The sequence below is a fragment of the Thermobacillus xylanilyticus genome, from assembly GCF_907165215.1.
Taxonomy (GTDB): Bacteria; Bacillota; Bacilli; order Paenibacillales; family Paenibacillaceae; genus Thermobacillus; species Thermobacillus xylanilyticus.
On sequence record NZ_CAJRAY010000083.1, the window covers coordinates 1 to 57,671 of the forward strand.

Below are 57,671 nucleotides of genomic sequence, written 5' to 3' on the forward strand. Positions count from 1 at the left end.
ACAGGTGGGTCAATTTTATTCCGGCGCTGGTGGGTCAAATGAATTCCGGCGTTGACATTGGTCGCAGATACAAGGAAAAGCAAAGTCGTATCTCTGAAAAAAATGACCATAAAAAAAGAGATTAACCATGATGCAGTCAAAACTACGATAGCTTTTTCCGAAGCGGATGGAAGCAATTTAAAAGCTGGTGTATATATAAACGGAGAATTGTCTGATGTCTATATTAATGGCAAAGCTGCACAATTGAATGGTGAGCCCGCATATTCTGCAGCTTCTAGTTACCAGAGTGTCATCGATTGTTTAATTGAGGCGTTCAATGCTTTGCCGTGGTATTTGCAAGCAGCTTGTACAGGAGCTTGCGGTGGTATTTTTACTGGAAACGCGGCACTGATTGCAGTTTGTGCCGGTTGCATTTTCGGAAGTGGAGCGAACAATGACTGCTTATAAAAACATAGATGATGGGGAGGGAGACATGAGATTATGAAAGTTGTTAAATCATTTTTCATATTCACTGTATTGATAAGCATACTAGCTGTAAATTATAGTGAAGCAAATGCTAGCAGCGATGCGATGGTGACTCAAACCGCATTAAAGGCGACGGATAAGTGGATAAAGGAAATTCAGGTAAGAGACGACTTTAAAAAAGTAGCTCAAAAGTATGATGTACACATTGATTGGAGTTTTAAATACAGCTATAAATTCAACAAATCAGAGGCGATTCTCATTCCTGTTACGTCCAGAGAAAATCCTCGAAATCGTCAAGTACTTGAGCATTATCTCGTATACTATCTCACCGATGATACAATTACCAAATCCTTAATCATGTCGATGGAACAAGATGCAGAGAAGGGCTATATCAGTATTTCTGACGTTGAGGAAGGTACTGTTTATACGGGAATTTTTGAAGACGGATCGTATATCGGTATGAATGTTGAATTGTCAGGTCAAAAAATGGCGGTTCAATCTTCCGATGAGTCAATATTCGAATGCTTGGATAGACTGTTTGAGAATCTGCCATCTTGGGCACAAATCGCTTGTGAAGCTGCATGCGTTGCAATTTGGACTCCTCTTGGAGCTTCGGTTTGTTTGGGATGTTTAGTGGGACTTGGATTGAACTGCTGACCAAGATATAAATTCCATACAATTTGAGTGCAGCAAAATGCTGCACTCAAACTGTATGGCTGAAAATTTTATAAAATGGAGGGGTAATTTAATGAATCGATTTCGTTCGAAACCAATAGTGCTTTTTTTGTTTTTTATTTTTTTTGCTAATGCTTGCAGTACGAGTTCGACTGTAACTGCAAATCAGTTTAAAGGCAAAAATGTATTGTTTTTTGTATCTGCTGTAACATGTGGCATTTGCAGGGCTCAATTAATGGAGCTTAATGAAGTTTGGGATACACTTGTAAATGAAGATGTAAATATTTATGTTTTTACTCACGGGGATCAAAAAGATAAAAAGTTTGTAAATGAATTTATGGATTTGAAATTTGAAGTAAATATGCTTGACGATTTTTCATTTCCCAAGAAACTTGGTCTGGTCAATTCAGATAAAGGCATAACTTCAATATCAAGAGGGTATGCAATTATTGTGGATGGAAATATAATTGAATCAAAAGCGGAGGATTATTTTGCCAAGCAAGCTCACGAAATTGTACAGCGTGCCAAAATGACAACAATTAACTAAAGGGGTGAGACATCGCCGGTGAATATACTGGAGCTCAATAACGTCACGGTTACGCTGAAGAACTTTTCTCTGCGCAATATCACGTTCAATCTACAAAGGGGGACGATTACAGGACTGATCGGAGCCAACGGTTCGGGAAAGACAACCTTGATCCGGACGATCATGAACCTGTACCGGCACGAAACCGGGAGCATCAGGCTAAACGGATTGGACAATATCCGGGATGCCAAATGGTTCAAGGATAAGATCGGATTCGTGTACGACGAAAGCTATTTTATTGAGAACTTGACGATTGAGCGAAACAAAAATGTGATTCGTCCCTTTTATTCGAAATGGGATGAGAGGCTGTTTTCAACCTTGCTGGAGAAGTTTGCGCTGGACAGAGGCAAGAAGGTCAAACATCTGTCCAAGGGGATGAAAACGAAATTCAGCCTGGCTGTCGCGCTCTCGCATCACGCCGATCTGCTGCTGATGGACGAGCCCACCTCCGGCCTGGATCCCGTATTCCGTGTTGAATTGCTGGAGTTTATCGCGCAGTATGTCCAGGATCATCCTCATATGACGGTGCTGTTCTCCACGCATATTACTGCGGACCTGGATCGAATTGCGAATCACATCGTGTATATGCGCAAAGGGAAAATCCGATTGCAGATGCCCAAGAATGATTTGTTTGACCGATGCACGGTCATTCGGGGGCCGCGCCATGCCATAGACCGGCTCGACGGCCTGAACCCCATCGGCCTGCGGCAAACGGGCGATACGTTCGAATGTTTGGTCATGGAACCGTTAAGCGCGGAATTCGGCGACCTGGAATATATCCGGTACCCCCGGCTTCGATTGGAAGACATCATGTTTTATTTGGAACGGGAGAAGGCGGAATGAAAACGATATGGAAATTGATCTGGAAAGACTTGAAAACACAGGATTTCAAGTTATTTCTATTGCTTCCTCTGCCGCTTATTTTTTTCTACGCAATGCTGCAGCCCGTCTGGCAAGCCGGGGCATACACGATCGTCATTGTCTTGATGACTTATTTCCTTCTGGCGGGCAACAATCACAAACAATTAGATTACAAATTTGACTGGATCATCCACAGCTTGCCGGTGACCCGGCATGAAATGCTGCTGTCGAAATATGCGATGGTGATCGTCTGGTACATTCTGTCCGCGATCATCTGTAATGCAATCGGTGCCGTTTATATGCTATACAATCAAATGGGCATCCGGCTGTCCAGCCTAATGGAGCTTGGCTTATCTCTTTCGGTCATTTTGTTGATCTCGGGGATTTATTATCCGCTGTACTATTTGTTCGACAAGAAGTTTCTTTATGTAAATATATTCCTGTTTACCGCCATGTTGTTTGCGGGGCCGTCCATCGCCCGGGGCATCCCCGAAATCATCGTCCGCTTCCCGCTGCTGCTGCTGCCCATAAGCGTCGCCATATTCGCGCTTTCATACCGGGTTTCATTTCTGATTTTCAATCGGACCCGAATCTCGTAGCGCCGTTCCGGCGTTATTTTTTTGCTAGGGTGGATGGAATTGCACATCTCGATATGAGGATAGATCAAAAATCAATGAGAATACATCATTGTGCTGCCCAAGCCCGGAATCTTATACTGACTACCAAGCAACAGATATGTAAACGCTATCAATTCACTATCAAACCATGTTTGACAATATAAAACAAATATGAGAATAGGTTTGATCATGCTGAACCATCGGATGCGTGCATGGCAAGCGGAAAGACAACCGACCTCCGTTTATAGCGGTCCGCCCCTTCGGCCGGCCGTTATAAAAATAAAATTCCAACAGGAATAAAAGGGGTGTTCGCATGTCAAGATTGGCAAGACCGGTAAGCATCGTACTTGCCGTGTTGCTGGTGCTGCTCAGCGCCGCGGCCTGCAGCAAGAAGTCGGATGACAACAAGCCGTCCGACTCGTCCACTACCCCATCCACAACGCAGAACGGCAATAACGCTTCGAATTCAGGCACAGGAACGGAAACCGAAGGCGGCGCGGACGGCGAATGGAAGCCGCAGAGCGACTTGTCGAAGAAGGTCAAGTTCAGCTACGCGTCGGTCCAGGCGATCGAAGGCTACGACTACACGAAGGGCGACCCGCTCGCGCAGTATTATTCCGAGAAATTCAACTACGAGATGGACGTCGCGGCGCTCAACTGGGACAACTGGAACGAGCGGATGCGCATCTGGATCAACTCGGGCGACATGCCGGACGTCGCGGTGTACAACTACATCCACGCGGACGCGGCGGCTTTTGTCGAACAGGGACTGATCAAGCGGCTGCCCGATGACTGGAAGCAGCGCTGGCCGAACCTGGCGGCCGTCTATGAGCGGACGACGCTCGGGCCGCAGATGGAGAAAGTGTTCGGCGGCACGTACTTCCTTCCGCGCGCGCGGTTCATGGACAATCTGCCCGGCGATCCGCTGCCGAACCACCCGTCCGTGTTCATCCGGAAAGACTGGGCGGAGGCGGTCGGCTTCCCGGTCAAATCGGCCTACACGGTATCGGAGATCATGGAGTTCGCACGACTGGTCAAGGATAAGGATCCCGGCAACGTCGGCGACAAGCTGATCCCGATCGCCGAGAACACGAACCACGCCGTCGACCTGTTCGTCGCGCGGAACAGCACGTACTGGAACAGCTTCTACAAGGACAAGGACGGCCAGTACAAGTGGGGCGGCGCGTCGGAAGACACGCTGCGGGGCCTCAAGCTCTTCTCTGAGGCGTACCGGTCCGGGCTTCTCGCGCAGGACTTCTACACGGTCAAGAACGAGGAGCACGGCGCGTACTTCAACGTGCAGGGCATCGCCGGCGCGACGTTCTTCCAGGCGCCGACGTCGAACCTGCAGCCGTACTACAACGACTTCAAAAACAACCTGGGCATCGACCCGTACGAGAACATCATTCTGGCGACGGTGCTCGGGGAAGACGGCAACTACCATCAGGTCGACCTGATCAACTACTGGGGCACGATCATCTTCAGCCCGGATATCAAGGATGAAGTGTTCGAGCGCTACATGGACATTCTCGACTACAACGCGACGCGAGAAGGTTACATCATCACGAACATGGGGCTGAAGGACGTCGACTGGACGTACGACGACAGCGGCAACATCGTCTCCCTCTACGACGAAGAGAAGGAAGGCAAGCCGCTGGCCGGCACGACCGGCAAGTATCCGTCCTGGGGCTATCTGCTCGGCAGCATTATCCTGTTCGACGACTTCGCCTTCGACAACCCGAACACCGACGAGCGGCTGCGGGAACTGTCGAAGAAGGTGTATCGCGAGCGGACCGAGATCGCGACGCCGGAGACGTTCACGGCAATCGACTGGGATTACTACACCTACGATTCGCCGAGCAAGAGAAGGGCGGAAATCGACTACTACACCGAATACGCAAACCTCATCACGCAGTCGGGCGACATCGAGGAGAACTGGAGAAAATGGGTCGATTCGAAGATGCCCCTCATCCAGCCTGTCCTCGACGAGCTGAATGAGAAGTTCGGCGGCTGAAACGCGTGAGGCTGAATTCGTAATCCAGGCGGTTCCGGGCAGATCGCGGCCGATTTGCCCGGCGCTTGCCTTTCGGGGAGTTGCCTATGGACAACAACGCTTTGATTCGCCGCATCATCAGGTCGAAGGAGACGTACATGCTTCTCCTGCCCGGCGTCATCTGGTTCGTGATCTTCGCCTACATTCCGATGTACGGACTGACGCTGGCGTTCAAGACGTACAAGGCCAATCTCGGCATTTTCGGCAGTCCGTGGGTCGGTTTCGAGAAATTCGAGTACGTCTTTCGCGATCCGGCCTTCATGGAATCGGTCTGGCGGACGATCTGGATCAATCTGGGCCGGATCGTGTTCACGTTTCCGGTGCCGATCATTCTGGCGCTGCTGCTGAACGAATTGCGCATGCGCCGGTTCAAGAGAACGGTCCAGACCATTTTCACTTTTCCCCACTTCCTGTCCTGGATTATCGTGGCCAGCGTCCTGATCAATTTTCTCGACATGCAGGGGATGGTGAACGGCATCATCCGAATGTTCGGCGGTGATCCGGTCAACTTCCTGGGGAACACGACCATTTTCCGCCCGCTGCTCTACATTACGGACAACTGGAAGAACGCCGGCTGGACGATGATCATTTATCTGGCCGCCATCTCGGGCATTGATACGGAGCAGTACGAATCGGCGCAGCTTGACGGCGCGACGCGGCTGCAGACGATGTGGTACATCACATTGCCCGGCATCATGAACACGATCGTCGTCATGCTGATTCTGGCGACGGGCTATATCATGACCGCCGGTTTCGACCAGATCTTCAACATCAGCAACGCGGCGACCGCGAAGGCGGGCGAAATTCTGGACATCTACATCTACCGGATCACGTTCCAGTCCGCGGCGGACTTCTCGTTCTCGACCGCCGTCAGCCTGTTCCGGTCGATCGTGAATTTCGCGCTGCTGCTGCTGGCCGACCGCATCTGCAAGATGCTCGGTTCGGAGGGGCTCTTCCCGCCGATCCGCAAGGCAGCCCGCGCGCGTGCGAAAGGAGCGGCGTGAATATGGCAGAGGTCAAAACGATGCCCGAACCTGCCCGGCAAACCGTCCGGCGCAGACGTTCGAGTCATAACCGCATCGAGCCGCTGGACATTGCCCTGGTCATCATCCTTGGCGTGTTGGCGCTGCTGATTGTCATTCCGTTCATCAACGTTCTTGCGATCTCGTTCGTCACCCAACAGGAGTATCTGAAGACGTCGATCCTGCTGTTCCCGAAGGAATTCACGCTGGAGAACTATCAGGCCATGTTCGAAGACGGACGGATCTGGACGGGGTATCGCACGACCACGATTCTGCTGCTCATCGGCGTGCCGATCAACCTGTTCCTGACGACCAGCATGGCGTATGGGCTGAGCCGGCCGGATTACCCGTTCAAGCGGTTTTTCATCTTCTTCGTCGTCGTCACGATGATGTTCAACGGCGGCATCATTCCGATGTACCTGCTGATGAAGCAGCTCCATCTGATCAACTCGCTCTGGTCGGTCGTGTTCGCATACGGCATCAACGCCTTCTATCTGATCATCATGATGAACTATTTCTCGAATCTGCCGATCGCCCTGTCGGAATCGGCGAAGCTGGACGGCGCGGGTGAATGGACGATTCTGCTCAAGGTGATCCTGCCGCTGTCCATGCCGATCATGGCGACGATGACGCTGTTCTACGCGGTCGACCGGTGGAACGAATGGTTCAACGCGATGATTTTCATCCGCAAGGGCAATCTTACCGTCCTGCAGCTGGCGCTCCGGTCGATCGTCATCGACTCGCAGATCAGCCAGCAGCTCAATGTGTCGAACATCCAGACGGACAAACAGTTCACGGAAGGGATGAAAATGGCCGCCGTCATCGCCTCGATGCTCCCGATCATGTGCGTGTTCCCGCTCCTGCAGCGGCACTTCGTCAAAGGGATGCTGATCGGCGCGATCAAGGCGTGAGCTGCCGGACGGCCATTGGAGTCAGACGAGGCGCATCGGCATCCGGTGCGCCCTTTAAAAAGCACAAAGGCATGGAGAGGAGAGGACGTTCGCATGGTCAGTCTCAGAATCGCAAAAACGGAAAACGGTTATGTCCAGGGGCTTCCGGCAGCGGATCCCCGCATCACCAGTTTCAAGGGCATCCCGTTCGCCGCTCCGCCCGTCGGGGAGAACCGCTGGCGGGCGCCGCAGCCCGCGAAGAACTGGGACGGCGTGCTGAAAGCGTACGAGTTCTCGCCGATCCCGCTGCAGGTTCGGCAGGAGATCGATGTCAACAACATCTACACCCGTGAATGGGCCGTCGATCCGGACATCGCGATGAGCGAGGATTGCCTGTACCTGAACATCTGGACGCCGGCGAAAAGTCCCGACGAGAAGCTGCCGGTGTTCGTCTGGTATTTCGGCGGCGGGCTGCAGGTCGGGCATGCGTCCGAGATGGAGTTCGACGGCGAGCGCATCGCCCGCAGGGGCATCGTCGTCGTCACGATCAACTACCGGCTGAACGTGTTCGGATTTCTGTGTCATCCGGAGATTACGGCGGAATCGCCGGACGCCCCCGCCAACTTCGGCCATCTCGACCAGCAGTTCGCCACGCAATGGGTGAAGCGCAACATTGCGGCGTTCGGCGGCGATCCGGACAATATCACGATCGGCGGCCAGTCCGCCGGCGGCGGCAGCGTCCTCGCCCAGCTCACCTCGCCGCAGAACGAAGGCCTGTTCAACAAGGCGATCATCATGAGCGGCATCTTCTCGCCGGTGTATCCGGGCCAGCGCGGTCCCGGCGTGCGGGAGACGCTCGCGGAAGCCGAGCAGGAAGGCATCAAGTTCTTCGAGTATCTCGGCGTCTCCTCGCTGGCGGAAGCCCGCAAGCTCGATGCGGTGTACATCCGCGACAAGATGGTCGAGTACAAGCGGTTCTGGGGCGCCGTCGTCGACAACAAGTTCTGCGTCGGCCATCCGTTCGAGCGGTTCCTCCGGAATGAACGCTGGAACGTTCCCATTCTGTGGGGGAACACGACCGACGAGTTCATCAGCCGGCCGCAAGTCGGCTCGATCGAAGAGCTCCGGCAGATGGCCGAAGGCGTGTTCGGCGAAGACGCGGACCGGTTCCTCGCGTTGTGCGGAGCTGATTCGGGCGATCTGGAGCAGGCGCTCAAGGCGGCGTCGGTCAATACGATCGAATACGCGATACGCGTCGCTTCCCGCGCCAATGCCGCAGCCGGCGCCGGCACGCCGCTGTACTATTACAAATTCGACGCGGAAATTCCGGGCTGGGACAACCCCGGGACGTTCCATTCGGTCGATCTCTGGTTCTTCTTCGAGACGCTGGCGAAGTGCTGGCGGCCGTTCGTCGGCAAGCATTACGATCTGGCGCGCCAGATGTGCAACTATTGGGCGCACTTCATCCGCTCGGGCGATCCGAACGGCCCCGATTCGACGGGTGAAGATCTCCCGCGGTGGGAGCCGTACACGGAGGAAGCGCCGTACGCGATGGTGTTCGGCGACAAGTCGGAATTCGTCAGGGAGCAGCCGGGAGAGATGATCCGGTTCCTGGTCGAGCAGTATTTCAAGCGCAAGTAAACGACATCATGATCGGGGAGGGATGGCCGTGCGGCTGGTGAGCGGCGATTACACGCTGCTGTTCAAGGATGGCGGCGTCGAGGTGCATCGGGACGGCAAGATGCTGTATGACAACAGGCGGCCGATGTTCGTGACGGTGAAGACGGTCTTCGCGGTGAACGAATTCTATGACGGGGCGTACGACGATGTCGCCGAAGACGGCGGGCGGGTCGTCGCAGGCGGCGTGCTCACCGTGCCTTCGGGCTCGATGTTCGCGTTCATGGACACTTATGAGGCCGCCGGGACGGGGTTCAAGGTAAGCCGTCGCGTGAAAGTGCTGCGGGCGGCGGACGATCTCGGCTTTTCCACCAAAATCTCGTTCGTGATGGCGGAGTCGGACGATCCCCGCGACTACTGGTGCTTCGCGCCGGGCGTCTGGTACAAGCAGAACGAGTTCGCGCCCGACACCGTCATCGGCAAGGATCTGGACTGCGAGTATTTCTGGCGGATGGAGACGTGCTATGCGCTGCCGCTGTTCGCCATGCAGCACACCCGGTCGGGGGAGACGGCGTCGCTGTCCCGCTGGGCCGCGGACGTGACGATGCCGTCCACGGACATCCTCCGGGCGGAAAACCATACCGACCCGAAGTGTACGACCGGCGCCATCGGGATGAGCCGGCCGGAAAGCCTCACCCTGAACTACATGTACTACGGATTTCCCGTGCGCAAGCCGTTCGAGACAAAGGTCGACGGTTTGTCAATCGATTACGTGTACCCCGGCTGCGACGGTCAGCTGCCCTCCCAGAATCGGTTCCTCGGGCTGGATTACCGCGGGAAAACGAAATCATTCCGGCGCATCAACCATCCGGTCGTTGACGGGTTCGAGCAGCATTACGCCGTGGCCGTCCAATTCGGCCGCTACGACAGCTTCCAGCGCATGATGCGGGACAACTGGCGGATCGTGTACGAACGGATGCGCGACCGGCTGTTCGAGGTGGACAACGAGCGCCATTTTCACAACTGCATGAAGCACCTGGAGCGGTACACCCGGAAATACGGCGACTCATACGGCCTGCCGTTCGCCGCGCAGCTGCCCCATATGGACATCTCGACGGTCTCGTTCCAGTTCGGGTTCGTCGGGCAGCAGCCGGGAATCGGCTATCTGCTGCTGCGCTACGGCGACATGACAGGCGATGCCGAATCCCGGGAGAAGGGGATCGGCATCCTCGATTTCTGGGTCCGGACGGCGATGACCGAGTCCGGCCTGCCGCACATGTGCTACAATCCGAACATTCAGGGATTCGAGCCGTACCCGCATTATGTGCGGATGCTGGCCGACGGGATCGAAGCGATCCTGGACGCGTACCTCTACATGCGGGGACGGGGCGAGGAGCGGGCGGATTGGCTGGATTTTTGCCGGAAGACGGCCGATTGGCTGGTGAAGATGCAGAACGAGGACGGCAGCTTCTACCGCGCGTACAACACCGACGGCTCCGTCCGGATGGACTCGAAATCGAACACGCCCAGCGTCATCCGCTTCCTGGTCCAGTTCCATCTCGCGACCGGCGAGGAGAAGTACAAGACGGCGGCGCTCCGGGCCGGTGAATGGGCGTACGACAACAATTACCGGAACCTGGAATACCGGGGCGGCACATGCGACAACCTGGACATCCAGGACAAGGAGGCCGGGATCTACGCGCTGTTCGGATTTCTGGCGCTGTACGACCTGACCGGCGGGGCAAAATGGCTCGAAGCCGCGGTCGGCGCCGCCGACTATACGGAGACGTGGACGTACGCGTGGTCGTACCCGGTCCGCACGCCGTGGCCGAAGCATCCGTTCAACCATTATTCGATCAGCGGGCAGAGCATCATCACGATCGGCGGCGGGGCCGACGTTTACATGGCCGCGTGCTCCTACACCTATTACCGGCTGTATCTGATCACCGGCGACGAACACTATCTGGATTTCGCCGAGTTTCTCCACAAGAACACCCGGCAGTCCACGGACGTCGACGGAAGCATCGGCTACGCGATGCCCGGCATCGGCCACGAAAGCGGCAATTTCACGAGCCAGACGCTGCAGAGCCACTACCACTGGCTGCCCTGGTGCACGTTCGTTCAGGCCGAGCCGCTCCTCAGGCTGTATGACACGTTCGGCGTCTTCGAAATCGCGGACGCCCAGAAGCTCAGCCCGGAGGAGAGGGCAAGGCGCAATCGCATTTATGACGGACTCTCGGGAAGCGCGGGCTGACTTTCGCCCCGCTTCTGGTATTCCCGCGGCGTGAGCCCGGTCAGCCGCTTGAACTGCCGGCTGAAGTGCTCCACGTTGCGGTAGCCGCACCGGAACGCGACTTCGGCGACGCTCAGGGAGCCGTAGTACAGGTACTCCTTCGCCAGCCGGATCCGGTTCTGGATGACGTCGTCCATGCAGGAGACGCCGAATGTTTTCTTGTAGATGGACTGCAGATAGCCCGGGCTGATCTTGAGATAGTCCGCCATGCGGGGGATTGTCCAGTGATCGCCCGGGTTGTTCTGGATCGCGACGCGCAGCTTGAGCAGGTTGTAGTGCTGCGGCGTGATGTCGTTGCGGAAGCAGGACTCCAGCAGTTTGTTGAACAGCGTCCGGAGCAGGCACCGGATGGAGGAGTCCTTGCAGTTCTTGTTGAAGTTGTGCTCGATGACGAGCAGCTCGAACAGCTTGTGGCAGTAGTCGGGATCATCCAGGGAAAAGGGAACGCCGCACGGCACCGGGGTTTCCGTCACAAAAGGCTCGTCCGTCGTGAAGCGGATCCAGTTGTTCACGAACCGGTCCCCGGACGCGCGATAGTAAACTTTCTGGCCCGGGCGGTAGAGAACGGCGCTGTAGGCCGGGTATTCCCTGAGCTCCCCTTCCACCCAGAACAGGGCCGGGGTCTTCGTGAAGACGAGGAGCCAGTGCGTGCCGGCGGGCACGTCGGTGACGAAATGAGGGCCGTCGTGGGCCATATCGCAATGCGCGGTGAAGATGTGGATCATCCGAATCCCTCCGGGTCGGCGTGAAGGATATCTTCAGCGTAAAGGAACGGATCGGGCGCGGTCAATATGGAGTGAATGGAGGACAGGCATGGAAGTCAGGCAAGTGATGGACATTCCGGCAGGCGCGCTGCGGGCGGCTGCGAAGGAACATCAGGGCACGTTGACGGAAGTTTCGTATCCGGTGCGAAACTATATCAATGCGTCCCGGCAGCTCGTGACGGACGTGCGGGCCGACGCGGCGGAAACGGGCAGGGAGACGGTGCGGGGCGAGGCCATCGTCAAGACATGCAACGTTTATCTGCCCTCCGGCTACGACCGGGAGCCCGGTCGGCGCTATAACGTCCTGTATCTGCTTCACGGCGTGGGCGGTGATGAATATGAATGGCTGCGGGGCAGCGGCGAGGCGGACGGTCGGCATGCCATCTGCAATCTGCTGGACCATCTGATCGCGGAAGGCGAGATCGAGCCGCTTATCGCCGTGTTCCCCAACGGGCGCAGCGCCCATGATTACGCCGACCGGTCCTTCAACGCCGAGGGTACGAACCTGCTCGGCTTCTATTATTTCGACTACGAACTGCGGTACGACCTCATCCCGTTCATCGAATCGAAATACCGGACATACGCAGACATCGCGGATACGTCGTCTGCGGGAATCTCCGCAAGCCGCCGGCATCGGGCGATCGCCGGCCTGTCCATGGGCGGCATGCAGGTGCTGAACCTGGTCATCGGCGGCTGGCGGTGCGATTCGGTGGCGTACACGGAGAACCGGCACAACTGGCGGAACGGGCTGGACACGACGGTGCGCGCGCCGGGCATGACCGATCTGTTCGCGTACGCCGGCGCGTTCTCGAACGCGCCGACGTCGAGCGGCGGACGCGTGCTGGGCGAAAGTCTCGGGTCCTCGGCGTTCCGGCTGGATCTGCTGTACATGACCTGCGGCGACCGGGACGAGATTTCCTTCCCGGTGTATAACGATGCGATCGAAGGCCTCGCGGAAGCCGCGGGGGACAAGCTCGGCGGCCTCCGCCAGGTTGTCATTCCCGGCGGCGTGCACGATTTCGGCGTGTGGAACCACGGCGCGTACAATTTCGCCCGGCTGGCGTTCCGTTGACGGAGGGCGGCGCCGTCCGGCGCGTTCCCGGAAGCCGGAGCCGTTGCCGTATACTTGCGGACGGCCGGAATTCTCCGCCGCGTACAACATCGGGGTCGTCGCGACGGACAGGGCGGCCGGATCATGGCCGGCCTGCTTCGCCGCCTGCCGGTACAGTTCCACGGCCGGCTTGAAGGCTCGCGCCGAGGATGACGGTGTATATACAACTGACGGATCCGAAATGAATATCAAGGTTCGCGCACGTGGATATTAAGCTTTATTGCTTTCCAAGCCTTCAAGGAATGGTTTGCGACTTGAGTGATTTTAAGGGCTTTATTGGAACATGGAATGAAAGAAGATCGCTTTATCCTGTCTTCTTGGCCAGGATCGTGGCGATCTTCTTGACGTTTTGATGGTGTTGACCAATAAAACTACATCATGTAGATTTAATTTTACCTACAATGGAAAAGGAGGGCGACAATGGAAAAACTGCAGAAAATGTCCGAAGCCGAGAAACAAATTATGGACATCATTTGGTCCTGTGCCCGCCCGGTAACGACGGCTGAAATCTTGACCAGACTGCCGGAAGACAAGGCATGGAAGCAAAACACCGTCATTACGTTTTTGGCGCGTTTGATGGAAAAGGGCATGGTCAAAGCGACAAGGGCAGGAAGGGCGAATCACTATGAGGCTTGTTTGACCGAACAGGAATACCTGAATCTCGAAACCAAACGGTTTATCCGGGATGTTCATCGGGGTTCCGTGTTCGGCTTGATCAACACGCTGTGCGACAGCGGAGATCTGACGAAGGAAGATATTGAAGCATTGATGAAACGATTGCAAGAGCAGAGAGGCCGGCATGAATGATTTCTGTTATGCTTTGCTCCTGATGTCGGTCGCAGCGTCCATCCTGTACCTGTTGTTGAAACTTTTCATCCCGTTGGCGCCGGGCATCGTCCCGAATACGGCGGAGTCTCCGTTCGATGCGCTGTTTGAACGGGTGAGCCGGAAATGGCGGGAACCAACGGCCGTTCCGGAAGCAAGCCATCTGAGCACGGCGGAACAGACGGGCAACATTCCCGAAGACGGCCATTACTATTTCATTCTGCAAAACGAATCGAAAACGGCATCGTGTGAAAAGGTGGAGCTGCCGGTTCATTATCAAATTCGTTCGTAAATCATCGCGTGATGCAACGAGCGGCATGCTTTCTTCATGGAGAGCATGCCGCTTTTTCATGCAATCATGCCGCCGGGCAAAATAAAAAGTCTTGACGATCATGCGGTACACTGACGAAAATGATGATTAAATGCGGCGGGGTCCAATCTTTTATCAATATTTATAAACTTGGTTTTACAATATAAAACGAGCTGAATGGATCGTCCGCGGCTTGTTGACCGGGGGGGCATGGACGATGTCAAGGATCATGGATGTGCTGAGGCGTTACCTGAAGGGCAAATCGATCATCCGGACGATGATGTTCTCCTTTTTGACCGTGAACATCTTGCTGCTGCTCCTTCTCGGGCTGCTGTCCATCCGCGATTCCACGGCGAGCCTTACCGAGGAATTGACGCAATCCAGCTACAAGATCATGGAACAAGCGGCAAGAGGGCTGAGCTTCAATCTTGAAGAGGCGACGCGTCCGCTGGTGATTCTCGCGGGCCATTATTCCGTCAGGGCGTTGATGAATCCGGGCAGACAATTGGATGTCGAAGGCCGCATCCAGCATGAGCGGAATCTTGCGGATGTCGCCTTCGGTGTGACATCGCTGCAATCGTTCATCAGCGACATCCTGATCCTGGGCGAAAACGGCTATGTGAACAACCTGGACGGCCGGATTACCTTGCGCTGGAATTATCCGTTCACCGAACAGGACTGGTTCAGGCAGGCGGTGTCGGGGACTCCGAACAGGGGCTTCATCCCGCTCGGGCTCCACAATCAGGACTATTACATGGAGAAATACATTTCGAAATACGATCAGCCTACGCTCTCGATCGCCCTGCCCGTCAACGATCACACCCGCAAGCCGATCGGCGCGGTCATCGCCAATCTTGATTTGAACAAGGTCAGCGGCATGTTCGAGTTGACCGCCAATCAGAACAATCAGTCCGTGTTCATGATCGACAGCCGGCAGACCATCATCGTGCACAAAGATGCCGAAGCCATCGGCACCCGCTTGGCGTTCAAGGGCATCGAGCGGATCCATGCCGAAGAATCCGGCAGCTTCATTACGGATATTGACGGCCGGGAGACATTGGTGACTTTCCACCCGACAACCGTCAAGGGGTGGAAGATGGTGTCGACGATCCCGATGTCCGTGATCCGCGGGCAGGCGGATTCGCTGAAATCCAATCTGTTCGGGTTTATTTATCTCTGTCTGCTGCTCAACCTGCTGATTTCCATCGTGATCACCGTGCGCATCTCCCGGCCGTTCGGGCGGCTGCTCTCCGCACTGGACAAAATCGGCGAAGAGAGCGTCTATGTCATTTCGAACCATTACAAATACCGCGAGCTGAATGTGATCGGCGGCAAGTTCAAGGAACTGGTCCTCCGGATCCAGACGCTGGTCAGACAAAACTACCAATCGGAACTTGCGCGCAAAGATGCCGAATTGAAAACGCTGCAATCGCAGATCAATCCGCACTTTCTGTTCAATACGCTGCAGCTCTTGCAGACCGAGATCGTATGCGGCAGCACGGAGGAATCGAATCATCTGGTGCTCTCGCTGAGCAGCTTGCTGCGGTATTCCATGAAGCAATCGGAAGAAATGGTCGAACTGGGGCGGGAAATTCAGAACGTCAAAGATTACCTGTACATCCTGAACAAAAAGTATGACAACCGGATCGATATCGAGTACCGCATCCCGGACCAGGAGATTTTGAAACACCGAACGATCAAGTTGATTCTCCAGCCGATCATCGAAAACGTCGTGCTTCACGGTTTCGGGGAAAATCCGGTGTCAGCCCGCGTGCGGATCGGCGCCGTATCGGTCAAGAAAGGGATTCTGGTCGCCATCCGGGACAACGGCAAAGGCATGACCCGGCAGCAACTCCGAATGTTGAGGGCGCAGCTCGATGATCCGGACCACAGGCCGGAACACATCGGCCTTTACAACGTCAACCAGCGGATCCGATTGAAATTCGGACCGGATTACGGATTGCGGATCCGAAGCAAACCCGGAGCGTTTACGGCCGTTTACGTCGTGCTGCCGAAAGTTTGAATGTCAGGGAGGTTGCGGACATGAAACTGCTGATTGCGGACGATCAAATTTCGCTCCACCGATATCTGGACAAGGTCATGGACTGGGGCGCGATGGGATTTACGGAGGTGCAGCATGCCTACGACGGCGAGGAAGCGGCCGCCAAGGTCGCGGCATTCCATCCGGATATCCTGATCCTGGACATCCATATGCCGATCTTGAACGGGATCGAATCGCTCAAGCGGGTCAGGCAGTCCGGCCATTCGCCGAAAACGATCATCCTGAGCGCTTATGACGAGTTCGAATATGCGAGGGACGCGATTCATCTTCAGGTCTCCCGTTACTTGCTGAAACCGGTCGACGCCGTGCAGCTCCGAAACGCGCTCGAGGAGTTGATCCGGGAGTCCGAAGCGGCCTTCCGGCAGACGATCGGCGCCGAGCTCGACCGGATGCTGTATACCGGGGAGATGGAGGCCGAAGCGCTGCAGACGATTCGCAAGGGGTTCGATTACCTCGGGATCGACCGATTCGCCGTGATTACTTGCGCAGACGGTGCGACGGACGGCCATTATGCCCGCTGGCTTAAGGAACAGGCCGCCGGTTCATTCAAATGCGCGATTGCCGGCAAAAGCAAACATGGAAGCGTGGTCCTGGTCGGCGGAAAGGATCCATTGTCAGGCGGCATGCTGCGGGAGTTCATCGAGTCTCTTCTTCAGCTTCCGGATGCGCCATGCGGCTCGCCGCCGCCGATCGGGATCAGCTCGGTCGCCCAGGATGCCGCGGTTCTGCCGCAGCTGATCGCGGAGAGCGCCCGGGCCGCGGCGGCGCCCGCCGAGACGGGCTCCAGGCTCCAGGATACGATCAGGCGGATCAAAAAGCATATCGACGGCAGCTTTCACGAAGACCTGACCTTGCAGTCCGTCGCGGATCGATTCCGGATCGACAAATACCAGTTGTGCCGGGTGTTCAAGAAGGAGTTCGGCGTCAATTATTGGTCATATGTCATGAAAGTGCGGATGGAGAAAGCCGCCGAACTGCTCGCCGGTACGGAATGGAAGAACAGCCTCATCGCGGAGCGGACCGGATTTTTGGACGAAAGCCATTTCAGCCGCGCGTTCAAAAAGTTTTACGGCATAACGCCCAAGGAGTACCGCCGCAGACATGCCGAAGCCCGCTGAGCGTCCGAAAGCGCAACAATTGACAACTTGACCCGCAAGATTTTGAATTCCGATTCGGAGCAGGCTTCATTATACTTCAACATGTAGAAATTGAAAGTGCTTACAAAACAACGGACAGGGGGATGCGCAAGCATGATCAAAAGATTGACATGGCCATTGATGGTCATTCTGTGTGCTGCACTCGTGCTGACGGCATGCGGTCAAAGCGGCAATAAAGGAACGAACGGCGGGACGAGCGGCGGCGAGTCCAAAGACGCCGATGCGCCGAAACCGGTTACGCTCAGCATTCTGTCGTGGAACAACGAACAGGAGATGAAGCCGGTCCTTGACGGGTTCAAGGCGAAATATCCCCATATTTCGTTCGACTTCTCGTTCGCGCCGCCGGTCACCGATTATATTGCGAAGCTGCAGACGATGCTGCTGTCGGATACGGCGCCGGATATTTTCATCATCGCCGCGGAGAACCGCAACGAGATCATCGACGGCGGTTTCGCGATGGATCTGACCGACCAGCCGTTCATGTCCGTCATGCTGGACAGCAACAAACCGATGCTGAGCAAGAACGGCAGGACGTACGGCTTCACGCAGACGGGATGGGCCGGCGGACTGTTCTACAACAAGCAGCTGTTCGAACAGGCCGGCATCGAGAAATTGCCGGAGACATGGGACGAATTCGTCGAGATCTGCCTGAAGCTGAAAGAAGCCGGCATCCGTCCGCTGTACGACCGGATGCATGACATTACGATCATTCATTCCGCCATGTTCGGCGCGAACGTGTTGACGAAGGATCCCGATTTCGACGAGAAGCTGTTCAACGGGGAGACGACGTTCGCGGAAGGATGGACGGAAGTGCTGAAGATGTGGAAGGAAGATTTGATCGACAATGAAATTTTGACCCCCGACATGATCGGCTTGACGAGCGAGCAGGTGATGAACGAATTCGCCCTCGGCAACGTCGCGATGGTTCCCGGCGGTCCGTGGAACATCAGCACCATCGAGGCGACCAACCCGGACATCGAGTTTGAAATTATGCCGATTCCGGGCAAGGAGCCGGGCAACAAGTATTACAACGGGGCGCCCGGCGTAGGCTTCGCCATCAACAGCAAGACGAAGCACAAGGAAGAAGCGCTGCTGTTCCTCGAATATCTCAGCACGGAAGAGGGACTCCGGCAATTCGAAGAAGGAACGGGCGGCATCATTACGGCGCACGGCTACACCACCAATGTGCATCCGGCGTATCTGCCGGCCTACAACGACGGATTGATGGCAGGCCGGATCTACTTGCCGATGGTGTCGTGGGCGCGGCATCAGGAGGCGCTCCGCAACCAGTTCCTGATCGCCATTCAGGATATGGCGATGAACAAGATTACGCCGGAAGAGGCGGTCGAGCTGCTCGATAAGAAGCTTCAGGAAATGGAAAATAAATAAATCGCGAGTCCTGTAGAGAGGGTATAGGATCACCTACTACCCTCTTTTTCATCACGATCGTTGCTTGCGAAGTGCAACGGTCATGTAGCGCAGACCACTGAGGAGGCTGTTTATGACCCGAATTGTCCGCCAAGCGCAGTACCTGGTGTTCCTGGTACCGATCTTGGTCGTTTACTCCCTGTTTACGATTTACCCGCTGCTCAAGGCGTTCTTCCTGAGCTTTACGAATTTCGACGGCTATTCGAAAGTCTATGATTTCGTCGGGTTGAAAAATTATATGCGGATCTTCGCCGATGACGCCCTGCTGTCCGCGATCTCGTTCACACTGTTCTTCACATTCGCCAAGGCGCTGCTCGTGACGGTGCTGGCGATTCCGCTCGCCATGATTCTGGACCGGAAATTTCTGACCCGGAATCTGCATCGCGCCGTCTTCTTCTTCCCCTCGATCCCGAGCGGACTGCTGCTGGCCTACATCTGGGGATTCATTCTGGCGCCGATCGGATCGGGCGTGATGAACACGATTCTGCGGGAAGTGTTCGGCATCGGGCCGCAGCCCTGGCTGGCGGACCCGCTGCTCGCCAAGCTGTCCACGGTCGTCGTGGCGACGTGGGCGATCACCGGGTGGCATGCCATTCTGTATCTGGCGTTCCTGCAATCGATCCCGAAAGAATATTACGAGGCGGCCGCGATCGACGGGGCGAGCCGGCTGCAGCAGGTGCGCCACATTACGCTGCCGCTGCTTGCGCCCGCCATGACGATCAGCGTCATGCTGCTGCTCACGGGCGGGCTCAAAGTATTCGAAATTCCGTTCGCCTTGACCAAGGGCGGGCCGGGCTACGAGACGTACACGATCACCCAGGTCATCGTGCTTCGGGGGATCACGGAAACCCAGTACGGTCTTGCGTCGGCGATGTCCATCGTATTCTTCCTGATCGTGCTTTCGATCGCCGTCTTCCAGGTCACGATCATGCAGCGAAGGGAGCAGCATTTGCAATGACGGAATCCAACAAAAAAAACTGGCTGCTCGATCTCCTGATGCTCCCTGCGGGAATCGTCGCGTTCTTCCCGTTCTACCTGATCATCATCAACACGTTCAAGACGATGCAGGAGACGGCCAAGAACCCGATCGCCCTGCCGTCGAAGTGGATTTTTACAAATTATATCGAAGTGTTCGAGGGAACGGCGGTGCTGCGAAGCTTCGGCAACACGCTGACCGTCACCTTGTTCTCCGTCGTGCTGATCGTGCTGATCGGCGCCATGGGCGCGTACCCCGTCGTGTTCAACTCGAACCGGATTACGCGGCTCGCGATGCTGTATCTGCTTGCGGGATTCATGATTCCGTTCCAGGCGACGCTCATCCCGCTCTTTCAATTGATGACCGACCTGCGATTGATCGACAAGCTCTACGGCCTCGTCATGCTGTATACGAGCGGATCGGTGTTTGTCTTCTTCCTGATGACGGGCTACATGAAGACGATTCCGCGGGATTTGTCCGAGGCCGCCGTGATCGACGGCTGCAGCATATGGGGCATCTTCTGGCGAATCATCCTGCCGCTGCTCAAGCCGATTACGATTACGAGCGTCATCTTCGAGACGATGTGGATCTGGAATGACTTTCTGGCGCCCATGCTGTTCCTGAACTCGTCCTCCAAGTCGACGCTCGTCCTGCAGATCTACAAGGCGAAGGGCGAATTCAACGTCCAATGGCCGATGTTCATGACGCTTACGGTGATCACGCTGATCCCGATCTTCATCTTCTTCCTGCTCATGCAGAAACATATCGTCAAAGGCATCGCGGCCGGCGCGGTGAAAGGATGACGATCTGCGGGAAGGCGACCTCAGCCGATGTCTGGGGTCGTTTTTTTATTGCTTCCAAGTTGTTGTTGACAAAAAACTAACCAATGGTTATATTTAGATCAACAAAAACTAACCAATGGTTATAAGGTGTCGGCCATGCAGAAACAACATCAGTCGCGGGCGGAACGGACGAAACGGAACATCATCGCGGCGGCGGCGGAACTGTTCGCCGAGCGGGGGTTCGAAGCGGTCACGATGCGGGAGATCGCGGCGCGGGCGGGCTGCTCCCACACCGCGATCTACCTCTATTTCACCGACAAGGAAACGCTGCTGCAGCATATTTCCATGCCTCCATTGCAGGAACTGCGGGAGGAGCTCGCCGGCATTCTCGCGAACGACGCGGCCCCGGAAGCGCAATTGAACGGCATATGCATGACCTGGATCCGGTTCTGCCTGTCGCACCGGAACCTGTACGACGTGATCTTCAATGTCGGAGCGGAGCGGGTGGACGAGAAGGACCCGAAGCTGGAGATGAACCGTCTGCGGAACGAACTGTTCGGCATGCTGATGCAGGCGATGCGGGGCTGCCTGCCGCCCGGAACCGGCGAGGAACGGCTGCTGGCATGCACGCGCATCATGTTCTACATGGCATACGGCATTGTCGGGACGTACCGGCATTCGCCCGAGTCGCTGGATGAGCTGATGGCGAGGCTGGGCCCGACGTTCCGCGACGCGTTCCGGGCGTTGCTGATCGGTTTCAATGCCATTATCGAAGAAGGAGGCAATGGGGGATGAACGTGACCAGGGTATCGGAACATATCTGGAGCGTCCATACTTGGCTTGTCTTCCCGATCACGGTATGGCTCGTGAAGGAGGAGGACGGCGTCACGTTGGTCGACGCCGGCATTCCGAAGATGGCGAAGGGGATCAACAACGCGATCCGCTCCCTCGGAATCGGGCCGCTGAAGCGGATCGTGCTGACGCACGGCCACTCCGATCACGTGGGCGCGGTCAAGCGGCTGCTGCAGGAATGGCCGGGCGTGCCGGTCTATGCGCACCGGCTGGAGATCCCGTTTGCGACGGGGGAAGCGCCTTACCCGGGCCGCAGGAAGGCGGCCCAATATTTGCCGGGCGGGCTGCCCCGGCCGCTTCCCGAAGGCGCGGGCGGCCGGCTCGAACCGATCGGCGGGCTGAATCCGTACTGGACGCCCGGCCACGCGCCGGGCCATGTCGTCTACCATCACGTGCAGGACGACGTGCTGCTGGCCGGCGACCTGTTCAACGCGAAGCGCGGGCGGCTCCGCTTCCCGCTCTTCACGTTCGACAAGGCGCAGACGCTGGAGAGCAGCCTGATCGTGCGGGAGCTCAAGCCGGCGCATATGGAAGTGTGCCACGGCGGTCCGGTGCGGCGTCCGGCCGACCGGCTCGACGATTACCTGCGGGCGCATGCGCGCCATGCCGGAGCGGGAGCGCAAGCCTGACAATACACGGATAAAGGCGGGATTGGCATGGATAGGGAGGAATTGTTCCACCGGATCCGGTCGCGCTGCCTGTCCCTTCCGGGGACGAGCGAGCGGATCAGCCACGGGGCGCCGGCTTTCTTCATCGACGGCAAAAAATGTTTCGCGCAATACCGGGTCAACCACCATGGAGACGGACGGATCGCGCTCTGGTGTTCCGCCCCGCCGGGCATGCAGTCCGTGCTGACGGAGTCGAACCCGGACCTTTACTTCGTTCCGCCTTATGTCGGCCATCTCGGCTGGATCGGCCTGCGGCTGGACCGCGGCGCGGAATGGGACGAGATCGCCGGCGTGCTCGAAGACGCGTATTTGAGCAGGGCGCCGAAGAAATACAGGAAGCCGCCGGGATGACATTCGCTACTCCATGCTCCGCGAACCCGCCGCCCGATCCCGGCAGGCCGGGGCGGGGCGGCGCAGCAGCAGCCAGATTCCCGTGCCGATGATCACCGTATAGATGAGCAGCGCGGCGAACGCGGCACGGTAGCCGGCCAGCGCCTCCGGGGATTGCGGGGCGTGGAGCAGCTGCCCGCGGGAAACCCAACCGGCCGCGGACACCAGCATCGCCAGACTGACGGAGGCGCCGATCTGCGGCGCGACATTCCACAGGCCGGCGGCGGCTCCCTGGTCATCGCGGGCAAGACCGTTCGTCATGGCGACGGAGGAGCCGACCATGATACAGCCGACCCCGATGCCGATCAGCACGGTTCCCGGCAGGATATGGGCAAGATACGCATCCTGCGCCGCAAGCTGCGACAGCCGCCAGCTCCCGAGCGCGAAAGCCGTGGCTCCCGCCAGCAGGACCGGCCTTGTCCCGAAGCGGGAAATCCATCTTCCGGCCAGATTGGCCGCAAGAATGACGGTCAGCTCCTGGGGGAGGAAAGCGGCGGCGGCCCGGAGCGGCTCGAATGCCATCGCCTGCTGCATGTACAGCGTCAGCATGAAAATCGACGGGCCGATCACGCTGCCGAACAGGAACGCCGCAACCGCCGCTCCGGAGAAAGCCTGCCCGTACAGCAGGTTCAGCGGCAGCAGCGGATGCGCCGCCGCGCGCTCGATCCGGACGAACAGCGCAAGCAGCAGGACGGACAAGGCCAGCAGCAGGACGGTCCAATACGCATCCCGCATCGTTCCGCCTTCGGACAGCGCGAGCACCAGACAGCCGATGCCCAGCGTCGCCGCCATCGCGCCCGCAAGGTCGAGCGGCCGCCGGTCGCCGGCCCGATCGGCCGGCAGGATCGGCAGCGCGGCCGCGACGAGCAGGCCGGTCAGCACCGTGAGGAAGAACACGGCCCGCCATCCGAACCATTCGGTCAGCGTTCCGCCGAGAATGAGCCCGGTGACGAACCCGACCGCCGACACGGAGCTGAGAATTCCCATCGCCCGGTTGCGGGGCGGCCCCTCCGGGAAGAGCGCCGCGACAAACACGAACACCATCGGCGCAATGAGCGCCGCGCTGAGTCCCTGCAGCGCCCTCGCCGCGATCAGCCCCCCGAAGGCGGGCGCGAACCCGGCCGCCGCGGATGCCAGGGCGAACAGCCACGCCCCCGCGGCCAGCGTCCGCCGCCGGCCGAACCGATCCCCCAGCCGGCTCCCGACAAGCAGAAATCCGCCGAAACAGAGCGTGTACGCCGTCGTGATCCATTGCAGCCGGCCCGACGCGGCGCCGAACTCCTGCTGGATGGAAGGAAGCGCGATCTGCACGATGGAGGCGTCCAGCAGCACCATCAGCTGCGCGACGCAGAGCAGCAGCAGCGCCGCGTTTGCCGTGTTTTTGGATCGAGTGCGCATCGCGATCATTGTCCGCCTCAGTGGATCGTCTTGACCAGACCGCCGTCGATGATGCTGTCCGTTCCGGTGATGATCGCGGCGCTGTCGGAGGCCAGGAAGACGATCAGATTCGCCACTTCATGCGGCTCGGCGAACCGGCCGAGCGCGATGCCGCGCTCCAGGGCGAACTTGCGCACGGCTTCCTCGGTCGCGGGTTCGGGCAGCCTTCCCGCCCACATGTCGGTTCTCGTCGGTCCCGGCGCCACCGTGTTGAAGCGGACGCCTTGCGACGCGTACGTCAAGGCCAGGTTCTTCGTCAGGTTCGTGACTGCGGCTTTCGCGGCGCTGTAGGCGATCAGATTCGGATTCGGCATGATCGCGTTCATGGTGGAGACGTTGACGACGCTGCCGCGGCTCTTGCACAGATGAGGCAGCGCCGCGCGCGTCACGCGGACCACGCTCATCAGGTTCACTTCAAGCATCCTGCCCCATTCATCGTCCGCCAGCGCGGTGAAATCGGCGCCCGCCTTTGCGTCGATCGCGCCGATATTGTTCACGAGGATGTCCAGTCTGCCGAACTTTGCCACCGTCTCGGCGACCGCCTGCCCGGCGCCGGCTTCGGAGACCGCGTTGACCGGGATGTGAACCACCGGCCAGGCGGAAGACAGTTCGTGCAGGGCGTCCGATCCATCGCGGGACGTGGCCGCGACCCGCGCGCCGGACTCCGCCAGCGCGCGCACCGTCGCCAGTCCGATGCCGCGTGCGCCGCCGGTGACGAGCGCGACTTTGCCTTCCAGGGAAATGTTCATGCCTCTTCCTCCCTTCGGATTCACGTCCCATTATCAGCACGGCGCCACGGCTTGAAAAGTACGCATTTTTTTCAGACTTGGTCCGAATTTCCGTACCATCCGCGCGCATCTGTCCGAAATCCGGTCGGTGTGATATTTTATACGTGCATGGGAAAGGGGGCCTGCAAGGTGGAAAAACGGCTGGACGGCGCCGACACGCAGGGGATTCTGACGACGCTCAGGGTGATCGGGGGCAAATGGAAGCCGTTCATCCTGTTCATTCTGCTGTACGAGGGGACGAAGCGGTTCGGCGAGCTGCGGCGGCTTATCCCGGAAGTGCGGCAGGGCATGCTGGCCGCGCAGCTTCGGGAACTGGAGCAGGAAGGGCTCATCCACCGCAAGGTATATGCCGAAGTTCCGCCGCGCGTGGAATATTCGCTGACGGAGCACGGCCGGTCGCTCTCTTCCCTGCTGAAGTCCATGTGCGATTGGGGATTTACGCATCTCAAGGTTCGGGCGGAGCGTCAGGAGCCCGTGCGGGAGCGCGAGTGAGGCGGGAAGTCTGCCGGCCGGAGGCGCAAGGAGGGGGAAGCCCGTGACAAGCGTGCTTGTCGTGGAAGACGATGCGAATATGCTGGACATGATTCTGTTCGTCCTGAGCCGGGAAGGGTACCGCGTCCGGGGAGCGGTCAACGGACAGGAGGCGCTCGAGGAAATGGACCGCTCGCCCGCGGATCTGGTCGTGCTGGACGTCATGATGCCGGTCATGGACGGATGGGATCTGTGCCGCGAACTGCGGCGGATCAGTCCGGAATTGCCGATCATCATGATTACGGCCAAGCACGAGACCAGCCAGAAGGTGAAGGGGTTCGACCTGGGCGCCGACGACTATCTCGTGAAGCCGTTCGACCCGCCGGAGCTGGTGGCCCGCATCAAGGCGGTGCTGCGCCGGTACCGGATCGCGGCCGACAAGCGGATCGTACTGGGAAGCCTCAAGCTGGACCGGCTGCAGGGGACGGCATCGGTGGACGGCGTGAATGTGCATCTGCCCCCGAAGGAGTTTGAGCTGCTGTATCAGCTTGCCAGCTATCCCGGCCAGATCTTCCTGCGCGATCAACTGATCGAGACGGTCTGGGGATTCGACCACGAAGGCGACGAGCGGACGGTCGACGTTCATATCAAAAGGCTGCGGGAGCGCTTCGCCGCCTATACCCATCTGTTCCGCATCGTGACGGTTCGCGGACTCGGGTACCGGTTGGAGATGGAAAGCCATGATTAAGAGTCTGAACCTGAAAATCTTGATGATCTTCATCCTCGCCCTGACGGTGGGGTTCGCCCTTTCCGTTCCGGTCACGGCGTATCTGTTCCGGGATGTAGTCGACCGGTCCGTCCGGGACGCGTACGCGGCGCGCGCCGGAATGATCGCGGATGTCTACCCCCGGCTTGCGGCGGACGAGCGCGGCCCCTATCTGGAGCGGCTGTCCGGGGACCAGGGGGCATCCCTGTGGGTCTACGACCGGAGCGGTCTGCGCCACGCCTACGGAAGGACGGAAGAGCCGCTGCTGACCGACGAGGATATCCGGCTCGTCTTGGACGGCGCCGAAGTGGTGAAGCGGGCATCGTTTTGGCCGTTGCCGACGAGTCTGTACATGGGGTTCCCCGTTCGGACGGCGGAGGGGACGCTGGCGCTCGTCATCCGCCCGGAACGCTCCGATGCCGTGCGGCTGATGGCCGGCGTCACGGCCGTGTTCATTCTGACCGCGCTTCTGATCGGCAGCTTCAAATTCATCCTCTTCACGAGAATCGTGATCAAGCCGCTCAAAGCGTTGACGGCCGCCACCCGCAAGGTGGCCAAAGGCGACTACAACCTGTCGCTTCAGACGAAGAGCAAGGATGAGCTCGGCATCCTGACGAAGCAATTCCGGCAGATGACGGAGGAGATCAGCCAGGTCGAGAAAATGCGGCAGGAATTCGTATCCAACGTGTCCCACGAAATCCAGACCCCGCTCGCGTCCATCTCCGGCTACGTCTCCATTCTGCAAAGCGGCGGTCTCAGCGAGGAGGAGCAGCTTCGCTGCCTGGACATTATCCGGCAGGAGAGCATGCGGCTGTCCCGGCTCAGCGAGAACATGCTCCGGCTGGCCGCGATCGATTCGAGCCATTTCCGGTTCCACCCGTCGACCGTCCGGCTGGACCGGCAGCTGCGCCGCGTCGTCGTCACCGCGGAACCGCAATGGGCGGCGAAACGGCTGAACATTCATCTCGATCTTCCGAGGACGGAGATTCGCGGGGACGAAGATCTGCTGAACCAGGTCTGGCTGAACATTCTCGGCAACAGCATCAAATTTACGCCCGAAGGCGGCGAAATCTTCATCGAGCTGAAAGCCGGCGACGGCGGGATCGGCGTCGTCTTCCGGGACACGGGCATCGGCATCGGCGAAGAAGATCTGCGGCGCGTCTTCGAGCGCTTCTACAAGGCCGACAAATCCCGCAACCGCGATGCGGGCGGCAGCGGGCTCGGACTTGCGATCGTGCGGCGCGTCGTCGAATTGCACCAGGGAACGGTCGAGATCGGCAGCACGCCGGGCGAAGGCACGGTGGTCACCGTGATGCTGCCGGCCGTGTAACCGCGCGGGCCAACGTGCGGGCCAATGGAATACTTAGGAGGAACCGTCTTCCGCAAATGCGGGAGGCGGTTTTTTTGTCGGCTTGGGGGTTACAGAATTTACCATCTCGTTCAAATTGCGTTCATGAAGCGGGCGTAGTATCGCAGGGAGCATGCCGCATTGGGACTGGAGAGAGAGGGAGGTCGTCCATGATCTGGGTAATGGTTCAATTCGCATCGACGATTCTGCTTGCCGTCGCATCGGGCTTCGCCGCCATGTGCGCGGGCCGGGTCTGCCTTGCGCCGACGACGGGAAAAATGGCTTCCCGCCTGCGGACGTCGCTCGTCTTGATCTGCATCGGCGGCCTGATCCTGTTCGTCAAGCTGGCGGCAACCGTTCAGCTCGCGGCGACGGCGGGCTGGATTGTCGTGGAAGACAAAGCGGTGGCGCAGCTCCCGATGCTGCTGATCCCGGCCGCGGCCGTGCTGTGGTGCTCGATTCCGGCCGCGAAGGCGATTCGGGCGGACATTCGGGCGGCGGCCGGAGCGCCGAAGGAGCCGCCTTCGCCGCAAGCGCGCCTCAGCGCGGCCGAGCCGCTCTGGGCGTTCCCGGTCTGCCTGGCGTACATCGGCGCGCTCCTGTCGGTGATCCAGCAGTTCTTCATCGCGGAATGGCCGCTTCCGGTCGGCAAGATCCTCGCGGTCTGGGCGGTGTTCGCCGCCTGGACCTGCCTGCTCTGGATCGAGCTTCGAAACCGGCACCGCCGGCTCGCGAACTCCGGCGTGCCGGAACAGGGGACACGGGCTGCGCGGCTGTACCGGAAAGGGGGAGCGGTGCTGGCCGCCGCGTCCGTCCTCGTCATCTGGTACGTGCTCGGGGCGCAGGCGAGCCGCGTGCCGGACCGGATGAGCATGGCCGGCGATGGGCACGCCGGGGGGCATGCCCGTCACGCCGCTGCCGCGGCGCAGCCGGTGAGCGTCGCCGAGCTGACCGGTCCCCGGTCCGCATTGCCCGACCGCTATTTCTACCTGGAGGCGCAGAAGACGATGGTGACGCTGCCTTCCGGCGAGCAGCGGGAAGCCTGGACGTTCAACGGCGAGCTGCCCGGTCCGGAACTGCGCGTGAAGGAAGGGGAACTGGTCGAAGTCGCCCTGTACAACCGGGACGTCGACGCCGGCGTGACGATCCATTGGCACGGCATCGACGTGCCGAACGCCGAAGACGGCGTCGCGGGCCTGACGCAGGACGCCGTCATGCCGGAACAGCTGCACATCTACCGGTTCGTGGCCGATGAGGCCGGAACGTATTGGTATCATTCCCACCATCAATCGTCGCGGCAGGTGCAGATGGGGCTGTACGGCGTCATCATCGTGGAGCCGGACGAAGCGCCGGCGCAGCCGGCGGTCGATCTTACGGTCATGCTGCACGACTGGCAGACCGAGAACGGGACGACGGTGACCCTGGGCGGTCCGGACCGGCTGCGGCGCGTGAAGGCGGAACCCGGCACGCCCGTCCGGCTCCGGTTCGTGAACGCCGGGAATCTGCCGGCATCCGTTTACATCTCGGGCGTTCCGTTCCGGGTGACGGCGATCGACGGCGCCGATCTTCACGAGCCGGGCGACCTGACCGGTGCCCGTCTGGAGCTGGCGGCCGGCGGGCGGTACGACGTGACGTTCGTGATGCCGGAGACGGCCGTCGGCGTCGCGCGCCGCGGCGGACCGTTCGCACAGGACAGCGGCGCGCTCGTGCTCAGCCCGGCGGATGAGGGATTGCCGCCGGACGCCGCCGCGGATTCGGTGTTCGATCCCGCTTCCTACGGGACGCCCGCCGCGGCGAAGTTCGGTCCCGATACCCGCTATGACCGGCATTACACGCTCGTCTTCGACAACCGGCTCGGCTTCTACAACGGGAAGTTCAATTTCGTGCAGACGATCAACGGCCGCGTTTTCCCGGATGCGCCGATGTTCATGGTCCGCGAGGGAGAGCTGGTGAAAATGACGCTTGCCAACCGCGGCTTCGAGGATCATCCGATGCACCTGCACGGCCACCACATCCAGGTGTTGAGCCGGAACGGCAAGGCCGTCACCGGCAGTCCGTGGATCGCCGACACGCTGAACGTGGCGCCCGGCGAACGGTACGAAGTGGCGTTCGAGGCCGACAATCCCGGCATCTGGATGGACCATTGCCACAATCTCGACCACGCCGCCGTCGGCATGTCCGCACATGTCGCCTATGAAGGCTATTACTCTCCGTACGAAATCGGCGGCGCGACCGTCAACCAGCCGGAATGAGCGAATTGATTCGCGTTGGAGGTGAAGGGTGTTGAAACCCCATTCTATCGTCATGTTTCTGATCGTCCTGAGCGGCGTCCTCTCGATTGCGGTGTTCAACCCGATCATCGGTCCGCTCTCCCGCGATCTGGGCTTAAGCGAATTCCAGTCGGGATGTCTGGTGTCCGCGACGGGGCTGTTCTGGCTGCTCGGCGGCTATTTCTGGGGCAGGGCGGCTTTCCTGAGCAGCAAACGGCTGCTTATGCTCGTCATGCTCGCCTATGTCGCGACCGTGGCGGCTTTCGCCTGGCTGGCCGATTACGCGGCGAGCCAGGCGCAGTCCGCGCCGGGCCTCTTCTGGATCTTTCTCGCGCTCCGGATCGTCTCGGGCTTCTTCTTCGGGGGCATTCCGGCCATCGCGCAGGCTTACATCATGAGCTGGACGACGCCGGAGACGCGGACGCGCGGCATGGCGCTGTTCGGTACGGCGAACGGGCTCGGCTTCGTCCTGGGGCCGGCGATGAGCGGCGTCATGGCTTCCGTCGGGCTGACCGCGCCCATGTATGCCGCCGCCGCCCTGCTCCTCGTCATGAAAATCTGGCTGTGGCTCGCGGTTCCGAACGATTCGGAGCTTCAGCGGGAGCGTTCGGCTTCCCGGCTGTCGCCGCTCGATCCGCGCATCCGCTATTACCTGTGGGCCGGGCTGCTCATTACGGTGACGCTGAACATCCTGCAGGTGACGATCGGCTTCTTCATCCAGGATTCGCTCGGCCTGAACGCGGAAGCGACGACGCGGCTGATCGGCTACGGGCTGGCGGCGGCGGGGGGCATGGTGGTGGTGACCCAAATTTTTGCAAGCAAATATATGAAGCGGCGCCCCGAACGGATGCTGCGCATCGGCCTGGCCATCCTCACCCTTGCGCTCGTCGGCCTGCTGTCGCTCCTTAAGCTCACGTATGCACTGTTCATCGCGGCGGGCATCGGCTTCGGGTTCGCCCTGCTGGGATTTAGCTCGAGCGCTTCCGTCGCGGTGCGGGATCATGAGCAGCGCGGCGTTGCTTCCTTCGTTACGGCCATCCAGGGAAGCGGGGCCTTCGTGGGGCCGGCCGCCGGGACGGCGATGTACACGGCCCATATGAACGCGCCGTATTCGATCTGCGCGCTGCTGATCGGACTTACGCTGCTCGCCGGTTTCGCCAGGAGAAGGGCGGACGTTCCGACTCCTGCTTCGGTCGGGGGGGAGGTGAAATGACCGGGAAGAAAGGGTTCGCGCGGCTGCTCGAAATCGCCGGCGAGAAGCGCGGACTGCTGATCGCCGCCGGCCTGTTCTCCGCGGTCAGCGCCGTCTGCATGCTGATGCCGTACGTGTCCGTCTATTTCATCCTGCGGGAGCTGCTGGAACACGCGGCGTCCCCGGCGCTGGCCGACGGAGCGAAGATGATCCGCTGGGGCGTCATCGCCATCGCCGGCTTCGCGGCCGGCCTGGCCGCGACGTACGCGGGAGGCCTGATTGCGCACATCGCCGCGTTCCGCATTCTGTACGGCCTCCGGATCAGGCTCGCCGGCCATATCGGCAAGCTGCCGCTCGGATGGTTGAGCAGCCGCTCGACGGGGGCCGTCAAGAAGACGCTGGAAGACAACGTGGACAGGGTTGAACTGTTCATCGCGCACCAACTGCCCGATCTCGTTCACGCGGCGGTGACTTTGATGGTGATGATCGCCGTCATGTTCTCGTTCAACGTCTGGCTGGCGATCGCGTGCATCCTGCCGATGGTGATCGGCGTCGCGGCGCAGTTTCTGTCTTTTGCCAGTCCGAAGACGCGGAATACCCTCAAGTCGGCTCTGGATGCGCTGGAGCGGATGAACGCTTCCGCCGTGCAGTATGTGCGGGGCATGCCGGCCGTCAAGGTGTTCGGGCAGACGGTGCATTCGTTCCGGCAATTTTACCAGGACATGGTGCGCTACCGCGACCACGGTGTCATGCTGACGCAACTGTTTCAGAACGGGAACCTGACCTTCAAGGTCATCCTGAATTCGCTTGCCGCGTTCATCCTGCCGGTCGGCGTGTTCCTGCTGAACCGCGATCCGGGGAGCATTACCGCCGCTTCCGCGGTACTGTTCTTCCTGGTCATGGCGCCGGGCATCGCCGCCCCGATGTTCAAGCTCATGTACCTGATGGAGAATACCCGGCTGATCAACGAAGGCGTGGAGCGGTTCGACCGCATCCTGGCGGAGCCGCCGCTGCCGGAACCCGAGATTCCGCGGCGGCCGGCGTCCTTCGACGTGACGTTCGATCATGTTTTCTTCTCGTACGGAACGGAACCGACCGATACGGACGCGCTGGCGGATATTTCGTTCACCGCCCGGCAAGGGGAAGTGACGGCCCTCGTCGGGCCGTCGGGGGCGGGCAAGTCGACCGTCGCCCATCTGGTGCCCCGCTTCTGGAACGTGAACATGGGGGCGGTCCGCATCGGCGGCGTGGACATCCGCGACATGACGACCGCCGATCTGATGGACACCGTCGCCTTCGTGTTCCAGGACTCGTTCCTGTTCTCCGACACCGTGTACAACAATATCGCGGTCGGCCGGCCGGACGCGGCGCCCGAAGAGGTGTACGCCGCGGCGCAGGCCGCGCAGTGCCACGCGTTCATCGAGAAGCTGCCGCAAGGATACGGCACACGGATCGGGGAAGGCGGCGTCCATCTGTCCGGCGGCGAGGCGCAGCGGATCAACGTGGCCAGGGCGATTCTGAAGAACGCCCCGATCCTCGTTCTGGACGAAGCGACCGCCTTCGCCGACCCGGAGAACGAGCACGAGATGCAGCTCGCGCTCAAGGCGCTGATGAAGGACAAGACGGTACTCGTCATCGCGCACCGCCTGTCGACCATCCGGGACGCGGACCAGATTCTCGTGATGGAGGACGGCAGAATCGTCGAGCGGGGCAAACATGAAGCGCTGCTCGCGTCCGGGGGCTTGTACACGCGCATGTGGCAATCCTATCGGCAGGCCGCACAATGGCATTTGGGCAAGGGGGAGGTGGACGCCGATGCGCCGCATGCTTCGCAACATTACGGTGGATAATCCGCGCTCGCTCATCAAGCCGGTCTGTCTCACGGCGCTGGCGTACCTGGCGGGCATCCTCCCGTTCGCGCTGCTGACGGAAGCGGCGAGATTGATTTTCACTCCGTATGTCCATCCCGGCGTTCCGCTCGATGCGGAGCGGCTCTGGTGGGTGTGCGGCGGGCTGGTTTTGTCGATGGTGCTGCTGTTCGTCTGCGAAATTCCCGCCTACCGCGCGCAATACCGCGATGCCTACGGCGCGGCGGTGGAGGGGCGCTCCCGGCTGGCCGAGCACTTGCGGAAACTGCCGCTGGGGTACCTGAACCGGCGCGATCCGGGTGAGCTCGCCAACATGATGACGAGCGATTTCTCGATGGTCGAGCACGGCATCTCCCATGTCGTGCCGCAGATGATTGCCGGCGCCGCCATGCCGGTGATCGCACTCATCGGCCTGGGGTTCTTCGACTGGCGTCTCGCGCTCTCCCTGTTCGCGGCGCTGCCGGCGGCCGTTCTGCTGCTCGTCCTCACGTCCGGCGTTCAGCGCCGGCTCGGCTTGCGGCATTTGCAGGCCAAGATCGACGCGGGCGGGCGGCTGCAGGAATATTTGAACGGGATCAAGGTGATCAAGGCGTACAACATGACGGGCGAGCGCTTCGTCCGGCTGGAGCGGTCTTTCCGGGAATTGATGCGGCAGAGCATCCGTTTCGAAGGGACGCTCGGACCGATTCTGCTGAGCGCGATCGGCTGCGTCCGCGCCGGTCTGACCTTGATGGTCATGGTCGGCGTCCATCTGCTCGTTGGCGGCAACCTGGACGTCATCACGTTCGCGGCGTTCCTGATCATCGGCACCCGCATCTTCGATCCGCTGACAACGGCGCTGGCCGGTTACGCGGAGTTCCGCTATATCGGGCAGGCGGGCGAACGGATGGTGAAGCTGCTGCGGGAGCCGCCCATGCAGGGGCAGCGTAAGCCGCCCGAGCGCCACGCGATCGAGCTTAAAGGGGTGACGTTCGGCTATCTGGATCAACCGATCCTGCGGGACGTGAGCCTGCGCATTCCGGAAGGGTCCTTCACCGCGCTGGTCGGTCCGTCAGGCAGCGGCAAGAGCACCGTCCTGCGGCTCATCGCCCGGTTCTACGATCCGGATCGGGGGACGGTGACGATGGGCGGGGAAGATGTCCGCGGCATGGACCCGGAAGCGTTGATGCAGAAGGTGTCGATGGTGTTCCAGGACGTGTACCTGTTCGAGGATACGATCGCCGGCAATATCCGGTTCGGACGGCGCGACGCAACCCGCGAAGAGATCGAGGAAGCGGCGCGGCTCGCCGGCTGCCACGACTTCATCATGAAGCTGCCGGACGGCTACGACACGCTGGTCGGCGAAGGCGGCAGCACGCTGTCGGGCGGCGAGAAGCAGCGGATCTCCATCGCCCGGGCGCTGCTGAAGGATGCGCCGATCATCCTGCTCGACGAAGCGACCGCTTCGCTCGATCCCGAGAACGAAGCGGAGATCCAGCAGGCGATCGACCGGCTGGTGCGCGGCCGGACGGTGATCGTCGTCGCCCACCGGCTGAAGACGGTGCGGCACGCCGACCGGATCGTCGTGCTGGATCAGGGGCGGATCGTCGAGCAGGGCCGCCATGACGAACTGCTCGCGGCGGACGGCTTGTACGCCCGGCTGTGGCGGCGGCAGATGCAAGAGGCGGGCTGAGTTGGCCGCGCATCTGCGTCGTATCCGGCAGCAGAAGCTGCTTTAGGCGGGGTTGCCTGTATCATGCGAGCTATAACCCGGTGATAAAAGCCAGACTACTCCATCGTGAGTACTCTGGCTTTTTTCTGCGACTGGCCAAACAGAAGCTGTATTGAATCGGCCGTAACGTGGATACCACGTTACAGAGGCGCGCGGAACCGAGCAGAAACTGCTGTAACGTGGATACCACGTTACAGAGTCACGCGGAACCGGACAGAAGCTGTTGTAACGTGTATGCCACGTTACAGAGTCACGCGGAACCGAGCAGAAACTGCTGTAACGTGGATACCACGTTACAGAGTCACGCGGAACCGGACAGAAGCTGTTGTAACGTGTATGCCACGTTACAGAGGCACGAGGAGCCGAGCAGAAGCCGCTGTAACGTGGATACCACGTTACAGAGTCACGCGGAACCGAGCAGAAACTGCTGTAACGTGCATACCACGTTACAGCAGTATAATGCCGCGCTGCCGCGCTGCGGTCCTTATCGGACTTTTGGAATGTTAATTGTTCTGTCGTAGAAAAAAAGGAGTTGAAATGGTGCTTTTTTTGGAAGGGCTCGTTACGGTCACTTGCTTTATGTTGTTGTTTATTATTATTGGGCCACTCCTTTCGACGTGGGAAAGAAGGACTATCAACCGCGGGTGTCGAATATTGGAAGTCGAGGAAAAGGATTCGGTGGTGGCAACATGCTTCAACCCGGTTTGTACGAGCAGGTCATCAATGACTGCCTGGAATCCGAACTGACGAAATTGAATGACGATTGGCACGCAGATAAAGGCAAACTGGACCGTACCGAATCGGCTGCGATATTGGGACAATACATGGGGCGTCTGCTCGCGCGGGTCATGGAGTACCTCGATCAAGGAGATAAGGTGGTCAGGGACCGGGTCGCGCTCTGCAACGCCATCATCCGATACACGATTGAGTATCTCGAAAATTCGGCCGCGGACAGGCTTGATCCCGAACTGATCGCCAGCCTCAAGGGGCAGCTCATTCACCGGGACGCCGAGATGCTGCTGGAGTTGATCGACAAAAGTCGGACTCAGGCGCCCCAATCGCGCGTCCGCCCCGACACCCCGCTGTCCGTCAGCTCTCTTTTTACCGGAGACAAAAGAGAGCCGAGCATGATGGCAGAACTGAAGAAAGAGATCGTCACGAGCGATCGGATTGACTTCTTGGTGTCGTTCATCAAGTTCAGCGGCCTTCGGCTGCTGCTCGATGAACTACGGGCGTTCACGCAGCGCGGCGGCGAGCTCCGCGTCATCACGACCAGCTACATGGGGGCGACGGACTACAAAGCCATCCAGGAGCTGGTCAAGCTGCCGAACACTGAAGTGAAAATCTCCTACGATACGAAAACGACCCGCCTTCACGCGAAGGCTTATCTGTTCTGGCGGTACACCGGCTTCAGCACGCTGTACATCGGATCCTCCAATATTTCGGAATCGGCCATGACTTCAGGGCTCGAATGGAATGTCAGGCTGTCCCAGCAAGATGCTCCGGATCTCGTTACAAAGGTCGAGGTCACTTTCGAGCATTACTGGAACAATCCGGAGTTCGTGACGTTCATCCCGCAGTTGCATGAACAACAATTGCGACAGGCCTTGAAGGCGGAGCGTTCCTGGCAACCCGATGATCACAGCACGCTGGGCTACTATTTTGACATCCAGCCTTACTACTACCAGCAGGAAATCCTCGACACGCTTCAGGCGGAGCGGGAGGTGCACGGGCGGTACCGCAATCTCGTCGTGGCGGCGACGGGAACGGGGAAGACCGTCATTTCCGCATTCGACTACCGCCGGTACTGCCGGCAAAATCCCGGCAAGCCGAACCGGCTGCTATTTGTCGCGCATCGCAAAGAGATTCTGCAGCAGAGTCTGGCCTGTTTCCGGTCGATCCTGCGGGACCTGAACTTCGGCGACATCATGGTGGCGGGGCAGATGCCGGAACAGATTGATCATCTGTTCGTCTCCATCCAGTCGCTGAATTCCAGGGATCTGTTCGCACAGACGCCGCCGGATTTCTACGACTTCATCATCATCGACGAATTCCATCACGCGGCTGCGCCGTCGTACCAACAGTTGTTGTCGTATTATCAGCCGAAGATATTACTTGGATTGACGGCGACGCCAGAGCGCGCGGACGGGAAGCGGGTGACGGATTATTTCGACGGCCGGGTCGCCGCGGAGATTCGTTTATACGAAGCAATCGAGCGCAAGCTGCTCAGTCCTTTTCACTATTTCGGTGTCACGGACTCGGTCGACTTAAGCAAAGTGAAATGGCGATTCGGCAAATACGACGAGACCGAACTGGAAAAAGTTTTCGTGCTGCAGGAGCGGACGGCCCGGGAGCGGGCGCGTTTCATTTTCGAGGCGGTGGAGCGGTATTGCACGGACATCCGGGATGTGATCGGGATCGGGTTCTGTGTGAGCCAGCGGCACGCAGCGTTCATGGCTGAGCAGTTCAATGCCTTCGGTGTTCCCTCCGCGTATCTGACCGCCGAATCGCCGGACGACGTGCGGGATACGGTCAAGAAGCGGTTGGTACAGAAGGAGATCCATTTTGTGTTTGTCGTGGATCTGTATAACGAGGGTGTGGACATCCCGGAAGTGAACACCGTGCTTTTCTTGAGGCCGACGGAAAGCCTGACCGTGTTCCTTCAACAGCTCGGCCGTGGACTGCGGCTATGCGAAGGCAAAGAAGCGCTGACGGTACTCGACTTCGTCGGGCAGGCCCATCGGGAGTACAACTTCGAGCAGCGGTACCAGGCGCTCCTGCCGCGGACGCGCCGGTCGATCGTGCGTGAGATCGAGCAAGGGTTCGCCAATGTGCCGAAGGGCTGCTCCATCATCCTCGAGCGGAAGGCGCAGGAGATCATCCTCGCGCATATCCGGGCTTCGATCAACAACCTGATGAACATCCGGCGCAAGGTCGTCGACTACTTCGCGCACCATCGGGATTGGCAGGTCGGGGAGTTTTTCGAAGATTACCACGTGAAGCCGCTCGAGGTGTATCGCCGCGACGTGACGGTCTACGGGCTGGGTGCGCGGGAGAAGGTTGTGGCTTGCGAGGAGCCGCTCGGTGATTCTCGGGAGCGGTTGTTGGCCGCCGGGCTAGAGCGGTTGTCGTTCTGCAATTCGGCGCGGTTCATCCAGTTCTCGCTGCGGGCGTTGGAGCGGATTCGCGAAGGCCGCGGTCGGGAATTGGCGGATTTAAATGCGGCCGAACGCAAAATGCTGCTTATGTTGTACTACACGTTCTGGAATGTCGGATTGTCGGATTTGGAGGGGCAGCCTTTCCGCACGGTAGAAGAGTCGTTGTATTGGCTGATCGGGCATCCGTTGGCCTATGCGGAGTTGTGCGATCTGCTGCGGTACCAGTACGAGCGGATCGACATTGTCGGAAGGCCGGTCGACGGGCTCGACGAGGACATTCCGATCGACCTGTACTGCAACTATACGACCGACCAGATACTCGCCGCACTCGGGCGGCATCAGGCGTGGAAGCACCGGCACTTCCAGGAAGGGGGCCTCTATGTAGAGGATCGGAACATGGACGTGTTCTTCGTCACGTTGGTGAAGTCCGAGAAAGACTACTCGCCGACGACGATGTACCAGGATTACGCGGTGAATGAGCGGGTTTTCCACTGGCAGTCGCAGAGCCGTACGACGGTCGATTCGCCGACAGGGCGGCGGTATATCAATCAGGGGAAGACTCGGCACCCGGTCCTGTTCTTCGTCCGCGAGAAGAAGCGGAATGAGAACGGGGTGACGATGCCCTTCACTTGCGTGGGGCTGGCCGATTACAAGAGCCACCGCGGCTCGGCGCCGATCAGCATGGAGTGGACGATGCGCGAGCCGCTGCCGGCGTTTGTGCTGGATGTGGCGGGGCGGGGGTGAGTAAGGATGAACCATTCGAAATAGACAGATCAACAGAACAATCCTTATATATCAAGATTGATGGTGAAGATTGGTATCTTCAAAATCCCATGCGTAATAATTACATTTTTATATCTGATAGTCCGTCGGTCGAAAAGAGTAAAAGAATCAGATTTGTCAAGTGGGAAGAGATCCTTGAGCAAATAGTATAAATTTATGATCAAAATTCTGCTAAACATTAAGGTTTCTCGATCACCGGATCGGGCAGATTGTTGGTAATGCCCCGTTTTTTACGTTTTTTACGGAACTTTCGCTGGAGTTGAATTGTCATAGCCTTAGATGGATGAAAGCAGATTTATCAAATCTGTAAATCAGAAAGATCGCCAATATCTTGCCCACATATGCAGGATATTGGCGATCTTTTTAATGTTTTGACCTGTATTGGTCATCATTGCCTGCTGCTGCCCCCCGCAAATATCTGAACTGCTCCGGCGTCACACCCTCCATCTTCCGGAAAATGTGAATGAAATACGAACTGCTTGAGAATCCGATGCGCTTGGCGATGTCTTTGAGCGTCAGGTTGGTGGATACGAGCATGGATTTGGCTCGCAGAATCCGACATTCAGTCAGATAAGCGATGGGGGATTTCCCCATTAATCGATGAAACTGGCGGCAGAAATGAGAAGGGCTGCAGTTCGCGTGAGCAGCCATTTGCTCCAGTGTCAAAGGTTCGCCGCAGTGCGCCCGGATCCAATCGGCCGTTTCAACCAGTTTGTCTTTCCCTGCGATATTGGGCATGCCTTCGATCGTTTCGGCATGCAGAACGATGTGATTAAGCATCTCGTACAGAATCGCCGATATCCGGACGGCCTCTTCCTGCAAGGGAGGGATATGGCTGCCAAGCAGTTCGGACCACAATTGGTCCATGCGGGGAACACCGGCCCAAGAGAAGATCCAGGGTTCGCGCTCACCCCGTCCCTGAAGAACGGATTCCATGCCTTGCGTGTTAAAGTGAATCCATCTGATGTCCCATGGATCGTCACGGTCTGCGTAATAGAACTGGGGAACGCCCGGACCGTACAGAAATCCCGTGCCGCCCCGCAATTCCAGCACCCGGTCTCCGATCCGCACATATCCCTTGCCGCCGCGCACGATATGCCAATTGTAAGTCGACAGTCCGTTCGGCCGGTATTCGTAATGATCGGGCTCATGTGCGTAATGGCCGAATGATTCCGGATAGCAGAGAAAGTGCCTGAATGTTGCGGGCGGAAGAAACAGGTTGAGTCGCATGTTCATTCACGTCCTGCGGCAAAATTTTGATATCATGATCAACATTCTATGATTTATAGTCGCAATAATCTATTGTATAGTCAATCTCGAATAATTGGATCAAGCAAAATCATGATATTCCATGGCGGTGATTGAAATGAGAATGGGTATGGACTACTATCCCGAGCATTGGGATCGCTCCATGTGGGAGCAAGATGCGAAGCTCATGCGGGAAACCGGCGTCAGCCTCATCCGCGTCGCCGAATTTGCCTGGTCGAGACTGGAGCCGAAGGAAGGCCATTACGACTTCGGATGGCTCGACGATGCGATCGGAACGTTCCACAGGCACGGCATTCAGGTGGTCATCGGAACGCCGACTTGCACGCCGCCCAACTGGCTGGTGAAGAAATGCCCGGATGTGCTGCCCAGGGACGCGCAGCTGCATCCGCATTACCCCGGAATCCGGGGACACCGGTGCTACAACAGCCCGTCGATGCGGCATTATTCCGCCCGGATTGTCGAAAAGCTGGCCCTTCACTACAAAGACCACCCCGCTGTCATCGGTTGGCAGATCGACAATGAATTCAGCCTTCATGAATGCAACTGCGATCAATGTAACGAGAAGTTCCGATCCTGGCTCAAGGCCAGATATTCGTCGGTCGAAGCGGTCAATGCCGCCTGGGGAACGGTAGTCTGGAGCGGAGAATACAGCGACTGGTCGGAAATCACCACGCCGCTTGGGGGCACCCGTTGGAAAAATCCGTCCTTCCTTCTGGATTACAAGCGGTTTGAGACGGACTCTGTCGTAGAGTTCCAGCAGATGCAGGTGGACATTCTGAAGAAACATTGCCCCCACCATTTTGTCACCCACAACATCTGGAGTTACCCGATGAGTCTGGATTACTACAAGTTGTGCAAGAATCTGGACTTTGTATCGCTCGATTATTATCCGAGCACCAGCCCGGAGAAAGACGTGACGAGCGGATACAGCGGGGCGCTGACGCTAGACTTGTCGCGGGGCATCAAGCGGAGGAACTTCTGGATCATGGAGACGCTCAGCGGTTCGCCGGGATGCTGGATGCCGGTGTGGCGCGCGCCGTATCCCGGGTTCATCCGGGCAGTTTCCTGGCAAAGCATTGCCCGCGGCGCCGACACCATCGTGCATTTCAGATGGAGAAGCGCCCCGTCGGGAGCGGAGCAATTCTGGCACGGCATCCTGGATCACAGCAATGTACCCGGCAGAAGGTTCGAGGAATACCGCGGGCTCTGTGCGGAAGTCCGCAGGCTGGCACCGCATCTGGAAGGCACGCAGGTGAAAGGCGAAGCGGTCATTCTGCACTCGCACGAGCAGTACAACGCATTTCAGGCCCAGTACCAATCCGATGGATTCAATTATTTCGACAACATCAAAGCCGTCCACCGCGCGTTCACCAAATTGGGCATCATGACGGATGTGTTGAACGAACACGAGGACTTGAGCGGATACAAGCTCATTGTGGTCCCTTCGTTGTTCTTGCTGGATCCGGAACTCGCCGGGAAGCTGGAAGGATATGTCCGGAACGGGGCGACGCTCGTCATCCTGCCGCGCACGGGCGTCAAAACCCGCACCAATCTGTGCTGGATCCGGCCTCTGCCCGGGCCTCTGGCCGAAACGGCCGGCGTCATGGTGGCGGAGTACGATCCGATCGGCAAAGAGACCAATTCGATCCGGTGGAACGGCAAGACGTATTCCTGCAATCAGTGGTGCGACATCCTGACGCCGCAAGGCGCGGAACCGGCGGCATGGTACGAGAAGGAATTCTACGCCGGTCAGGCGGCGGCAACCGTTCATGCGCTGGGCAGCGGGAAAGTCTGGTACATCGGCACTTTCCCGGAAGAGCAGTTCTATCTGGACTTCTTTAAGCAAGCTGCCGACGAACTTGGCTTGTTCTATTTCCCGGATCTGCCAGAAGGTGTCCAAATTTCCATCCGCTCGAAAGGCGGCAAGCGCTATCTGTTCATCCTGAACTTTTCGCGCAGACAGCAGACCGTCAGGATCGGACAATCGTACAGGAGCCTTCTGCGCGATGGACCTGTTGCGCCGGAGCTGGACATGAATCCTTACGACGTTGAAATTCTGGAACTTTCGCGATGAGCAACGGTCGGTCAGGAACAGGCCCTGATCGACCTTGTTGTTATACTCGCACGAATCAAATCATCCCGATCAAAAACCAATCGTTGTTGTATGGTTTCCCCTCCTGCAAGAAGACTACAATTGAACGCAAAGGGGGAGACCGGATGGGTAGACTGATCAAATACCGGTGGCAGTACCTGTTGATTCTGCCGGCAGTCGTGCTGTTATTCCTGTTCAACTATATCCCGATGGCCGGCATCCAGATCGCGTTTCGGGATTTCCGCATCGGACAGTCCATCTGGACCAGCCCATGGGTCGGGTTCGAAAATTTTTCATTCCTGCATGACGACCAGTTCTGGATCATTGTCCGAAACACGCTGTACATTTCCGTGCTGAAATTTATCTTCGGCTTTCCGGCACCGATTCTGCTCGCACTCATGATCAATGAACTTCGGCATTCCGGGTTCAAACGGTTTGTACAATCCGTCAGCTACCTGCCCCACTTCTTCTCGTGGATTGTCGTGGCCTATATCCTGCAGTCGTTCCTGACGCTGGACGGCGGCCTGGTCAACGATCTGATCGTGAAGATGGGCGGAGAGCCGATCTTTTTCCTCGGTTCGGAGGAGTGGTTCCGGCCGATGGTCGTCTCGAGCGCATTGTGGAAGGAAGTCGGATGGAACAGCATTCTGTACCTTGCCGCCATCACGACAATCGACCCGCAGTTGTACGAAGCGGCCAGGGTGGAAGGGGCCGGAAAACTTGCGCAGATCCGGCACATCACGATTCCCGGCATCATGCCCACGATTACGATCGTGCTGATCCTCAACATCCCGAGTCTGATTGCGGCCGGCATGGATCAGATTTATCCGCTGATGAACCCCGCAAACATGCAGGTTGCGGACGTGCTCGATACGTATGTGCTGCGTAGCGGTCTGCAACAAGGCTATTTCGGCATGGCGACAGCGGTCGGTCTGATTTCTTCCGTCATCGCATTGCTCCTGGTCGTGATGACGAACCAATTGTCACGCAAACTCACTGGAGAAGGGCTCTGGTAAGCCATGACGATTTCAACCACGGAAAAAATCGGTCAAGCCGTAATCGTCTTTCTGCTGCTGTTACTGTGTGTTTCCGTCATTTACCCGTTCCTGTACATGCTGGCGATTTCGCTGAATGACGGCGCCGATGCCGCGAAGGGCGGTGTCTATCTGTGGCCGAGACAGTTCACATGGATCAACTACGAGATCGTGCTGGGCAACGAGGTCATCCGGCATTCCTACCTGATCACGATCGCCCGGACGATCGTCGGCACGTTCCTGGGCCTGCTCGTCACGCTGGCCGCGGCGTTCGGACTTTCTTACCGGATGCTGCCGCTTCGCAAAGCGATTCTGACCTATGTGCTCATCACGATGTTGTTCAACGGGGGCCTGGTGCCCTACTACATCCAGCTGTACAACCTGGGCCTGGTCAACACGTTCTGGGTTTACATCATTCCGAACATGTTCTCCGTATGGAATATGTTCGTCATGCTGAAGTTCATCCAGGGGATTCCGGATGCCGTCGTGGAATCGGCGGAGCTGGACGGCGCGAATCCGGTGCGGATTCTATTCCAGATCATCGTGCCGCTCTCGAAGCCGATGCTCGCGGCGCTGGGGCTGTTCACGGCGGTCTTTCACTGGAACGATTGGTTCGCCGGGGCATTCTACGTGACGGATCAATCGCTCATTCCGGTACAGACCTTCTTGCAGCAGATGCTGAACGCTTCGGACCTGTCGGTCATCTTCGGCTCCAACACGAACCAGGAAGCGCTGGCGCGGGGGGCGCAGGCGAAGAACGTGACGCTCATGTCCATCAAGATGGCGGTCGTGATGGTCAGCGCCCTGCCGATCCTGTGCGTGTATCCGTTCCTGCAGAAATATTTCGTCAAAGGGGTGCTGATCGGCTCGGTGAAAGGCTGACCCGAAGCCGGGAGGCCCAATATCAGCGACGGGTATGAGGCCATGTCATGGACATGCCTTCCCATACCAAAATCTCAGAAAGACAAGCCAACAAGGGAGGTTGCACATGAAGACGAAGAAGAAAGTATTTGGCTACGCCTCCGTCGTCCTGGCCATGCTGCTGGTGTTCACCGCCGCGTGCTCGTCATCCGGTTCTTCGGACAACAACGGCGGCAGCACATCGGGCAGCACGGCATCCGGCGGATCCGAGGAGGGCGGGTCGAGCAGCGCGCTGTCTTTCGAGCTGTGGCTTGGTTGGTCGGCGACGGTCAACAACGACAGCCTTGTGCAGAAGTATTGGAAGGAGCAGGAGCCGGGCGTTGAAGTGAAGCTGGAAGCGACGCAGGGCGACGCAATGACGGCGCTGAACCTGCGGCTCAACACCGGCGGCTTCAAGGACGCGGCCGTGTTCAGCCACAGCGACACGATCAAGAACGCGATGATTCGTTCGAATCTGATCATGCCGCTCGAGCAATACTTTGAAATGCCTGACAAATACCCGAATCTGGCCTCCATTCCGAAGCAATACCTGGATCGTCTCCGGGACCCGGACGGCCATATCTGGTCGATTCCGACCTGGTTCGACCAGAATCCGGACAACCCCTGGCCGGGCTGGGTATCGACGGCATGGATGGTGCGGACCGACGTCCTTGAACAAGTCGGCATGACCGTGGAAGACCTTTCGACGCTCGAAGGCGTGGAGCAATTCCTCGCGAAGGCGTCCGAGGTGAAGGACTCTTCCGGCAAGGCGCTCAATCCGCTCAGCTTCCTGATGGATCAGAACGACTCGGCGGGCTGGAACGACGAGAACGCGGTGCTCACCGCATTTGGTGTCACCACGGGCAGCGCCGGCGGCGTCATTCCGGTTGAGAAGAAAAACGGCGAGTTCGTCTTCCTCTATGACGACCCGCAATACAAGGCGGCTTACCAATGGATGAACAAGCTGTACCGTCAAAAGATGATCGATCCCGAAGTCGTCACGGACAAGAAGGAACGCTACAAGGAGAAGAACAAATCCGGGCGCAACGCCATGAACGTCGGAAGTTTCTGGAACATGGACCAATACATCTGGGAGACGCTTGACGGTCCGACGGAACCGGGCTGGTACTATGAACCAATCCCGTTCCCGAAGGTGGAAGGCGTGGATTCGATCGGGTACAACCAAATCGTCAACCCCTATCCGGGATACGACGTGTACATCAGCAAGAACACGAAAAACCTCGAAGCGATCCTGACGTTCCTGGACTATACGCTGACGCCGAAGGCCGAATGGCAGCAAGTGGTCAACGAAGGCCCGGCAGGCCTGTACTGGGACTGGGTCGACCAGCCGCTCGGCACCTGGAGATTCATCGACGCGGATTACGAAGCGAAGCGGAATTCGGGCGACCAAGCGCAGAAAGCGCAAGTTACGCCGGAACTGTACATGTTGTCTTCGTACAACAACGAGTGGTATCCTTGGTGGAACAACGAGGTGACCGTGGCCGGAGCCGCGAAAAACCAGGAATTCTCCAAGAAAATCGGCGCAATGGGCGCTGTCCGGACCGCTCACACCTACGACACCGTCAAGGCGAAGGAAGGCGGACTGTGGGAGAAATACGGGCTGGAGCTCGAGAACCTGCGCAAGGAATACCGCGCCAAGCTGATCATGGCCAAGGACGACGCGCAGTTCGAGGCGGCATGGCAGGAGTTCCGCGACGCGCTCGAGAAGCGGGCGCACTGGAGCGAACTCAAGCAGGAATGGCAGGAACAATACGACGCGATCGTTCAGACAAGCGGGGAATTCTGAGCGGCTGGAGCAATTCCGAACGGGGAGCCATCCCGGGAGGGATTGCTCCCTTTGCCGTTTTATTCGCCCGCAAGAAGCGGGGGTTGGGGCGTTGCTGCTGCGGTTCATCGAGAAGGCGGCCATCCGCATTACGAGTTCCTTGAACCTGAGGGGAAAAATCTTGCTGCTCTACGGGGCCATCGTGCTCTTGCCGACTGTCATCCTGGGCGCCGTCGCCGGTTATTTCACCCTGGCAAGCGTGCGCAGCAACTACATGGTGACAATCCGGGAAGCGCTTCGCCAGACGGCGCAGAACATCGAGTTCCGCAAGCAGAGCTATGACGTGCTGACGATCCGGACGGCGACGGACGGCGAGCTGATTGCCCGGCTGTCCCGCGAATACGGGGATATGGCCGAACAATTGGACACCGTCACCTATGTCGACCGCTCCTTCATGGCGATGAGCAAATATTTGCCGGGGATAAGGGATTTCCGCATCTATCACATGAATCCGACGCTCGTGCAGGACGGCAGCCTGCTATGGAAGCCGGAAGAACGGCCGCTTGCCGGCATGCCGGAGTCGGAATGGTACCGGCAGACGCTCGCTTCGGACGAATCGCCCGCGTGGCGGAACGTGCCGGACAGCCCCGGCGAATTGGTGCTGACGCACAAAATATTGGCGAGGAACGGCCAGGCCATCGGCTTGGTGTTCATGAAACTGAGCTACGACACCGTCTTCGGCGAACTGCTCGAACATCCGTTCAACGGCGCGGGCGAGCTCTACATTATTGATGCGGAGAACCGGATCATCGCGGCCACGAACCGCGGGATGATCGGCCGGATCGCCGAGTCGGCCCCGCTGCAGCAGGCGGCGGAAGGGGTGTCGGGCGAGACGGAGGGATGGAGCGGAGTCGAGGAGGGCGGCAGCCGCTATTTCTCGCAGCCGGCCGGTTCGGGCTGGAACGTGGCGGCCGTCATCCATATGGATCAGCTTGAGCGGCGGTCGCGGCACATCATGTACGGCATCGCCGGAGGCGTCGCGTTTTTCCTCCTGCTGTCGATGTTCATGGTGCTTACGGTGATGAAGAACATCGTGCTGCGCATCCGGAAAATCGGCAACCGGATGAACGACGTCGCGCAGGGCGAGTTCGATGTCACCGTCCACAGCCGCGGCGACGACGAGCTCGGCGAGCTGGAGCTGCTCTTCAACTCCATGTCGGGCAAGCTCGGCAAACTCGTGCACGACATGGCCAGGGTGAAGCTGAAGGAGCGGGAGCAGTCGTTCCGGGCGCTGCAGGCGCAGATCAATCCGCATTTCATCTACAATTCGCTGAGCCTGATCCGGTGGCGGGCGATGGATCTCGGCGACGACATGCAGATCCGCACGATCGACGCGCTCACGACCTTTTACCGGCTGGCGCTCGACAATACGATCAATGTGACGCGGATCGAGACGGAGCTTCAGCACGTCAGGGCGTACCTGGAGATCCAGCAGCTCCGCTATCCGGACATGGTGCGCATCGAGTGGGACATCGACCCGGATGTCAGCGCTTACTATACGATCAAGCTGCTCTTGCAGCCGATCGTCGAGAACTGCTACGTGCACGGCGAGATCACGAAGAAGCCGGGCGCGTACATCCGGATCGCGGCGAAGCGGACGGACGGCCGCATCCGGTTCGAGGTCGAGGACAACGGCAAGGGCATTCCGCCGGAGACGGCGCTTCTGCTCATGCGCGGCGAACGGACCGGCACGGGGAACGGGTTCGGCACGACCAACATCCGCGAGCGGCTGCGGCTCTACTTCGGCAGCGGGAGCGAGTTTGCGATCGACAGCCGCGTAGGCGAAGGCACGCGCGTAACGATTACCATTCCGGCATGCCTCGAGCGGCCGGAGATTCGAAGGGAGGAAGAAGCGTGATTCAGGCGCTTATCGTGGACGACGAACCGATGCACCTGCAAGGGCTGGCGCGGCACGTCCGTTGGGAATCGCTCGGCTATGCCAGGCCGCTGACGGCGCTGTCCGGCGAGGAGGCGCTCGCGCTCATGCGCGAACATGCCGTCGATGTCCTGGTGACGGACGTCTCGATGCCCGGCATGAACGGCATCGAACTCGCCGCCCGCGCCAAGGAGATCCACCCGGGCATCCAGGTGCTGATGATCAGCGGCTACAACGAGTTCGAGTTCGTGCAGGAAGCGATTCATGTGGGCGCGCAGGGCTATGTGCTGAAGCCGATCAAGGTGGAAGAGGTGGAAAGCAAGCTCGCCGCTTTCCGGACGGCGCTGGAGAAGCTGCGCCTCATCGAGGCGGAGACCCGGGCGCTGCGGGAGAAGGTGTCCGGCAGTCTCGACGCGGTGAAGGACCGGTTCGCCCATGAGCTGATCGCGGGCGCGGCCGACGAGGGGATGATGGCGTCCTGGAAGATGCTGCTCGATCTGCCGGAGCTCAGGACGGGCGTCCGGATCGTCGTCTTCGGTTATGACCGTTTCATGGACGGGGGACCGGACGCCGGCAGCCGGGTCATGCGCGGCGCCGCGTTCTTCAAGGTCGTCGGCGTGGGCTTGTCCGATCTTCCCTCGGTCATCGCGGCCAAAGTCTGGCCGGAGGAAGTCATCGCGATCCACCCGAACCCGACGGCCGGCGAGAATGCGAAGATGGAGAAACAGATCGGGTTCATTCAGGGAATCATGGAAGAGCAATACGGCTCGACGGTGACGGTCGGGATCAGCAACGTTTACGGTGACTGGCGCGATGTGCAGCTTGCCTACAAAAGGGTCAAGTTCATGATGGCGCGCGCCCGGCTGATCGCCGGCGGGCAAGTGCTGCACGAAGACCGGCTGGACGAGCCGGATTTCCAGGATTACCGCGTGCGGGAAGAGTTCATTCCCGCGATCGTGCGCATGCTCGAAGAGTCGGACGACGCGGCCAAGGCCGTGGAATATGCGGGCAACGTCATCGACATGCTGCAGCTCGATCATTCCGTCTCGTATCTCCGGGCGTTCGCGCTCGGTCTGGTCAGCGAGCTGGCGCGCAAGCCGGGGCGGCAGGAGGCGGGCGAAGACGAATCGCATGTCGGGGTGATGCAACGGCTGCTCGACTGCGGCCATGCCGCGCTGATCCGCGAGGAAGTGCTCGGGTTCATGTCCCGCTACGCCGCCGCCCGGCGGGACGAGCGGAACCGGCGGCAGCATCATCTGATCCGGCGCGTCCTCGAATACATCGCGTCGCACCTCCACGAGAACGTCACGGCCAAGCAGCTGGCGGAGCAGCACAACATCAATGCAAGCTATCTCAGCGTGCTGTTCAAGAAAGAGACCGGCAAGACGATCTCGGAATGCATCCAGGAGATGCGCATCAACCGGGCGATCGAGCTGCTGCAGGACCCCGCGGTGCGGGTCTATGAAGTGGCGGAGCGGGTGGGCTTCCAGACGCCGGCGTATTTCTCCTACCTGTTCAAAAAAATCACCGGCCGGACGCCGCAGGAATACCGCGATTACTACTACGATTCACAGGGTTAGCGCCGGCGTCACAACCCCTCGGGCGTCGGATAGCCGACATCCGCCACGAACTTGACCGGCACCGTCTCGCGGCGCGGGACGTACGTGCCTTCCATCTGCTCGATGATGAGCTCGACGGCTTTGTCCGCGATGGTGTCGATGTCCTGCTGGATATACGGCACGAAAGGGAGCTTCGGATCGTCGAACGAGACGAGCGCCACGTCCTGCGGCACTCGCCGGCCCATTTCGCCCAGGGCGGCATACGCGAGGCGGGCGAGCACGGTGTCGACGGCGAACACCGCCGTCACATGCGGGTTGGCCTTGAAGAAGGCGGCGATCTGCTGCTTCACCCGTTCGTCGTCCGCGCGCGATGTCCGTTTCAGGTAAAGCCAATATTTTTTGTCGATCGGCAGCTGCCGGTCCAGGAACGCGCGCTCGAAGCCGAGGGCGCGTTCGTGCGTATTGGAGTTCCGGCTCTCCTGGTTCAGCAGCGCAATATGTTCATGTCCCTGGCGGAACAGATAGTCCATCGCTTCCAACGTGCCCTGAATGTTCTCCGACGTCACGCTGCTGTTCGTAATGTTCGGCAAATACCGGTCGACGAGCACGTGCGGCGTTTTGTCCAGGCTCAGCTTCAAAATCTCCTCGTTGTAGTGCTCCTCCATAACGGGGAAAATGACGAAGCCGCGGACGCCGAACAGCTGGAACATCCGGATCGCCTCGATCTCCTTCTCCATCTTGTCCTCCGTCACCCGGATGAGCGTCTGGTAGCCGCGCTCATGCAGCCGGGATTGCAGCCGGAAGAACAGCAGGCTCTCGACGGGCATGGTGATGGACGGGAAAATGATGCCGACGATGCCCTTGAACCCGGAATGGATCGAGTGCAGGATGTCCGTGCCGTTCCTCCCCGCCACGAACGTTCCCTTCCCCTTGATGCGCACGACCAGATTTTCGTCGCTCATGACGGCCAGCGCCTGCTTCGACGTGATCTGGCTGACGTTGAAATATTGGGCCAGCTCCTTCTCGGACGGCACCCGGTCGCCCGGACGCAGTTTGCCGGACAAGATTTGCTCACGCAGATGATTGGCGATCTGCTGGTAGAGCGGAACTGATTTCATCCCACGGCGCAACCTCCGAAAAATATACTAAGCAACAAAATCGTTCATCCCTCATTATACCTGCAACCGCTTGTACGGAATAGCGAAGAAGATCAGAATCCGAGCCAAAATATACTAAGGATAGTATATGAATTATGCGCCCGGACCGCTATCATGGCAATAGAGTAAACGCATACAGGACCGGGGGTGGTGGCCGACTTCGCGGGCGTTCTTGCAAGTTTGGGCCAGGGCATGAAGGACAATGGAGGAGGGACAGCTATTACACTCCGGCCAGGCGCTCGATTTGTCGGAGGGAGCGGGGCATGACGGCGCGAACATCCGGCAATGGCCGGACAACGGGCTCGATCCGCAGCGGTGGCAGTTCACGGCGCCTTGACGGCCTGCCGATGCGGAGAGACAATACCAACAGACAGACCAACAGACAAATCATGACAAAGGAGATTCATGAATGGCAGAACATAAATATATCAAGGACTACCCGAGACCGCAGTTTGTACGCGAGCCATGGATGAATCTCAATGGCGAATGGGATTTCCGCTTTGATGACGACGGAGTCGGCGAGCGGGAGAATTGGCCGCGGGAACTCAAGGCTGACCGGAAGATCACGGTGCCGTTCACCTATGAGACGAAGGCCAGCGGCATCGGCGACGAAACGTTCCACCCTGTCGTCTGGTACCAGCGGATGATCGCCATCCCGCAGGAGTACCGCGGAAAGCGGGCGATCCTGCACTTCCAGGCGGTGGACTATCTGGCCAAAGTGTGGGTGAACGGACACTATGTCGGGATGCATGAGGGAGGCTACGCGGCCTTCTCTTTTGACATCACGCCTTACTTAAGCGAAAGCGGCGACAACCGGCTGGTCGTCAAGGTGACGGACAGCCCGTCCACCGTGCAGCCCCGGGGCAAGCAGCGCTGGATCAAGGACAACTTCGGCTGCTGGTATGTGCAGACGACCGGCATCTGGCAGACGGTCTGGATGGAGTTCGTGGAACCGGACCATATCCGGTCGGTGAAGATTACGCCGAAGTTTGACGAGGAGTCCGTGCGCTTCGACTTCGTCCTTCCGGATTCGACCGCAGGCTCCGGCAGAGACTTGCAGCTCGTCACCGGCGTCTACTTCGAAGGCAAGCGCATCCGCGAGACCCGGATGTCCGTCGAACGCGCGCGGTTCGGGCTTGAGCTCGACCTGCGCAGCGAAGCGGCCGGCGAATGGGAGATCAAGCCGTGGCATCCGAACCATCCGAACCTGTACGACGCAGAGTTTGTGCTGCTCTCGGACGGCCGGGAGGTGGACCGCGTCCATTCCTATTTCGGCATGCGGAAAATCTCCATCGAGAACGGCAGGATCCTGCTGAACAACGCGCCGATCTACCAGCGGCTGCTGCTCGACCAGGGCTACTGGCCCGACACGCACCTGACCCCGCCGTCGGAGGAGGCGATTCTCGAAGACATCGAATATACGCTTCGCATGGGCTTCAACGGCGTGCGGAAGCACCAGAAGATCGAGGATGCCCGCTATCTCTACTGGTGCGACCGCAAAGGGCTGCTCGTCTGGTCCGAGATGGGCGCGGCCTACGAGTTCCACGACGAGGCGGTGGACCGCTTCACGCGCGAATGGCTCGACCTGGTCCGGCAATTTTACAATCATCCGTGCATCGTCACCTGGGTGCCGTTCAACGAGTCATGGGGCATTCCGCAAATCTTCACCGACCGGAAGCAGCAGCATTTTACCGAGTCGATCTATCATCTGACCAAGGCGATCGATCCGTACCGCCCGGTCGTGGTGAACGACGGCTGGGAGCACACCGTGTCGGACATCCTCACGCTGCATGACTACGATGAGGACGGCGCACGTTTTCTGGAGCGATATGCGAATCGGGACGAGATTCTGGGCAACCGGATGCCGTTCAACAACGGCAAATACGCCTTCGCGCGGGGTTACGAATACCGCGGCCAGCCGATCATCATCAGCGAGTACGGCGGCATCGCCTTCACGACGGACAGCGGCTGGGGCTACGGTAACCACGTCAAGAACGAGGAGGAGTTCATCGAGCGCTATCGCAAGATAACGAACGCGATCAAGGCCACGCCGTACATCTGCGGCTATTGCTACACGCAGTTGACGGACGTGCAGCAGGAGACGAACGGGCTGCTGACCGAAGGCCGCAAGCCGAAGGTCGATCCGGACAAGATCCGCGCCATCAATCTGGCTTGAATGTGTTGACTGTCGACAAACCTTGTCGGCAGTCATTTTTATAGATGCTGATGCCGACGCGATCAATGTGTTCGATGAGGTTTTGGCGGGACAGCGAATGATAGTCCACGACATCCACCTTGTAGGGGATGGGAAGTTCCTCGTTCAACCACGCTTGCAAATTCAGGGCCACATCGGGCAACGGCCGGTCGCCTTTGATGGCCAGGTCAATGTCGCTGCCCTTCTTGTAAGTTCCTTTGGCTCTGCTGCCAAACAGAACCACTTCGCGAATCTGCGGATACTTGCTGAAGGATTCCAACATCAGCCGAAAAGACTCCGGCGATACGCCATAGGTGTTCATCGATCCATCCCCAGCCGGCCGTGCACTTGTTTCAAAGCAGCTGTAAAGCGGTCACGAATGAGCCCAAATGCCAATTCCGCCATGCTCTCATCGTAGGTGTGCGCCATTACATTCCGCTTTTGCAACATATCCAGCCAGAGTTCACCGTCTTCGATCAGGCCATACCGGAACGCCTCTTTGATGACATCCCGCGGGAACTTGGCATCGATGCCGCGTTCTTCCATGTAATCTTTCAATGTTTTCCAGGCGAGTTCAAAAGTAAATTGATAGTATTGAATTGCACCGGCTCTCTCCAGCTCGGACAAATGCTCTGCAGTCAACGCTTGCACGAGCTTGTCCAGTGCTTTGTCAAAATTTTCGTATCTTTGCTTCCACCGGATATCGGCAGACATTGCGGATCGCCCCATTCATATAGGTTCCAACACGATTATAGCATGAAGGCCATGATAACTTGCACGGCCGGAAAAAGTCGATCACCCTCGAAGCGTGCTGTTTGTTCAAAATTTTGTTTTGTCCATCGCGTTCCCTCGCCAGCGGGCGGTTTTTCATCCCATGCTTCGCTTCGCTTGCTCGAGCAATCGGGCGACGTAGAGAGCGGCTGTCTGTACGGAGAGGCGTAAGAAGCGCTATACGACTCGTTCGGGGAGATGGAACTTGCGGTTCTGTGCAAGATCGTCTTCCGTGAAGCATTGCGCGGCGGGACGGCGGATTTATGAAAATCCCGGCCTTTCTCGGTGAGCGAATATTCCACGGTCACCGGGACGGTCGGGAACACCTCGCGGCGCACGACCCCGTTTTGTTCCAGCAGGCGCTCTGGCAGCCTTGACGAATCCCGGATGAGAAGGAGACGGAAGAACGGCCATGTTCGATCAGTTGATTACGGCCTGGTGATCGGCAACTTGTACATGCTGACCGCGATCGGCATCACGCAGATTTACGGCGTGGCCGGCGTGGTCAACTTTGCCCACGGTTCGGTGTATATGGCGGGCGCCTATATCGGGTGGATGGCGATAACCTGGCTGCACTGGCCGCTCGTTCCCGTGATCTTGCTCGTGCTGGCCGGCAGCGCCCTGCTCGGTCTGGCGCTGGAGCGGCTGGCGGTCCGGCCGTTCGCCCGGGCCGGCAGCACGATCCTGCTGCTGACGACCATCGCCGCCGGACTCATCATCGACAACGCCGCCCAGGTGATCTGGGGGCCCCAGACGCAGGCGCTTCCCAATCCGCTGCCGCAATGGCACATCCGGCTGGGGGCGGGCACGGTGTCGCTGCTCGATCTGTTCATTCTGGCGTGCGGGGTCGGCACGGCGCTTCTGCTCCATCTGTTCCTGTACCGCAGCCGCGCGGGCTGGGCGGTGCGGGCGACGGCCCAGGACCGCGACGCGGCATTGCAGATGGGGATCGACGTCAACCGGGTAAACCGGTATTCCTTCGCGCTCTCCGGCGCTTTCGCCGGCCTCAGCGGACTGTTGGTCGGGCTGTACTTCAGCAACATTTACCCGACGATGGGCGCCTCGGCCACCCTCAAGGGAACGACCGCCGCGCTGCTCGGCGGACTCGGGAACGTGCCGGGCGCCATTCTCGGCGCCTATGTGCTCGGCATCGCGGAGACGTTCAGCGTGGAATGGCTCGGTTCCAGCTACCGCAACCTGGTGGCGGTGCTGCTGCTGATCGCGGTGCTCCTGTTCCGGCCCAACGGGCTGCTCTCCGGGCGGCGGGCGCTCAATCCGGAGCCGACCGCGGGCACGTTCATACCCCATGGCCGCCCGCTTCGTTTTCCGAGGTGGCTGATTCCGGCTTCCGCGGTGCTCGCCGCGGCGCTGCCGCTGTTCGTGGCGAACCCTTATGCGCTGCAGGTGCTGGCGATCGGCTGGGTGTTCGCCCTGATGGCGGTCAGCCTGAACCTGATTTCCGGCACCACGGGGCAAATTTCCCTCGGCCACGCGGGATTCGTGACACTGGGCGCCTACGCTACCGCGATCCTGACCAGTCGGCTCGGCCTGCCGTTCTCCGTGTCGTTGCTCGTATCGCCCGTCGTGGCGGCGGTGATCGGCGTCCTGCTGTGCTACCCGGCCCTCCGGCTGCGCGGCCAATACCTGGCCATCGCCACGCTGGGGCTCGGCGAGGCGATTTCCCTGATCGCGCTCAATTGGGATTCGGTGACGCAGGGGCCGCTCGGCATCAGCGGCATTCAGCCCGCCGCGTTCTTCGGCTACGAGATCTGGTCCGCGGCCGGCGTCTACTGGCTGGACCTGGCGGCGCTTCTCGCCTGCGTCTGGGCCGTGTACCGGCTGTCGCGCTCCCATCTGGGCCGGGCGCTGCGCGCCGTGCGGGAAGACGAGGTGGCGGCGCGGGCGTTCGGCATCGGCCTGGCCCGGTACAAGTCCATCGCGTTCGGGGTGAGCGCCTTCTTCGCGGCGGTTGCGGGCGTGCTGCTGGCCCACTCCTATTCCTATATCGCGCCCGACACGTTCACATTCGCGCTCTCGATTCAGGTGCTCACCATGATCATCCTGGGAGGACGGGACAACGTGGGCGGCGCCGTGATCGGAGCCGTCATCCTGATCGTGCTGCCGGAGACGATCCGGTTCCTCGGCGAATACCGGTACATCCTGTACGGGCTTCTGCTGATCGGGATGCTGCGTTTCCGTCCGTACGGACTGCTCAATTCCACTACGTGAAGGAGGCGGCGCCGTGAGTCTGTTATCCGTGCGCGGCATACACAAGCATTTCGGCGGCCTGCACGCCTTGAAGGGCGTCAGCTTCGAGCTTGAGGAAGGGGAGACGGTCGCCCTGATCGGCCCGAACGGCGCCGGAAAGACGACGCTGTTCAACCTGATATCGTGCGAAGACCGCCCGGACGACGGGGAAATCGTGCTGGACGGGCAGCGCATCGACGGGCTGCCCGCCCATCTCGCCGCGGCGCGCGGGCTGGCCCGCACGTTCCAGAACGGGCGCGTCTTCGGCAATCTCACCGTGCTGGAAAACGTGCTGCTCGGCGCCCATACGCGGCTTGAAGATTTGACCGGCTCGGGTTCCCGGCCGGGCGAAGGGGTGCTGACGGCGCTGCGGGAAATCGCCTGGAGCATCATCCAGCCCCGCCGTTTCCGCAGGATGGAAGCCGAGCTGACGGAGGAGGTCCGGGACATTCTGTCCTTCTTCGGCGACCGGCTGCTTCCGAGGCTTCACCAGCCGGCTTACTCGCTCTCCTACGCCAACCGCAGGCGGACGGAGCTGGCGCGGGCCCTCGCCCTTCGCCCGCGGGTGCTCCTGCTCGACGAACCGACGGCGGGCATGAACCCGACGGAGACCGACGAAATGTCGGAAGTGATTCTGCAGCTTCAGCGCCGGGGCCAAAGCATGCTGTTGATCGAGCACAAGCTGGAGCTCGTGATGGCGGTCGCCCACCGGGTGGTGGCGCTCGATGCCGGCGAGGTGATCGTGTCCGGCACGCCGGAAACGGTGCGTTCCGACTCGCGGCTCATCGAGGCTTATGTCGGCAAAAAACAGGACGGGGTCGCCGCCGCAAGCGCCGGCGCCGTGCTTGAACCGTCGTTGCAGGCGTGAAAGGGGGAAGCGGGATGACAGCGGTCTTGAGGTTGGAAAACGTGAACACGTTCTACGGGGCGGTGCAGGCGCATTTTGATCTGTGCCTCGACATTTACCCCGGGGAAATCACCTGCCTGCTCGGCGGCAACGCCTCCGGCAAATCCACCGCGATGAAAGTGATCTTCGGGCTCGTCAGGCCGCGCTCCGGCCGCGTGCTGCTCGCCGGGGAGGACGCGACGCAGTGGGGTACGCCCCGACGCGTCGCCTGGGGGCTCCGCTCCGTGCCGGAAGCGCGCCGCCTGTTTCCGTTCATGACCGTGCGGGAAAATCTGCTGCTCGGCGCCTATCTCCGCAAAGACCGCCGGCAGGTCGCGGAAGACTTGGAACGGCTCCTCGATTTGTTCCCACGGGTCGGGGAACGGCTGAACCAGGCCGCGGGCACCCTCTCCGGAGGCGAGCAGCAGATGGTCGCCATGGCCAGGGCGCTGCTGGGCAAGCCGCGCGTGCTGTGCATGGATGAGCCGACCATGGGGCTTTCTCCCCTGTGGGTCGACCGGGTGCTGGAACTGGTGCAGACGATCAACCGGCAGGGCACGACCGTGTTCATGGTCGAACAGAACGCGCGCGCAGCGCTGCAGATCGCCCATCGCGGGTATGTTCTCCGTCACGGCGTCGTGACGCTGTCCGGGACGGCAGCGGAGCTGCTGGACAACCCGCTGGTGGAGAACGCCTATCTGGGAGGGAAGGCGATATGACGCTCGTTCGGCAGCTGTTCGTCCGCACCGGCCGCCAGGAACGGTTTCTTGCCCTGGCCGAGCTGCTCGCGGTACGGCTGGCCCGCGACGGGAGCCGGCACGACCGGGACAATACGTTTCCGTATGAGCATTATGACATGCTGCGGAGCGCCGGCTACCACGTCCTCACCGTTCCGGAACGGCTCGGCGGCCTCGGCGCCACCCTGACCGAAACGATTACGGCGCAGGAGAAGCTGGCCGCGGGAGAACCGGCGACGGCGCTGTCCATCGGCTGGCACCTCTGCGTGATCGGCAAGCAGGCGGAAGCCCGCACGTGGCCGGAGGATGTTTTCGAGCGGATCTGCCGGGAGGCGGTCGAGCACGGCGCCCTGATCAACTCGGCGGCCAGCGAGCGGGAGACCGGCAGCCCGTCGCGGGGCGGACGGCCGTTCACGACCGCCGGCCGCACCCGCTCCGGATGGGTGCTGAACGGAAGGAAAAGCTTCCTTTCGATGGCGCCCGTGCTCCGGTACGCCGTCGTATCCGCCGGGATCGAGGGCGAGGAAGGCGGAGGCTGGTTTCTGGTGCCGATGGATCTTCCCGGCATCCGCATTCTGGACACGTGGGATTCGCTCGGCATGCGCGCGACCGGCAGCCATGACGTCGAGTTTCGCGACGTGCATCTTCCGCCCGAAGCGCTGGTGGAGCCGTTCGGTCCGGGCCGGACGTGCCAGGTGAACGCCGGCGGCGGCGCCGGATGGGGGTTGATCATTCCTTCGATTTATCTGGGCATCGCCCAGGCCGCCCGAGATTTCATCCTCGACTACGCGCTGACGCGAAAAGTCAGCACGCTGCCGGGCACGATCGCCGAAGTTCCCCGCATTCGGGCGCTGCTGGGCGAAATCGACCACGATCTTCTGGCCGCCCGGTCGCTGCTCTATACGCT

47 protein-coding genes and 2 pseudogenes (1 of these 49 running past the window's edge) are annotated in these 57,671 nt (G+C 59.4%); 41 read left to right on the forward strand and 8 right to left on the reverse strand.

The window, feature by feature from the left end; translation table 11 throughout:
* Nucleotides 1–51: 51 nt before the first annotated feature.
* The 10 genes from KJQ12_RS15330 to KJQ12_RS15375 all read left to right on the forward strand — a co-directional run bounded on the left by KJQ12_RS15330 (nt 52) and on the right by KJQ12_RS15375 (nt 11,040).
* Nucleotides 52–447, forward strand: coding sequence for a hypothetical protein (locus KJQ12_RS15330; protein WP_213485640.1), 396 nt, complete (start codon nt 52–54; stop codon nt 445–447).
* A 33-nt stretch (nt 448–480) separates the two neighbouring features.
* Nucleotides 481–1,122, forward strand: coding sequence for a hypothetical protein (locus KJQ12_RS15335; RefSeq protein ID WP_213485642.1), 642 nt, complete (start codon nt 481–483; stop codon nt 1,120–1,122).
* A 91-nt stretch (nt 1,123–1,213) separates the two neighbouring features.
* The gene (locus tag KJQ12_RS15340; protein ID WP_213485644.1) at nt 1,214–1,687 is read left to right on the forward strand and encodes a redoxin family protein; all 474 of its coding nucleotides are present in this window, start codon (nt 1,214–1,216) and stop codon (nt 1,685–1,687) included.
* Nucleotides 1,688–1,705: 18 nt separating this feature from the next.
* On the forward strand, nt 1,706–2,569 hold the full coding sequence (locus tag KJQ12_RS15345) for an ABC transporter ATP-binding protein (RefSeq protein WP_015255663.1): 864 nt from the start codon (nt 1,706–1,708) through the stop codon (nt 2,567–2,569).
* On the forward strand, nt 2,566–3,186 hold the full coding sequence (locus KJQ12_RS15350; protein WP_213485646.1) for an ABC-2 transporter permease: 621 nt from the start codon (nt 2,566–2,568) through the stop codon (nt 3,184–3,186). Before KJQ12_RS15345 ends, KJQ12_RS15350 begins: the two co-directional genes overlap by 4 nt.
* 331 nt (nt 3,187–3,517) lie before the next feature.
* The gene (locus KJQ12_RS15355; RefSeq protein ID WP_015255661.1) at nt 3,518–5,218 is read left to right on the forward strand and encodes a type 2 periplasmic-binding domain-containing protein; all 1,701 of its coding nucleotides are present in this window, start codon (nt 3,518–3,520) and stop codon (nt 5,216–5,218) included.
* Between the two features lie 86 nt (nt 5,219–5,304).
* Nucleotides 5,305–6,261 carry an ABC transporter permease gene (locus tag KJQ12_RS15360; RefSeq protein WP_015255660.1) on the forward strand — a complete coding sequence of 319 codons (957 nt, stop codon included), beginning with the start codon at nt 5,305–5,307 and terminating at the stop codon, nt 6,259–6,261.
* Between the two features lie 2 nt (nt 6,262–6,263).
* On the forward strand, nt 6,264–7,190 hold the full coding sequence (locus KJQ12_RS15365; protein ID WP_213485648.1) for a carbohydrate ABC transporter permease: 927 nt from the start codon (nt 6,264–6,266) through the stop codon (nt 7,188–7,190).
* A 93-nt stretch (nt 7,191–7,283) separates the two neighbouring features.
* Nucleotides 7,284–8,810, forward strand: coding sequence for a carboxylesterase/lipase family protein (locus tag KJQ12_RS15370; protein ID WP_015255658.1), 1,527 nt, complete (start codon nt 7,284–7,286; stop codon nt 8,808–8,810).
* A gap of 22 nt (nt 8,811–8,832) precedes the next feature.
* Entirely contained in the window at nt 8,833–11,040 is a 2,208-nt protein-coding gene (locus tag KJQ12_RS15375) for a glycoside hydrolase family protein (protein WP_244860643.1), read from the forward strand.
* On the opposite strand, the gene KJQ12_RS15380 is transcribed toward KJQ12_RS15375, so the two are convergent.
* Complete coding sequence (locus tag KJQ12_RS15380; RefSeq protein ID WP_213485651.1) at nt 11,010–11,804, reverse strand: helix-turn-helix domain-containing protein; 795 nt, start codon at nt 11,802–11,804, stop codon at nt 11,010–11,012. The two genes, KJQ12_RS15375 and KJQ12_RS15380, sit on opposite strands and share 31 nt — an antisense overlap.
* An 88-nt stretch (nt 11,805–11,892) precedes the next feature.
* Between KJQ12_RS15380 and KJQ12_RS15385 the strand changes: the two genes are divergently transcribed.
* From KJQ12_RS15385 to KJQ12_RS15435, 11 genes are all read left to right on the forward strand, one after another.
* The gene (locus tag KJQ12_RS15385; RefSeq protein ID WP_213485653.1) at nt 11,893–12,915 is read left to right on the forward strand and encodes an alpha/beta hydrolase; all 1,023 of its coding nucleotides are present in this window, start codon (nt 11,893–11,895) and stop codon (nt 12,913–12,915) included.
* A gap of 459 nt (nt 12,916–13,374) precedes the next feature.
* Nucleotides 13,375–13,761 (forward strand): BlaI/MecI/CopY family transcriptional regulator, encoded by a 387-nt coding sequence (locus tag KJQ12_RS15390; protein WP_213485657.1) that lies wholly within the window; start codon nt 13,375–13,377, stop codon nt 13,759–13,761.
* Nucleotides 13,754–14,071 (forward strand): hypothetical protein, encoded by a 318-nt coding sequence (locus KJQ12_RS15395; RefSeq protein WP_213485658.1) that lies wholly within the window; start codon nt 13,754–13,756, stop codon nt 14,069–14,071. The genes KJQ12_RS15390 and KJQ12_RS15395 overlap by 8 nt, the downstream gene beginning before the upstream one ends.
* Before the next feature lie 235 nt (nt 14,072–14,306).
* A complete protein-coding gene (locus tag KJQ12_RS15400; protein ID WP_213485659.1) occupies nt 14,307–16,112 on the forward strand; it encodes a cache domain-containing sensor histidine kinase in 1,806 nt (601 codons plus the stop codon).
* Nucleotides 16,113–16,132: 20 nt separating this feature from the next.
* Complete coding sequence (locus tag KJQ12_RS15405; protein WP_213485660.1) at nt 16,133–17,269, forward strand: response regulator transcription factor; 1,137 nt, start codon at nt 16,133–16,135, stop codon at nt 17,267–17,269.
* Between the two features lie 132 nt (nt 17,270–17,401).
* Nucleotides 17,402–18,697: an ABC transporter substrate-binding protein gene (locus tag KJQ12_RS15410; protein ID WP_213485661.1), complete on the forward strand. Its 1,296-nt coding sequence runs from the start codon at nt 17,402–17,404 to the stop codon at nt 18,695–18,697.
* 112 nt (nt 18,698–18,809) lie between these two features.
* Entirely contained in the window at nt 18,810–19,694 is an 885-nt protein-coding gene (locus KJQ12_RS15415) for a carbohydrate ABC transporter permease (protein ID WP_015255649.1), read from the forward strand.
* Entirely contained in the window at nt 19,691–20,515 is an 825-nt protein-coding gene (locus KJQ12_RS15420) for a carbohydrate ABC transporter permease (RefSeq protein ID WP_015255648.1), read from the forward strand. The genes KJQ12_RS15415 and KJQ12_RS15420 overlap by 4 nt, the downstream gene beginning before the upstream one ends.
* A 135-nt stretch (nt 20,516–20,650) precedes the next feature.
* Nucleotides 20,651–21,289, forward strand: a complete 639-nt coding sequence (locus KJQ12_RS15425; protein WP_213485662.1) for a TetR/AcrR family transcriptional regulator — start codon at nt 20,651–20,653, stop codon at nt 21,287–21,289.
* Nucleotides 21,286–21,975: an MBL fold metallo-hydrolase gene (locus KJQ12_RS15430; protein WP_213485663.1), complete on the forward strand. Its 690-nt coding sequence runs from the start codon at nt 21,286–21,288 to the stop codon at nt 21,973–21,975. The genes KJQ12_RS15425 and KJQ12_RS15430 overlap by 4 nt, the downstream gene beginning before the upstream one ends.
* Nucleotides 21,976–22,002: 27 nt before the next feature.
* Nucleotides 22,003–22,365: an MmcQ/YjbR family DNA-binding protein gene (locus tag KJQ12_RS15435; protein WP_015255645.1), complete on the forward strand. Its 363-nt coding sequence runs from the start codon at nt 22,003–22,005 to the stop codon at nt 22,363–22,365.
* Between the two features lie 6 nt (nt 22,366–22,371).
* Here the strand turns inward: KJQ12_RS15435 and KJQ12_RS15440 are convergent, their stop codons facing one another.
* Nucleotides 22,372–23,802 carry an MFS transporter gene (locus tag KJQ12_RS15440; RefSeq protein WP_213485664.1) on the reverse strand — a complete coding sequence of 477 codons (1,431 nt, stop codon included), beginning with the start codon at nt 23,800–23,802 and terminating at the stop codon, nt 22,372–22,374.
* A gap of 17 nt (nt 23,803–23,819) precedes the next feature.
* Nucleotides 23,820–24,590, reverse strand: coding sequence for an SDR family NAD(P)-dependent oxidoreductase (locus KJQ12_RS15445; RefSeq protein WP_213485666.1), 771 nt, complete (start codon nt 24,588–24,590; stop codon nt 23,820–23,822).
* A gap of 168 nt (nt 24,591–24,758) precedes the next feature.
* On the opposite strand from KJQ12_RS15445, the gene KJQ12_RS15450 reads away from it, so the two are divergent.
* The 8 genes from KJQ12_RS15450 to KJQ12_RS15485 all read left to right on the forward strand — a co-directional run bounded on the left by KJQ12_RS15450 (nt 24,759) and on the right by KJQ12_RS15485 (nt 38,157).
* Complete coding sequence (locus KJQ12_RS15450) at nt 24,759–25,121, forward strand: winged helix-turn-helix transcriptional regulator (protein ID WP_244860644.1); 363 nt, start codon at nt 24,759–24,761, stop codon at nt 25,119–25,121.
* 43 nt (nt 25,122–25,164) lie between these two features.
* Nucleotides 25,165–25,848, forward strand: a complete 684-nt coding sequence (locus KJQ12_RS15455; RefSeq protein ID WP_213485671.1) for a response regulator transcription factor — start codon at nt 25,165–25,167, stop codon at nt 25,846–25,848.
* Nucleotides 25,841–27,196, forward strand: coding sequence for a sensor histidine kinase (locus KJQ12_RS15460; RefSeq protein WP_213485673.1), 1,356 nt, complete (start codon nt 25,841–25,843; stop codon nt 27,194–27,196). Before KJQ12_RS15455 ends, KJQ12_RS15460 begins: the two co-directional genes overlap by 8 nt.
* Before the next feature lie 188 nt (nt 27,197–27,384).
* The gene (locus KJQ12_RS15465; RefSeq protein WP_213485675.1) at nt 27,385–29,466 is read left to right on the forward strand and encodes a multicopper oxidase family protein; all 2,082 of its coding nucleotides are present in this window, start codon (nt 27,385–27,387) and stop codon (nt 29,464–29,466) included.
* 28 nt (nt 29,467–29,494) lie between these two features.
* The gene (locus KJQ12_RS15470; RefSeq protein WP_244860645.1) at nt 29,495–30,697 is read left to right on the forward strand and encodes an MFS transporter; all 1,203 of its coding nucleotides are present in this window, start codon (nt 29,495–29,497) and stop codon (nt 30,695–30,697) included.
* The gene (locus tag KJQ12_RS15475) at nt 30,694–32,526 is read left to right on the forward strand and encodes an ABC transporter ATP-binding protein (protein WP_213485679.1); all 1,833 of its coding nucleotides are present in this window, start codon (nt 30,694–30,696) and stop codon (nt 32,524–32,526) included. Before KJQ12_RS15470 ends, KJQ12_RS15475 begins: the two co-directional genes overlap by 4 nt.
* The gene (locus KJQ12_RS15480; RefSeq protein WP_213485681.1) at nt 32,492–34,216 is read left to right on the forward strand and encodes an ABC transporter ATP-binding protein; all 1,725 of its coding nucleotides are present in this window, start codon (nt 32,492–32,494) and stop codon (nt 34,214–34,216) included. The genes KJQ12_RS15475 and KJQ12_RS15480 overlap by 35 nt, the downstream gene beginning before the upstream one ends.
* A gap of 728 nt (nt 34,217–34,944) precedes the next feature.
* A complete protein-coding gene (locus KJQ12_RS15485) occupies nt 34,945–38,157 on the forward strand; it encodes a DEAD/DEAH box helicase (RefSeq protein WP_213485682.1) in 3,213 nt (1,070 codons plus the stop codon).
* A 402-nt stretch (nt 38,158–38,559) separates the two neighbouring features.
* Here the strand turns inward: KJQ12_RS15485 and KJQ12_RS15490 are convergent, their stop codons facing one another.
* On the reverse strand, nt 38,560–39,426 hold the full coding sequence (locus KJQ12_RS15490) for a helix-turn-helix transcriptional regulator (protein WP_213485683.1): 867 nt from the start codon (nt 39,424–39,426) through the stop codon (nt 38,560–38,562).
* A 136-nt stretch (nt 39,427–39,562) separates the two neighbouring features.
* Between KJQ12_RS15490 and KJQ12_RS15495 the strand changes: the two genes are divergently transcribed.
* From KJQ12_RS15495 to KJQ12_RS15520, 6 genes are all read left to right on the forward strand, one after another.
* Nucleotides 39,563–41,539: a beta-galactosidase gene (locus KJQ12_RS15495; RefSeq protein ID WP_244860646.1), complete on the forward strand. Its 1,977-nt coding sequence runs from the start codon at nt 39,563–39,565 to the stop codon at nt 41,537–41,539.
* 143 nt (nt 41,540–41,682) lie between these two features.
* Nucleotides 41,683–42,573: an ABC transporter permease gene (locus KJQ12_RS15500; RefSeq protein ID WP_213485685.1), complete on the forward strand. Its 891-nt coding sequence runs from the start codon at nt 41,683–41,685 to the stop codon at nt 42,571–42,573.
* A 3-nt stretch (nt 42,574–42,576) separates the two neighbouring features.
* Nucleotides 42,577–43,473 carry a carbohydrate ABC transporter permease gene (locus KJQ12_RS15505; RefSeq protein ID WP_213485686.1) on the forward strand — a complete coding sequence of 299 codons (897 nt, stop codon included), beginning with the start codon at nt 42,577–42,579 and terminating at the stop codon, nt 43,471–43,473.
* Between the two features lie 106 nt (nt 43,474–43,579).
* Nucleotides 43,580–45,298, forward strand: a complete 1,719-nt coding sequence (locus KJQ12_RS15510) for a type 2 periplasmic-binding domain-containing protein (protein WP_244860647.1) — start codon at nt 43,580–43,582, stop codon at nt 45,296–45,298.
* 91 nt (nt 45,299–45,389) lie between these two features.
* Entirely contained in the window at nt 45,390–47,195 is a 1,806-nt protein-coding gene (locus tag KJQ12_RS15515; RefSeq protein WP_213485689.1) for a cache domain-containing sensor histidine kinase, read from the forward strand.
* Nucleotides 47,192–48,793 (forward strand): response regulator, encoded by a 1,602-nt coding sequence (locus tag KJQ12_RS15520; RefSeq protein ID WP_244860648.1) that lies wholly within the window; start codon nt 47,192–47,194, stop codon nt 48,791–48,793. The genes KJQ12_RS15515 and KJQ12_RS15520 overlap by 4 nt, the downstream gene beginning before the upstream one ends.
* A gap of 8 nt (nt 48,794–48,801) precedes the next feature.
* On the opposite strand, the gene KJQ12_RS15525 is transcribed toward KJQ12_RS15520, so the two are convergent.
* Nucleotides 48,802–49,890: a GntR family transcriptional regulator gene (locus KJQ12_RS15525; protein ID WP_213485693.1), complete on the reverse strand. Its 1,089-nt coding sequence runs from the start codon at nt 49,888–49,890 to the stop codon at nt 48,802–48,804.
* Nucleotides 49,891–50,152: 262 nt separating this feature from the next.
* On the opposite strand from KJQ12_RS15525, the pseudogene KJQ12_RS15530 reads away from it, so the two are divergent.
* Nucleotides 50,153–50,266, forward strand: a pseudogene (locus tag KJQ12_RS15530) (RICIN domain-containing protein); the annotation flags it as partial.
* Between the two features lie 72 nt (nt 50,267–50,338).
* On the forward strand, nt 50,339–52,105 hold the full coding sequence (locus KJQ12_RS15535; RefSeq protein WP_213485696.1) for a glycoside hydrolase family 2 protein: 1,767 nt from the start codon (nt 50,339–50,341) through the stop codon (nt 52,103–52,105).
* Here KJQ12_RS15535 and KJQ12_RS15540 read toward each other — a convergent pair.
* The 3 genes and pseudogenes from KJQ12_RS15540 to KJQ12_RS15550 all read right to left on the reverse strand — a co-directional run.
* Nucleotides 52,092–52,445 carry a nucleotidyltransferase family protein gene (locus KJQ12_RS15540; protein WP_213485698.1) on the reverse strand — a complete coding sequence of 118 codons (354 nt, stop codon included), beginning with the start codon at nt 52,443–52,445 and terminating at the stop codon, nt 52,092–52,094. The genes KJQ12_RS15535 and KJQ12_RS15540 overlap by 14 nt on opposite strands.
* Complete coding sequence (locus KJQ12_RS15545; protein WP_041853919.1) at nt 52,442–52,837, reverse strand: nucleotidyltransferase substrate binding protein; 396 nt, start codon at nt 52,835–52,837, stop codon at nt 52,442–52,444. The genes KJQ12_RS15540 and KJQ12_RS15545 overlap by 4 nt, the downstream gene beginning before the upstream one ends.
* A 320-nt stretch (nt 52,838–53,157) precedes the next feature.
* Nucleotides 53,158–53,256 (reverse strand): annotated as a pseudogene (locus KJQ12_RS15550) (winged helix-turn-helix transcriptional regulator); the annotation flags it as partial.
* Between the two features lie 25 nt (nt 53,257–53,281).
* Between KJQ12_RS15550 and KJQ12_RS15555 the strand changes: the two are divergent.
* The 4 genes in view from KJQ12_RS15555 to KJQ12_RS15570 are tightly spaced (at most 14 nt apart) and all read left to right on the forward strand, a layout consistent with a single transcriptional unit that may run on beyond the window.
* Complete coding sequence (locus tag KJQ12_RS15555) at nt 53,282–55,123, forward strand: ABC transporter permease (RefSeq protein ID WP_244860649.1); 1,842 nt, start codon at nt 53,282–53,284, stop codon at nt 55,121–55,123.
* Between the two features lie 13 nt (nt 55,124–55,136).
* Entirely contained in the window at nt 55,137–56,009 is an 873-nt protein-coding gene (locus KJQ12_RS15560; RefSeq protein WP_213485700.1) for an ABC transporter ATP-binding protein, read from the forward strand.
* Nucleotides 56,010–56,023: 14 nt separating this feature from the next.
* Nucleotides 56,024–56,746, forward strand: a complete 723-nt coding sequence (locus KJQ12_RS15565; RefSeq protein ID WP_213485701.1) for an ABC transporter ATP-binding protein — start codon at nt 56,024–56,026, stop codon at nt 56,744–56,746.
* A protein-coding gene (locus tag KJQ12_RS15570) for an acyl-CoA dehydrogenase family protein (protein WP_213485703.1) crosses the window boundary here: on the forward strand, nt 56,743–57,671 show its 5' portion. It continues 292 nt past the right edge of the window; only the first 929 of its 1,221 coding nucleotides appear in the window; its start codon is at nt 56,743–56,745; its stop codon lies off the right edge, out of view. The genes KJQ12_RS15565 and KJQ12_RS15570 overlap by 4 nt, the downstream gene beginning before the upstream one ends.

What these genes read in the sequence shown, in the direction of transcription:
- KJQ12_RS15335 (WP_213485642.1), top strand. Translation starts at nt 481, where the DNA reads ATGAAAGTTGTTAAATCATTTTTCATATTCACTGTATTGATAAGCATA.
- KJQ12_RS15340 (WP_213485644.1), top strand. Translation starts at nt 1,214, where the DNA reads ATGAATCGATTTCGTTCGAAACCAATAGTGCTTTTTTTGTTTTTTATT.
- KJQ12_RS15350 (WP_213485646.1), top strand. Translation starts at nt 2,566, where the DNA reads ATGAAAACGATATGGAAATTGATCTGGAAAGACTTGAAAACACAGGAT.
- KJQ12_RS15355 (WP_015255661.1), top strand. Translation starts at nt 3,518, where the DNA reads ATGTCAAGATTGGCAAGACCGGTAAGCATCGTACTTGCCGTGTTGCTG.
- KJQ12_RS15360 (WP_015255660.1), top strand. Translation starts at nt 5,305, where the DNA reads ATGGACAACAACGCTTTGATTCGCCGCATCATCAGGTCGAAGGAGACG.
- KJQ12_RS15365 (WP_213485648.1), top strand. Translation starts at nt 6,264, where the DNA reads ATGGCAGAGGTCAAAACGATGCCCGAACCTGCCCGGCAAACCGTCCGG.
- KJQ12_RS15370 (WP_015255658.1), top strand. Translation starts at nt 7,284, where the DNA reads ATGGTCAGTCTCAGAATCGCAAAAACGGAAAACGGTTATGTCCAGGGG.
- KJQ12_RS15375 (WP_244860643.1), top strand. Translation starts at nt 8,833, where the DNA reads ATGGCCGTGCGGCTGGTGAGCGGCGATTACACGCTGCTGTTCAAGGAT.
- KJQ12_RS15380 (WP_213485651.1), bottom strand. Translation starts at nt 11,804, where the DNA reads ATGATCCACATCTTCACCGCGCATTGCGATATGGCCCACGACGGCCCT.
- KJQ12_RS15385 (WP_213485653.1), top strand. Translation starts at nt 11,893, where the DNA reads ATGGAAGTCAGGCAAGTGATGGACATTCCGGCAGGCGCGCTGCGGGCG.
- KJQ12_RS15390 (WP_213485657.1), top strand. Translation starts at nt 13,375, where the DNA reads ATGGAAAAACTGCAGAAAATGTCCGAAGCCGAGAAACAAATTATGGAC.
- KJQ12_RS15395 (WP_213485658.1), top strand. Translation starts at nt 13,754, where the DNA reads ATGAATGATTTCTGTTATGCTTTGCTCCTGATGTCGGTCGCAGCGTCC.
- KJQ12_RS15400 (WP_213485659.1), top strand. Translation starts at nt 14,307, where the DNA reads ATGTCAAGGATCATGGATGTGCTGAGGCGTTACCTGAAGGGCAAATCG.
- KJQ12_RS15405 (WP_213485660.1), top strand. Translation starts at nt 16,133, where the DNA reads ATGAAACTGCTGATTGCGGACGATCAAATTTCGCTCCACCGATATCTG.
- KJQ12_RS15410 (WP_213485661.1), top strand. Translation starts at nt 17,402, where the DNA reads ATGATCAAAAGATTGACATGGCCATTGATGGTCATTCTGTGTGCTGCA.
- KJQ12_RS15415 (WP_015255649.1), top strand. Translation starts at nt 18,810, where the DNA reads ATGACCCGAATTGTCCGCCAAGCGCAGTACCTGGTGTTCCTGGTACCG.
- KJQ12_RS15420 (WP_015255648.1), top strand. Translation starts at nt 19,691, where the DNA reads ATGACGGAATCCAACAAAAAAAACTGGCTGCTCGATCTCCTGATGCTC.
- KJQ12_RS15425 (WP_213485662.1), top strand. Translation starts at nt 20,651, where the DNA reads ATGCAGAAACAACATCAGTCGCGGGCGGAACGGACGAAACGGAACATC.
- KJQ12_RS15430 (WP_213485663.1), top strand. Translation starts at nt 21,286, where the DNA reads ATGAACGTGACCAGGGTATCGGAACATATCTGGAGCGTCCATACTTGG.
- KJQ12_RS15435 (WP_015255645.1), top strand. Translation starts at nt 22,003, where the DNA reads ATGGATAGGGAGGAATTGTTCCACCGGATCCGGTCGCGCTGCCTGTCC.
- KJQ12_RS15440 (WP_213485664.1), bottom strand. Translation starts at nt 23,802, where the DNA reads ATGCGCACTCGATCCAAAAACACGGCAAACGCGGCGCTGCTGCTGCTC.
- KJQ12_RS15445 (WP_213485666.1), bottom strand. Translation starts at nt 24,590, where the DNA reads ATGAACATTTCCCTGGAAGGCAAAGTCGCGCTCGTCACCGGCGGCGCA.
- KJQ12_RS15460 (WP_213485673.1), top strand. Translation starts at nt 25,841, where the DNA reads ATGATTAAGAGTCTGAACCTGAAAATCTTGATGATCTTCATCCTCGCC.
- KJQ12_RS15465 (WP_213485675.1), top strand. Translation starts at nt 27,385, where the DNA reads ATGATCTGGGTAATGGTTCAATTCGCATCGACGATTCTGCTTGCCGTC.
- KJQ12_RS15475 (WP_213485679.1), top strand. Translation starts at nt 30,694, where the DNA reads ATGACCGGGAAGAAAGGGTTCGCGCGGCTGCTCGAAATCGCCGGCGAG.
- KJQ12_RS15480 (WP_213485681.1), top strand. Translation starts at nt 32,492, where the DNA reads ATGCGCCGCATGCTTCGCAACATTACGGTGGATAATCCGCGCTCGCTC.
- KJQ12_RS15485 (WP_213485682.1), top strand. Translation starts at nt 34,945, where the DNA reads ATGCTTCAACCCGGTTTGTACGAGCAGGTCATCAATGACTGCCTGGAA.
- KJQ12_RS15490 (WP_213485683.1), bottom strand. Translation starts at nt 39,426, where the DNA reads ATGCGACTCAACCTGTTTCTTCCGCCCGCAACATTCAGGCACTTTCTC.
- KJQ12_RS15495 (WP_244860646.1), top strand. Translation starts at nt 39,563, where the DNA reads ATGAGAATGGGTATGGACTACTATCCCGAGCATTGGGATCGCTCCATG.
- KJQ12_RS15500 (WP_213485685.1), top strand. Translation starts at nt 41,683, where the DNA reads ATGGGTAGACTGATCAAATACCGGTGGCAGTACCTGTTGATTCTGCCG.
- KJQ12_RS15505 (WP_213485686.1), top strand. Translation starts at nt 42,577, where the DNA reads ATGACGATTTCAACCACGGAAAAAATCGGTCAAGCCGTAATCGTCTTT.
- KJQ12_RS15510 (WP_244860647.1), top strand. Translation starts at nt 43,580, where the DNA reads ATGAAGACGAAGAAGAAAGTATTTGGCTACGCCTCCGTCGTCCTGGCC.
- KJQ12_RS15525 (WP_213485693.1), bottom strand. Translation starts at nt 49,890, where the DNA reads ATGAAATCAGTTCCGCTCTACCAGCAGATCGCCAATCATCTGCGTGAG.
- KJQ12_RS15535 (WP_213485696.1), top strand. Translation starts at nt 50,339, where the DNA reads ATGGCAGAACATAAATATATCAAGGACTACCCGAGACCGCAGTTTGTA.
- KJQ12_RS15540 (WP_213485698.1), bottom strand. Translation starts at nt 52,445, where the DNA reads ATGAACACCTATGGCGTATCGCCGGAGTCTTTTCGGCTGATGTTGGAA.
- KJQ12_RS15545 (WP_041853919.1), bottom strand. Translation starts at nt 52,837, where the DNA reads ATGTCTGCCGATATCCGGTGGAAGCAAAGATACGAAAATTTTGACAAA.
- KJQ12_RS15555 (WP_244860649.1), top strand. Translation starts at nt 53,282, where the DNA reads ATGAGAAGGAGACGGAAGAACGGCCATGTTCGATCAGTTGATTACGGC.
- KJQ12_RS15565 (WP_213485701.1), top strand. Translation starts at nt 56,024, where the DNA reads ATGACAGCGGTCTTGAGGTTGGAAAACGTGAACACGTTCTACGGGGCG.